The sequence below is a fragment of the Acinetobacter sp. 742879 genome (genome assembly GCF_000588535.1).
Taxonomy (GTDB): domain Bacteria; phylum Pseudomonadota; class Gammaproteobacteria; order Pseudomonadales; family Moraxellaceae; genus Acinetobacter; species Acinetobacter pittii.
The window spans coordinates 519045-576715 of record NZ_JFYC01000001.1; the positions used below are offsets into that span (position 1 = coordinate 519045).

A 57671-nucleotide genomic window follows, 5' to 3' on the forward strand; every position below is an offset into this window, starting at 1 on the left:
ATTCAACTAAATCATCTGGTGTACCAAGGCCCGACACATTAAAGAAATCTTCAAACTGACGAATACGGTTACGGCGTGCTTCAGCAGATTCACCTTTAACCCCAATACATTGACTAATGACTTCGGTTTTGTTCCATGCCACTGGACGAACAATACGAAGCTGTGAACTAATTTGGTCCATAAAGAATAGGCTAGGGTACAAGTTTAAGTTTCTTAAACGATGCATTGCCCACTCAGCATATTTGTCGCCATATTTTTCGACCATATACGGCATAACTGTACTGTAGCCCGGACGAACTGTTGGGTTTGGCATGTCACTAAATAAAACACTATGGCCATTCTTAAAACTGAACCAGCCATCGTCAGTTTCTGAGTCACCCGCACCCAACTTGCTATAGTCGAGCGTGTCGAGTTCCGCACCTTTTGATGCATTGACTTGTTGACGGTGTTGGACCGTAGAGACATAGTTATAGTGAACAGTGCTGACATGGTAGCCATCTAAGCCATTTTCATTTTGTAGCTTCCAGTTACCTGCAAAAGTATAAGATGACTTGCCTTGTAATACTTCGAGCTCACCGGTTGGCGACTGGTTAACCATTAAATCAAGGAACAGTTTTGCATCACCTAAAAAGTCTTCTAGCGTATCTGTTGCTTGAGTATCAAGGCTTACAAATACAAATCCACGATAGCTGGCAATACGGCCTTGTTTTAAGCCACGGCTTGATTTATCAAAATCTTCACAGTACTCGCTAGGCGCTTTGACTTTAACCAAACGACCATCTGACTTATAGCACCAAGCATGGAATGGACAGGTAAATGTAGATTGATTGCCTTTTGCAACACGTGTTAAGGTCGCACCGCGGTGTTCACAAGCATTGACCATGGCATGTAGTTCGCCTTTACCATCACGGCTCACAATAATCGGCTGACGGCCAATTTGAACGGTTAGGAAATCATGATTGTTTGGAATCTCACTTTCGTGGCATGCATAAATCCAAACCTTTTCAAAAATAAGTTCCATTTCCAAGTCAAATAGTTCAGGCTCAGTAAACATATTACGTGCAATACGAAACACGCCATCATTAGGACGGAAGTCGATACATCCATCTATAAAATCATTCCATTGTTTTAAATTAGATGAGGTCATTGCTCAATCCTCCAATCAATCAGCTTTTAAATGATTGAACCGCGATTAAGCCTTTGCCTCTATCCGTTTTTTCCAGATCTTTATCCACTTTGTGCAGTTTTGATTTTTTTAATAAGACTCTTTTTAAGAGCTAATTGAGATTTAAATTTGTATATGTCTTAGCTTGTTAAACTTCCCTATAATGTTAGCGAGCATAAAATAAACTTTTGTGAACTAAGTCTATGAAAGAACAAAACTTAAAATTACAAATTAGAATTCTTTTAGAGCAAAACATCGCATTTGGTCCGGGTAAGGCAGACTTACTTGAAGCAATTGAGAGAACGGGATCGATCTCACAAGCTGCAAAATCTATGAATATGAGCTACCGCCGTGCATGGCAGTTAGTCGACACCATGAATCAGTGCTTTGAAACAGCGTTAGTGGAAACACAAACAGGTGGAACACATGGTGGTGGGGCAGCCGTTACACCTTTGGGCCAGAAAATCTTACAGCATTACCGCCAAATGGAAATCAATGCTCGACAAGCCTTAGAACATGATTATCAAATCATGAGTAGCTATTTAAAAGGTTAAGATAAAAGATTGTTTAGGCATGAAATCTTTTAATTTGGTATAGCTTTTGCTTAATTCAAATTACGTGCTGAAAAAGCACTGCTGCATTCCAGACATCTATAGTTAATGAATTATGCTTTTCATAATCTTCATGTAGCGCTATATTCTTGGGTATATATCGCTGCAAAAACGACAAAAAGGTAAAAATAATGGTAAGTGATACGAAGATAAAAAAGTTAGCTTTAGCCTATTCAGTCTTCAGCATAGGATTGGTCTTTAATGTTCCAGCCAAGGCTGAATCGGTTACCGTTTATGCAGCAGCGAGCTTAACCAATGCGATTAACGATTTAGAAAAAATTTATGAAAAACAAAATAAAGTAGAAGTTAAAACTTCGTATGCAGGTTCATCGACCTTAGCTAAACAAATTGAAGCTGGAGCACCAACTGATATTTTTATTTCAGCAGATACCCAGTGGATGGAATATCTGCAAAACAAAAAACGAGTTGCAGCAAATGACCGTATAAATTTATTAGGTAACCGTTTGGTGCTAATTACCCCAAAAGGGCAATCATTAAACATAAAATTAGATAAAGCCACAGATCCTAATAAAGTGTTTACAGGCAAGATTTGTACAGGAGATACCAAAAGTGTGCCTGTAGGCAAATATGCTAAACAAGCTTTTACTAACTTAGGTTGGTGGAGTCGTATTGAGCCAAAGTTAGTTGAAACAGAAGATGTTCGAGCTGCATTAAACTTTGTTGCGCGAGGTGAATGTCAGGTCGGTATTGTCTATGCAACCGATGCTACGATTAGTAAAGACGTGAAGGTAGCTGGCATATTTCCGGAAAATACCCATTCACCAATTATTTATCCTGTAGGGATGATTAAAAAGAACTCAAACTCAGCAAAGTTCTATCAATTTTTACAAAGCAACCAAGCCAAAGCTGTCTTTAAAAAATATGGCTTTAGCGTGTTGGCTCCAGTCAAGCCATGATGTTTTCTTTAACCCCAGAAGAGCTCAGTGTGCTGCAACTTTCTTGTAAGGTGGCAGCAAGTTGTCTTGTGGTCAGTATTATTCCTGCAATTTGTGTGGGATGGTTTTTGGCACGTAAAGAGTTTTGGGGGAAGTCATTCATTGAAACATTGGTGTTTTTACCTTTAGTACTACCGCCAGTAGTTCCTGGTTATTTGCTTTTACAAGTTTTTGGGAGCCGCGGCATTATTGGGCAATATTTGGCCCCACTCGGAATTGATTTTGCATTTAACTGGAAAGGCGCCGTTCTTGCTTCGGCAGTGATGGGTTTTCCACTGTTGGTGCAATCTATTCGATTAGCGATTGAACTGGTCGATCAGCGTTTAGAAATGGCAGCAAAGACATTAGGAGCTTCATCTTTAGGGGCATTTTTTCATGTCACTTTGCCTCTTGCCAGCAGTGGCATTTTAATTGGTGCTATTTTATGTTTTTGCCGCAGTTTAGGGGAGTTTGGGGCCACCATTACCTTTGTGGGTAATATTTCAAATGAAACACGGACTTTGCCTCTAGCCATGTATAGCTTAATGCAACAGCCCGATACAGAAGCAGCTATTCAAAGGCTTATTGTTTTATCGTTAAGTGTAGCTTTTCTGGCATTATGGTTTGCGCAGTGGTTTCATCGTTATCAAAAGAAGCGTTTAGGGCGGTAAAATTATGTTGATTGATTGCCGTTTTGAGCTACACATGGGCCAATTTCATATTGAGCCTAGTTTCCAGTCAGATGCTTCTGTTATTGGCTTATTTGGTGCCTCTGGGTCAGGTAAAACGTCCATTTTACATGCCATTGCAGGGCTGAACACTCCGCGTAGTGGGCTCATTAAAATACAGGATCAAACGTGGTTTGATTCAAATCAAAAAATTAATGTCAGCACGCAAAAGCGGCATGTTGGATTGGTTTTTCAAGATGCTCAGCTTTTTCCGCATAAAACAGTCAAGCAAAATTTATTGTTTAGTTTTAAGCATCTTTCCCAACAAGAACGTCACTTTGAAGCAGATTACATTATTGAGTTATTAAAGTTAGGGCATTTATTACAACGTATGCCTATCAAACTCTCGGGTGGGGAAAAGCAGCGCGTGGCACTAGGTCGAGCATTATTATATTCGCCTAAGCTGTTACTGCTTGATGAGCCATTATCAGCATTAGATGCGAACCATAAAGCTGAAATTATTCCTTTTTTTCAAAAGGTAAAAGAGGAACTAAAAATCCCGATGATTTATGTAAGTCATGATATTCAAGAGATTAAACAACTGACCGAAACTATGTGGATTTTATAATTTTTCATTTTTTATACGCATTTCCAAACTTACGAGAGTCGGAGTTATAGAGAACTCATTCTGAGCCTGCGGGAGATTGAACCCTAAAAAGTTACTAGGTTTGATAAACCATAAATCTGATTTTAGCCGAATAAATCAAAAGCCACCTTATTGAAAATGATTATTAATAATAAAATATTTCCAACCTTCTAATTTAATAAAATACATATAAAACAATATTTTATTTTATAATTCTAAGCTGTAACTCATTTGTATAAGATCATAAATTAATCTTTTATCTTAATTTGCTATTGATAAGAATGATAATTATTTGCAATTATGTTTATAGATTTCTTTATAATATAAATTGGAGTATCCACATGCGCTCTACCATCGTGGTCACAGGTGCTGCAAGAGGAATAGGAGCGGCTATTGCCAAGCAACTACTAGATCAGGGCTATCACGTTATTGGTATTGACCGACAAGAAAATCCTAAACAATGGGATATCAGCAAAACAATAACGCCAGATCAAACTTCACAATGGCAAGGCATCTCACAAGACATTACCCATCAACAAGAAACACAAACTTTAATTTCAGAGCTTTTAGAAAGATACGAAATTACGGGTTTAGTAAATGCAGCAGGAGTATTAATTATGCGCTCCATGCTTGAAGCCAAAACGGAAGATTGGGAAACACTTTTTGCGGTCAATGTCATGGCACCTATCGCGATCAGCCAACAAGTTGCTAAACATTTTTGTGCAAAAAGGCGGGGTAGCATTGTCACTATTAGTTCAAATAGTGCACGCATGCCGCGTATGCAACTTGGTATGTACGCCACCACTAAGGCTGCACTGAGCCATTTTTGTCGCAATCTGGCACTTGAAATTGCACCTTATCAAGTCAGGCTAAATATTGTTTCACCTGGATCTACTCTCACTCAAATGCAGCAACAACTCTGGACTGATAATACACCTCCACCTGCAGTAATTGATGGTGATTTGAGTCAGTACCGAACAGGTATTCCCTTAAGAAAACTCGCCCAACCAGATGATATTGCCAATACCGTGAGCTTTTTACTTTCGGACCAAGCCACCCAAATTACGATGCAAGAAATAGTGGTAGATGGAGGGGCCACACTTGGGGTTTAAAGACTACTTCAGCACTACAACCATCTGAAATTAAAAATATTTTGAAAGATAGAAAAGGAAAATACTAATGAGTATTCCAAAGATTGCAAGTTACAGTATGCCCCAAGCCCATGAATTTACTCCCAACAAAACAAATTGGCCATTGCATACCAATCGAGCTGTTTTATTGGTTCATGATATGCAGCAATATTTTTTAGATTTCTATGACTTAACTCAGGAACCTATTCCAGAACTCATTAAAAACACCAAAGCATTAATTGATGCCGCTCATCAGTCTAATATTCCCGTTGTTTATACAGCACAACCGGGTAATCAATCACCTGAACATCGACAGTTATTAACTGATTTTTGGGGACCTGGTTTAAAGAACGAGCCGAGCTTTACGCAGATTTTGCCAAAAATTTCACCTCAAAAAAACGATACGGTTCTTACCAAGTGGAGATATAGTGTTTTTAAATTTTCTCCGCTCGAACAACTCATGCGGGACTCTGGTCGCGATCAACTCATTATCTGTGGTGTATATGCACATATTGGTTGTTTAATGAGTGCTGCGGAAGCATTTATGCTAAACATACAGCCATTTTTATGTGGTGATGCGTTGGCTGACTTTAGCAGAGAAGAGCACGATATGGCATTAAAATATGCCAGTACACGATGTGCTCAAGTCATGACAACACAACAAGTGATTCATGCATGGATGCAAGAACAAGATGCACTATCTTTAGCATAATAGTCATTTAACTTATTCTACTTAAAATATAAAAAGCAGATCATCGATCTGCTTTTTATATAGGTGGAAATGAATCCTTATAATAGAGAATTGATGCAACTCATCATCATTTAATCAGTAAGATATAATGGTTATCATTATGTATTTGATAATTACTTAATATTGAATATTAAAACTTATATGTATATGATACACCGCTAAACATAAATGATAATATTTATCATATGTTAATCATTATATAGAATAAGGTCGGAAAATGACTTAATGAAGAGGGGGCGCCATATGGTTCAGCTCAAGAATGCTTTTATTCACCAAGCGCGTACATGTAGATAGTGAGGTAGGAATAATATTAAATTATTCAGAAACTTATAATCAGATCAAAGCTTATTTATAGGGTAATAAGCTCTGATTTATACATCAAATCATTTCCATAATTTTCAAGTAAGTATAGACAAAATAATTTTAAAAAATTTCTATATTTTTTCAACATTAAGGTTAATTAATCATGACAGCAACTTCAAAATCATTATTAAATGGACTACCCATAAAAAAATCGAGAATACAGGTTTTTGAAATTTTAAATCAAAATCCACAAGGCTTAAGTGCCGTGAGTATTTATGCGCAAATTAAAAATGAACATAAAATAACGCTAGGAACGATTTATCGAATCTTGTCAGAATTTGAAAACCGTAAACTCATCAAAAGAGTATTTCTAGGAAAAAGCAAAAGTATTTATAAGCTTAGAAAAGACAAGATGAGTTGTAACCTCATTTCGCTCAAAACCTCTGAAGCCTTGAACTTTGAACATGACAAAGTTAAAGAATTACTTCATGAGGTTACTGATATTATTTTTGCAAATACCGGAGTCGATATCAGTAGTGTTGAGCTCAATCTATATACCGAATAAAAATCTTTTAAACTGCCATAAAAATAAAGGACAGCATCATAGTGTCCTTTATTGTCATTAAATCAGTTACTTGATAACTTTAATTCGAGTCGTAGCTGGAATAGTTAAAGGTGAATCTTTAGAATTTTCAGCAACATAGTTTTCAAGCGCATCAATATCTTGACCACCACCGACACGGTTTTGGCCTTCTTTTAATACCGTAAAGTTGTCACCACCATCTGCCAAGAAGCTATTTACCGTCACGCGATACACTTTAGTGTCAACCAACGGCGAACCTGCAATCATAATATTACTTGCTCGTGGTGAAACAGATGTATTTGCCGCATATTGGTAACTCAACTCCTTAGACGGTTGTAAAATTCTAGGCGAATTTGCATTTGCACCAGACCATTGCTGTTCAAGCACATCTCTAATCTGTTTACCGGTTAAGCTCAACGTCACAATAGAGTTACCGAATGGTTGAACCGCAAAAACATCGCCAAAGGTAATCTGGTTATTACTATTAATAAATAGATCAGCACGCACACCACCTGGGTTCATTAGCGTAAAGTCTGAGCCTTGATTACTTGCTTTTAAGGCAGCCGCTTGCTGAGCATCTGCAATCATAATACCTAGCGGACTTTCACCACTTTCGACTTGAGTACGGCTCACAACTGCAGTAGATGTACCAACCACACGACTTGAAATGGTGGTCACAGCTTGGCGGTATTTATCTAAAATTGCTTCAATGCTTGGGGTTTTACTAAATTTTTGATAGAGATCTGTAAGACTTACTGTGGTTGTACCAGACGTATATGCTTCACTTTGTACAGGAACCTGTTTCGCATCTTTTTTAATTACATCACCAGTTTTACCATCTAATTCAATCTTGATGTCAGTAATAAGCGTGCCATATTGTCCAGCTGAAGTAAGTAAGAATGGTTTAGCCGGATTTTTTGTTGCATAGTCACAAATATAAGATTGATGTGTGTGACCTGAAACAACAATATCAACTGCTGGATTAAGCTTATCCAAAATTCCTAAAATCGGACCACTTAAACCATCACATGTTTTTTGATTGAGCTTCGTACTTGGCGCTGCACCTTCATGGACAACGACTACAATAGCTTCAATTCCTTGTTTTTTTAATTCAGGAATCAGGGCATTTACTGTATCTGCTTCATCACGGAATTCAACATCTTTAATACCTGCCGCAGAAACAATACTTGGCGTCGCTTTAAGAGTTAAACCAATAAATGCGACTGGAATTCCGCCATAAGTTTTGACTTTATAGGCTGGGAAGATCGTTTTACTGGTGTCATTTTTCATTGCGACGTTAGCAGCAAGGAAATCAAATTTTGCACCGCTAAAATTTTTATTAATTTGACAAGGTGCAGTGCTGGTATATTGCTGACATCCACCATTTTTTAAACGGCGTAATTCGTCTGTACCCCGATCAAATTCATGGTTACCTACAGCATTAAAGTCAATCTGAATATCATTCATGACTTCAATGGTTGGTTCATCTAAAAATAAAGAAGAGGTGAGAGGAGAGGCGCTAATTAAATCACCTGCCGAAACCACAGCATTATTTGGATTTTCTGCTTTAAGTTTTTTAATCGCATCGGCGAAGTAACTCACTCCTCCCACAGGAATACGAACAGATTGAGCAGCATCATTTGGATTTGGTGCCTCGACATAACGCTTAGGTGGCTCAAGATTTCCATGAAAGTCATTAAAAGCTAAAATATTTACGGTTTGATTGGTTCTTTGGGCAGGTGATGCTGTGTCATTATCATCATCTTCATTACATCCCACCAATAATGCTACAGCCAGAGAAAGTGTTGTTACTTTAAAAAGTATTGTTAAATTTTTCATTTTTTTATCATTTGATCAATTAAGACGGATAAAAAATACGCTTTTAGTATGAATGTTTGATGAAACACCCAATAGGCAAATATGTTCGAAATATTAAAATTTGGACAAAAAACACAATTATCGAACAATATCTTAGCTAGGGGTGGTCTACAAACCCAATTTTTTTATTTAGAATAAATTTTTAATTGCCTTATAAATCTTAATCAAGTGATTCATTTCATAAGATTAATATGAACCGGAGATAATTTATGCAATGGACTAAACCAGCTTTTACTGATTTACGCATTGGTTTTGAAGTTACAATGTACTTTGAAGCACGTTAATCAGTTTCATCAAATATGTCATAAGCCCTAGTCTTGTTCTAGGGCTTATCTCTTTCTAATAAGATATTAATTTTATGTATATTTATGTTTTAGGTTCAGCTGCCGGAGGCGGGTTCCCGCAGTGGAATTGTAATTGCCCGAACTGTCATGGTGTACGCACAGGTTCAATCCAAGCCAAAGCTCGTACTCAATCATCTATTTCGGTTTCTGAAAATGGAACAGACTGGGTTTTATTAAACGCATCACCTGATATCCGCCAGCAACTCTTCGAATTTAAAGCAGCTCAACCAGCGCGTAAATTGCGTGATACAGGAATAACAAGCGTTATTTTAATGGATAGTCAGTTAGACCATACCACTGGGCTTTTAACCTTACGTGAAGGTTGTCCAATGAATGTATGGTGTACAGAAATGGTCCATCAAGATTTAACGAGCGGTTTTCCAGTATTTAATATGCTTAAACACTGGAATGGTGGTCTTCAATATCATGAGATTAACCCTAAACAAGCTTTTAAAATTGATGGTTTCGAAAATTTAGAATTTTTACCTTTAATTATTAAAAGTGCAGCTCCACCATATTCACCGCATCGAAATGACCCACATGACGGCGACAATATTGCTTTAATTATCAAAGATCATAAAACACAAAAGCAGTTATTCTATGCACCGGGTCTTGGAAAAATTGACGATCAAATCATGCAGATTATGCAGAGTTCAGACTGCGTCATGATTGATGGTACACTTTGGACAGACGATGAAATGCAACAAACAGGGGTTGGAACTAAAACTGGCCGTGAAATGGGGCATTTATATATTAGTGGCGAAGGTGGTTCACTGTCTTATTTAAACCGGCTGAGTACACCTAAAAAAGTGCTGATTCATATTAACAATACAAATCCGATTTTAAATGAAAACTCTAGCCAGTTTGCTGAGCTTAAGGCAAATGGTGTAGAAGTTGCCTATGATGGCATGCAGATTGAACTCTAAGGTGAAACATGACTCAAACACCTGAAGCTTTAACGACTGAACAATTCAAACAAGCCATTATCGATAAAGGCCAGTATTATCATATTTATCACCCATTTCACGTGATGATGTATGAAGGTAAAGCCACCCAGCAACAAATTCAGGCTTGGGTTGCAAACCGATATTACTATCAAATTAATATTCCGCTTAAAGATGCGGCGATTATGGCAAATTGCCCTGATCAACGAGTCCGTCAAGAATGGATTCAACGCATGATCGATCAAGATGGTGAATATCCAGATGGCGGTGGCCGAGAAGCATGGTTACGGTTAGCTGAAGCTGTGGGCTTGAGTCGTGAACAAGTTATTTCGGAAGAATTAGTTTTGCCGGGTGTACGTTTCGCAGTAGATGCATATGTGAACTTTGCACGTCGTGCTTCATGGCGTGAAGCAGCAAGCAGTTCTTTAACCGAAATTTTTGCGCCACAGATTCATCAGTCACGACTTGATTCATGGCCACAACACTACCCATGGATTGATGATAAAGGCTATGAATATTTCCGTTCTCGTTTGAGTCAGGCACGCCGTGATGTTGAACATGGTTTAACGATTACGCTTGATTCATTTACAACTTTTGAGCAACAAGAACGAATGCTTGAAATATTGCAGTTTAAGCTGGATATTTTATGGAGCATTTTAGATGCTTTAACTTTGGCATATGTTCACAATGAAGCACCATATCACAGCGTGACAAGCAAACGAGTTTGGCACAAAGGACTATTTAAATGAATAAAGAGCAGTTTGATTTAAACCTTGTACCAACATGGCGACAAGGTTACCGTTTTCAGTTCGAGCCAGCTCAAAATGGTTTTGTGATTTTATATCCTGAAGGCATGATCAAATTAAATGAAAGTGCAGGGGCAATTGGACAATATATTGATGGGCAGCAAAATGTTTCTGCAATTATTGCTCAGTTAAAGCAAAAATTTGGTGATATTGCTGAGATAGATCAAGATGTCGTGGATTACATGCTGGTTGCAAAGCAGCAACACTGGATTGATTTAGTATGACTGAAGGTGTTGGCCTGCCTTTATGGTTATTAGCGGAGTTAACTTATCGTTGTCCGCTACAATGCCCATATTGCTCAAACCCATTAGACTACGCTCAGCATAAAAATGAACTAACCACCCAAGAGTGGTTTGACGTTTTTGATCAGGCGCGTCAAATGGGTGCTGTTCAACTTGGTTTCTCTGGCGGTGAACCACTGGTACGTCAAGATTTAGAACAACTCGTTGCACATGCTCATCAGCAAGGGTTTTATACCAACTTAATTACCTCAGGCATGGGTCTTACCGAACAACGTATTGCTGATTTAAAACAAGCGGGTTTAGACCACATTCAAGTGAGCTTCCAAGCGAGTGATCCTGTTGTAAATGATGCCTTGGCAGGTTCAAAGCATGCTTTCGAACAAAAGTATGAAATGTGCCGACTGGTTAAGAAATACGATTATCCAATGGTACTTAATTTTGTTATTCATCGACATAACATTGACCAGATTGAACAAATTATTGAACTTTGCCTTGAGCTGAATGCAGATACAGTCGAGCTAGCAATTTGTCAGTTTTATGGTTGGGCTTTTTTAAACCGCCAAGGTTTATTACCTACACAAGAGCAACTGACACGTGCAGAACGGATTACCAATGAATATCGAGAAAAATTAAAAGCGCAAAATCATCCTTGCAAACTTATTTTTGTAGTGCCTGATTATTATGAAGAACGACCAAAAGCCTGTATGAATGGCTGGGGTAAAATCTTCTTTACAGTTGCTCCAGATGGTATGGCGCTACCTTGCCATGCAGCACGACAACTGCCCATTTCGTTTCCAAACGTCCTCGAACATAAATTGTCAGATATTTGGTACAAATCAACCGGATTCAATCATTTCCGTGGCGATGCATGGATGCCAGAAGGGTGCCGTAGCTGTCCCGATAAAGATCGTGACTTTGGCGGATGTCGTTGTCAGGCCTATATGTTGACTGGAGATGCGGCTAATGCTGATCCTGTATGTGGGAAATCGCCGTATCATCAAATGATTGAACAAGCGCGGGCAGAAAGTCAATTGGCTGTACCTTTGCAAAATTTAGTATTCCGTAATAGTAGAAACTCTAAATCTTTAAGCGCCACACAAAATATTCCAGTCCACATGATTACAGATATATAGCAATTAACAGGAATACTTATGAAGCCTTGCCATATTCCAGTTTTTGATGGACATAATGACGCATTAACACGTTTATGGCTAAGTGACCATCCAGATCCTGTACATGCTTTTATTCATGAGCGTTTAGTGGGCCATCTTGATTTAAAACGCTGTCAAGAAGCTGATTTTATTGGTGGAATGTTTGCGATTTTTTTACCACCATATAGCTATGTGCAACAGCATCATTCCAATAAATTATTTGATCAGAATGCTTCTGATTTTACGCAACAGCAAATTGAACAGATTTGCTTGGAACAACTCGATTTAGCTCATCAACTCGCTCAGCATTCTAAAAATATTAAAATTTGTACATCAGTTCAAAATATTCAGGATTGCTTAGCAGAGCAAAAGCTAGCAATTGTGTTGCATATGGAAGGTGCAGAAGCTCTACAACAAAATCCTGATTTACTCGATGTATTTTATGCAAGAGGTCTGCGTAGTATTGGTCCACTCTGGAATAGACCGAGCCGCTTTGGACATGGTTTAAATGCTAAGTTTCCCCATTCACCCGACACCGGAGCGGGTCTTACCAGCGATGGCAAAGACTTTATAAAACGCTGTGCCGATAAAAAGATGGTGATTGATGTTTCACACATGAATGAGAAAGCTTTTTGGAATACTGTAGATATATTGCAGCAGCCAATTGTAGCAACACACTCTAATTCACATGCTTTATGCCCTCAAGCTCGCAACTTAACTGACCCACAGCTTAAAGCAATACGGGAAAGTAAAGGGATGGTGGGGGTAAATTTCGATGTCGCTTTTTTACGGTCGGATGGACAACGAAATGCAGATACATCGATTGATGTAATTTTGGAACATTTAGAATATTTAATGGATCATTTGGGCGAAGAATATGTGGGCTTTGGTTCGGACTTCGATGGTGCACTTATAGGTACTGAACTTGAAGATGTGACAGGCCTACATCGCTTAATTGAACGTATGCAACAGCGTGGTTATTCTAAAACACTGATTGAAAATATATGTCTTAATAATTGGGTGAGGGTGCTTTATAGAATTTTTGGTCAATAATGAATGACTAAACAGAGTTAATCTACAGAATCATAACTATTTTTTTATTGGCCGAAATGACTAAAAAAAATACAAATAGTTTAATTGTCAACCATTCGGTATATTCACTACACTCAACCTTACTGAATGTAAGAACATTTGGTATTTCAGGTCTTTTGTGGTTTTCACATCACCCATTTCTTTATGAGAAGTAGAAATGGGTTTTTTCTTATCCTAATTATATAAACGTGACAGTCATCACAATAATCGCTAATTATTGGTAAAAACCCTCAATCCCATCTTGACTAAAAGTTCAGCATTAAATACATTTGTAATGTATTTTTAAAGATAATAAGATTGCCTAAAGCGATTCATAATACTGCTTAATCCTGAAATACAGTGAAAAGCCTATTCTTTTTTAGAATAGGCTTTTTGCTTTGTATCAAAATTTATTTTTCGGGATTATTTTTCTCTTCAATTAACATAAAAAATAAACACCTTACAAAAGCGGAGCAAATCAAAGCCGTTAAATAACAAATTTTATGCTATTAATTTAAGCTAATTTCTCAAAAGTTACTCCGTTAATCGAAGAGGTGCAAAATGTTAAAGTCAATTATAGTATTGGGAACAGGTATCGCGATTGGGATGTGTATGTACAAGAAAAAGCAAAAAAATAGCAAAAGCTTTACCACAGATAGTGATACAGACTCATTGATTAGTAAAGACACTGCTAAAAATAAAGATGATGGTTCGCTGGATAACGCAGTACAAGTTTAGAATTAAATAAAAAGGGTTCAGTTAATGAACCCTTTAATTTTGATTAAAAGTAAATTTTTTAATAAGTAATATCTACATTGAATAGATTAACTTAAAAATAATATTTAAATTAAATAATCACTCAACTATTCATTTAATTATTACAAAAATATGATTAGAACAAAGAAAACACTTTCATTATTAAAATTTACATATTGTATCAGTGCAATCTTTATTATTGTCGATGCGGATAATAAAAAAATGGAGACTAGTATGTCAAAACGCCATATCTTAAAAGAAGTGAATGCTAAAAGCATGTGTGGTATGGAAATCGTTGTCGAACAAATTTATGAAAATATCAATGAAAAAAACTTTGTAGACGTTGAACTGGAACAGAGCTGGTTACCACTTTCTAAAATTGTGATTTCGGATAAAGTCATCAATTTAGATCCAGATAATAGCTTTGCTCATCCTAGAACAGGTAAAGTCTTTAAAGTCCTTAATTCTTAATCGTTTTTCTGTAAGTACATTTTTCATATTTCTAAGTCATTGAGGCGAAACATAGATACGTTTCGCCTCAATGTATTTAACTAAGAATTAATTTTCTTTTTGGAAAATAGTTTCTCTGCGGCTCCCAACACAAAAATAAAGAACACGGGAACAAAAAAGATGGCCAAGATGGTGGCAGATATCATGCCTCCAAATACTCCTGTACCTAATGCATGCTGAGTTTCCGAACTTGCTCCAGTTGCAATGACCAATGGGATAACACCACAAGTAAAGGCAAGGGAAGTCATCAAAATTGGGCGTAGGCGTAACTTTGCTGCTGCAACGGCTGCTTCAATTAAAGTCATGCCTTCTTCTTTGAGCATCTTTGCGAACTCAACAATTAAAATCGCATTTTTGGCAGATAAACCAATAATAGTGATAAGACCAATTTTGAAGAAAATATCGTTTGGCATTCCTCTTAACATAATGGCCATTACCGCACCAAAGATGCCTAAAGGAACAACAAGCATGACAGATAACGGAATTGACCAACTTTCATAAAGTGCAGCTAAAACTAAAAACACGACTAACATTGATAAAGCAATAAGGAATACCATTTGAGATTCAGATTGCTTTTCTTGCAGTGAAATACCTGTCCACTCATAACCAATACCTTGAGGAAGTTTGGCAATCAGCTTTTCCATTTCTCGCATCGCATCACCTGAAGATACCCCTATGTTAGGCACGCCAGCGATACTTAATGATGGTCGGCCATTGTAGCGATTATATTGCTGCGGCAACTTATTCCACTGAGGAATCACGACCTCAGATAAAGACACCAGTTGTCCGTTTGCGCCTGCAACCTTCAAACTCAAGATATCTTTTAAATGCATTCGTGATTTTGCATTGGCTTGAACAATAACTTGCTGCATTCTGCCTTGATTTGGAAAATCATTGATATACATCGATCCCATTGAGGTCGAAATAATATCTGAAACAGAAGCAAAGCTTACTCCTAGAGTGTTTAGTTTTTCGCGGTCGATCTTCAAGCTAATATTGTCACCTTGAGGTAGACCTTCTGGGTAAACCATGTAAAATTTTTTGTTTTGGGCCGCCATTTCCATAAGCTTTTCTTGCGCCGAAATTAAAGCAGGCATTCCTAAGTTTGCTTTGTCTTGTAAACGTAAACTAAAGCCTGAAGATGTACCCAATTCATCAATGGCCGGAGGAAGTACAGACATAGTTGTACCTTCTTTACTGTTTGCCATTTCTGCATTTATGAAGTTGGTATAGTCAGTAGTAGATTTATCACGCTCACCAAAATCTTTTAAGGTTGTAAAAGCGAGTGCAACGTTTTGGCCAGCGCCACTAAATCCCCAACCCATAATTGAAATATTGCTTTTAACATCCGACTGCTCATTTAAATGGCCTTCAAAATCTTTCACAATTTTTGTTGTACGTTCAGCAGTCGCATCTGAAGGTAATTGGAAAGACGTTAAAAACCAGCCTTGATCTTCCTCTGGCATAAAAGCAGTTGGCCAATATTTCATACCTGCAAAAGTTAAACCTGTAATCACCACAAAAATAATTAAAGTCGGAATAGTATGTTTAACGACTTTAAGTAAAATCGCTTCATATTTTTTTGTGACTTTATCAAAGCTACGATCAAACCATGCATAAAAACCTTTCTTTTGATGATTTGCATCAACAGGTTTTAATAAGGTTGCACAAAGTGCAGGGGTGAGTGTTAAAGCTAAAAATGCCGAGAATAAAATTGAGACTGACATCGTAATGGTAAATTGGCGGTAAATAATACCGACCGAACCACTTGCTAAAGCCATTGGTAAAAATACGGCTGCCAACACCAAGGTAATACCAATAATCGGACTGGTAATCTCTGTCATGGCTTTAGAAGTCGCTTCTTTAGGAGATAGACCTTCGGTTGCCATAATTCGTTCTACATTCTCAACGACTACAATCGCGTCATCGACAATAATCCCGATCGCAAGCACCATACCGAACATAGTTAACACATTAATTGAGTAACCGGTTAAAAGCATGATGGTAAAGGTGCCAAGCAGGGCAATTGGAGCGACAATCGCAGGAATTAAGGTATAGCGAACATTATGAAGAAATAGATACATCACAATGAAGACCAAAACCATGGCTTCAATTAATGTATGAACTACCTTTTCTATCGAAATTTTAACAAAAGGAGCAGTATCGTAAGGAACGCTAAATTGCATGCCTTCAGGTAAATTTACTTTTAATTCTTCGAGTTTCTGTTTTACCGCATCTGCTGTTTTTACTGCATTTGCACCAGGGCTCAACTGAATAGCTGCAGCTGTTGCAGGTTTACCATTTTCTAAAATCGCAAAATTATATGACTGAGCTCCCATTTCTACATCGGCGACATCCGACAACTTAATATTGGCGCCGCTAATATTGCTCTTTAGACTAATATTTTTGAACTGCTCTACATTTTCAAGCTGTCCTTGAGCGGATAAAGGTATGGTAATTAATTGACCATTAACTAGAGGACGGTCACCAAGTCTACCTGGTGCAATATCGATATTATTGTTACGAATCGCATTATTTACATCACTAATCGATAGACCATAAGAAACTAATTTATTTGGATCTACCCAAATTCGCATCGCTTTTTCAGCACCAAATGACTGAATTTTTCCGACACCTTCAACACGTTTAAGCTCTTCGACCACATTACGAACCAGATAATCACTCAAATCGACTTCTGAATAACGATGGTTAGGTGAGTTTAAACCAACAAGCATTAAAAAGCCTGAGGAAGATGCCTCTACAGCTAAGCCTTGTTGGCGGACGACTTGGGGTAAGCGTGCTTCAACCGCTTTAATTTTGTTTTGTACGTCGACTTGTGCCATATCCACATCGGTACCGGGTTTAAATGTCGCGGTAATTTCAGCGGTTCCTGAAGAATCCGTTGTAGCACTATAGTAGAGTAAGTTTTTTACTCCTGACATTTCCCGTTCAATGAGGGTAATCACACTATCATTAATCGTTTTGGGAGTAGCGCCAGGATAACTTGCTGTAATGTTTACTTCGGGTGGAGCGACACTCGGAAAGCGTGCAATGGGTAGCTTTGGAATACTCAGCACACCAAATAGAATAATAAAAATTGCAATTACCCATGCAAAAACAGGACGGCGAATAAAGAATTGAGACATCATTTAGCATCTCCTTGCTTCACCGTATTTTCTGTTGAGGCCGCTTTCCATGCTGAAATTGCTAGTTTTTGGTTGGGCTGGATACGCTCTATACCTTCAACGACAACTTTTTCGCCTGCTTTCAGCCCTCTATTGATGAGATAAAACTGCTCATATTGTTGCCCTAACTCTACTGAGCGAACATCTGCGCCACCTTTGGCATTCACTACATAAACTTGAGGATCGCCATTCATATTGCGCTGAATAGCTTGTTCTGGCACGAGTAAGGCCTGAGGAACCGAAGCACGCTCAATATTAACGCGGACATACATACCCGGCAGTAATTTTCTTTCAGTATTGGTCACTTCAATACGGATGGTGACATCCCCAGTTTCAGGGTCCACATTAATATCTTCAAACAGCATTTTTGCTGTAACGTTATAGGGCTGTCCCAAACTATTCAAAATCTGTACAGCTTTTTGATTGTTGGCAGATAACTCACCACTTTGAAGGGCCGCCTGTAGGCGCTCATATTCTCCAATAGACTGCTTTACATCGACATAAACGCGGTCAATTTGTTGTATGGTCGCCATAGTATTGCTATCAGCCTGACTAACCAAAGCGCCTTCGGTTATGAATGATTTACCAATACGCCCGGAAATCGGTGCTCGCACTGTCGCATACTGTAAATTAAGATTTTGACGAGCCAATAACGCTTTCATTTGAGCAACATCTGCAATCGCTTGTCGATATTGCGCTTCGACATTACTTACTTCTTGCTTACTAATCGCATTACTTGGTAAAAGTTGCTGGTAGCGCTCAAGTTGTATTTTTAAGCGGTTTACTTCTGCTTCAGCTTTATTTAAACCCGCTCGATTACTATTTACATCAGCCTCAAATGTTTCTGAGTTTATTTTGTATAGAGGTTGTCCAGCTTTAACTTCACTACCCTGAGCGAATAAAACTTTTTCGATAATACCGCCAACTTGAGGACGAATTTCGGCAGTTCTGAAAGCTTGAACGCGCGCCGGTAGATTTTCACTAAAGTTAATAGACTGCGGTTGAATTGAAATAACGGTAACCTTAGCCGTAGATACTTGTGTTTGATCACTTACTTGTTCATTGCCACAGCCATGTAATACAAGACCGAAAGATAAAACGAATGGAACTAAAAAATGCTTTTGCACTTTTATAACACCTAATGGACTTCTAGATGCTGGCATTATTTTTGATGTGTGTGTAACCAAAATCACGAATATGTGGAAAAAGTGTGGAGATCTATCAAAAAATACGAGTATGATAAATCAAATTTTTCCCGCGTTTTATTGCTATGTTCGAGTCAACCTTTACGTTTAATTGTCAGGATAAGCTTATTCTTGTTGTAGAAGATGAATATGATATTGGCGATATTATTGAACATTATCTTAAGCGTGAGGGTATGCGTGTTGTACGGGCCATGAATGGTAAGCAGGCAATTGAAATACACGCAGCGCAGCCTATTGATCTGGTGATTCTCGATATAAAAATGCCGGAACTGAGCGGGTGGGAAGTACTGAATAAAATTCGGCAAAAAGCAGCAACACCAGTCATTATGCTTACGGCTTTAGATCAAGAAATTGATAAAGTCATGGCTTTAAGAATTGGAGCAGACGACTTTGTCGTAAAACCCTTTAACCCAAATGAAGTGGTCGCACGTGTACAAGCAGTACTAAGACGTACTCAACAAAACCAGCAAACTCCTAACCGAAATCTGATTTATAAAAATATTGAGGTGAATGCCGAAATTCATACTGCTTATATCCATTCGGGGGATCAAAAACAAGCACTCAATTTAACTCTAACTGAGTACAAAATTTTATTACTGATGTTGCCTCATCCTCATAAAGTCTTTACCCGTTCAGAACTCATGAATCAGTGTCTACCAGATCGAGATGCATTAGAACGTACGGTCGATAGTCATGTCAGTAAGCTACGAAAGAAAATAGAAGATCTGGGTTTACGAAATATGCTCATTAATGTTCGTGGTGTAGGCTACAGGTTGGATCATCCACATGAAAAATAAAACGGGAATTAGTAAGCAACTGATTATTGCACTGAGCTTTACCAGCCTAAGTGTTACGCTGAGTTCGCTAATTTTAGGTTATGGCACCTACTATGTTGCAATTGAAGTAGGGCTTATATCTCTCGAAAAGCTGAAAGAAAGTGATGAGTTTTTCCACTATCTAGATGGTATATGGTTATTCGCCGTGCTTTTGTTTGGCACAGCATTATCAATTATTTTAGGCATCAAGCTTGCTCAACGTTTTATTGTGCCTATTAATCTATTAGCAGATGCAGCAAAGAAAATTAGTCATGGGGATTTAAGCGCTCGAGTTGAAAAACCAATGCATCATTCTTCTGAAATTGGTGAGCTTATGGATAATTTTAATGATATGGCTCAAAAACTAGAGACCTCAGTTGAAAATGCTCATGTCTGGAATGCCGCAATTGCACATGAGTTGAGAACGCCAGTCACCATTTTGCAAGGTAGGTTGCAGGGAATTATTGATGGTGTTTTTGAAGCTGACCCTATTTTATTTAAAAACTTACTGAATCAAGTAGAAGGTCTTTCAAACCTAGTCGAAGATTTACGTACATTGAGTCTTTTTGAAAACCAACAGCTTAGACTTAACCTCGAAACGATTTGTTTTAATGAAACTGCTCATAAAGTCGTGCACATGTTTGAAGAAAAATTAGAAAAAGCTCAGCTTAAAGTCATTTTCGATATTGAAGCGCCAAAAGTTGAGTGTGATCAACGGCGAATTGAACAGATTTTAATTGCTTTACTGGATAACGCTACACGTTATGCAAATCCGGGAAAGTTAATTGTTTCAACGAGACAAGAACAAACTAGCTGGATTCTTGAAATAGAAGATGAAGGACCAGGCATTTCAGCTGAGCATCTTAAAGATTTATTTAACCCTTTTTTCAGGTTAGAACAATCAAGAAATAAAGAGTTAGGAGGCACTGGATTAGGTCTTTCGGTTGTACAAGCCCTTGTGATTGCCCATAAAGGTCAAGTCGATTATTTAAATCAACATTCACATAGCATTTTTAAAATAGGCATTCCTCAATAATGATCACCTTTGTACAACCTTTAACGCTTTAATCAAGAGAAATTGCATTTCATGACTCGTGATTAACTAAAAAATAGGTTAATTTGTTGATAAAATTTTTAAGTAAATACTGATTTTTTATGATAATTGAGATAGAAACCCATCCACTTGAGCCATTTTTACCTGAAAATGCCCGTTTATTAATGTTAGGCAGTTTTCCACCGCCACGTAATAAATGGAAGATGGATTTTTACTATCCGAATTTCCAAAATGATATGTGGCGTATTTTCGGTTTAATCTTTTTCCAAGACAAAACTTACTTTTTAAGTGAAAGCCAAAAAAATTTTAATGAAGAACGTATTCGAAACTTCTTGATTGAAACAGGCATTGCAATCTTTGACACGGCTTACCAAATTAAACGGCTAAAGGGGAATGCTGCCGATAAATTTCTGGAAATCGTAACGCCAACAGATCTTGCAGTTTTGCTTCAACAGATTCCTCTATGTCAAACTATTATGACCACAGGCGATAAAGCGACTGATACTTTAATTTCAGTTTTACCAGAGCACACCGATAAACCGCTTATAGGAATGTCTACCTCGACTTACTTTGCTGGACGAAATATTAATTTATACCGTCTACCATCTTCTTCTAGAGCATATCCATTAGCGCTAGAGAAGAAAGCAGAGGCTTATCAAAAATTCTTTAAAGAGATAGGCATTTTATAAGTAAACTTGAAATGCTGTTACATCATCCATTCAACTGGTAAATATGAAACAGCTTTAATCATGGTACGTTGGAAAAGGCTCGTATCTGGATCTTTTTCATATTCAATAATCTTTCCATCCGACTGATAATCTAACCAAACAATTTTGCCTTCACTATTTAACTTAAGCTGGTAAGCAACTTGAGGTAAGTGCTGATCGAGCATGACTGAAATTTGCGCTTGTAATTGACTCGATTCAATAACCAGACCGACCTCAGTATTTAAGTAAGTCGAACGCGGATCAAAGTTAAACGAACCAATAAATACTTTACCGTCTACATCAAAAAACTTGGCATGTAAGCTCGATTTATTTTTACCTTTTGCAGGGATCACACTTCCAGTCACCACTTCATACCAAGTTCTGCGTCTGCGTTCTAAAAAGGGCTTAAACTCAAATAGTTCTACACCACTTTTGAGCATCTCAACTCGATATTGACTATAAAAGGCATGCACAATTGCTACGTCATTTGCAGCAAATGAGTTGGTTAAAACCCTGACTTTAACACCTTGTACCTTGAGTTGTTTTAAATAATAAGTGCCTTGTTGGGTAGGAACAAAATAAGCAGAAGCTAATTCAATATGCTGCTTTGGTTCACCCATAATCTTTAGGACTTGCCCATAAAGCATTTCTTCTTTAGCGGCCAGTCCTAAGATTTTTTTAGGTGAATCAGCAACAAAATATGCTTTTGACCACTGGATTGGATAGTGCTCTAAAAGTTCTTTTAAATAGCTTTGAGCATCGTAAAGCTTATCTTCGGTTTGAGTATGATTTTCACTTTCATGAATTAAATCATGGTAGTGCTGCCTTAGCGTTTGCAAATGGTGAACAGCACATGTTCCCACCAGCTCAGTAGCATTTTGACTTAAATCACTTTGCCAAAAATCATTAAAGACAGACTGTGCATGTTGTACGGTATGTCCATAAAATAAAATATCTAGATCTGTAAACTGAAATTTACTACTTGCATCAAAATACTCACTACTAATATTTCGACCGCCTGTTACCGCAATCACGCCATCTGCAATAATTAACTTATTATGCATGCGATGGTTTACTTTTTTGAACCGAAAAATATAGTCTAAAATTCTTAAATATCTAAACTTATATGGATTAAACAATCGAATTTCAAAATTGGGGTGGTGGAGAAGGCTTCTAAGAACTCCATCCAGCTTTATTCCATTTTGATCATCAATAAGTAAGCGGATTTTTACACCACGATCTGCCGCCGTTAGTAACTCGTGCAGCATTAAGTTTCCAACAAAATCATTTGTCCAAATATAATATTGTAAATCGATTTTTTCTTTTGCATTTCTAATCAGATACATACGAGAAGCGATACTGATAAAGGCATCATCTAATGCCACAAAAGCAGTCAGTCCTTGTTCTGTTTTTTTTGTAGCTTGCTCATCATTCAACCAATTAAAGCTATTCGTCACTATATCATTCTCATCAGGGTCGTATGTACCGTTATACGAAGGTGTATGTGTAAAGCCCCAAGCATTTAATGCCATACTACTATACTGCTGATAAATTTGATTAATCATGTAAGCTTTTAAAGTCGCATCCAAGATAAGCACATCACAGCATTTTTATATTCAATTTATATGTCAAAATTCATATTAAACGTTATAAATACATTCTGCCAAGCCTCAACGCTAGCAATTCTTTATTTTTATAGAGATATATCTATTTAAAAATATAAAGTTAAATTTAACCCTTTTATACCTAATGCTATATTCAACATTATTTTTTAAGGATGCTTGAGATGAGTCACGTGGGTTCTTGTCTATGCAATGAAGTCAAATTTTCAGTTACTAAGAAAATAAACACGGTCTATCATTGCCACTGTAGTCTCTGCCGTAAACAAACCGGAACCGGGGCAAATGCAGCAACATTAGTAAATAAGGATAAATTTGAGTGGTTATCAGGTTTAGAACTTGTCCGTACCTATAAAAAAGAAACAGGCTTCACATCTTCATTTTGCAGTCAATGTGGATCACCAGTACCTAACTTAGTAGGCTCTACTAATTTTATGTGGATTCCATTAGGCCTGTTAGACCAAGATATTGTTGTGCTAAAAAAGCTTAATTTTTGTATCGTTTCAAAGTCACATTGGGTAAACACAGTAGATGCAGATGAATCTTACGATGAACTTCCAACTTTAAATGAACTAGACATATTGTTTGAGTAAAGAATTTTAAAAAATGAGACTTAGTTTGCATTAAATTTAGTTTTTTTCGGATGGTTATGCTTGCAGGTTTCACAAAAACACACTAATTACAATTAGCAGTACAACAATTACATTAGAAAACATGATATCTATCATACTTCCTTAAAGAGCTGAGTGAGTAGCTTAATAATAAAAGGGAGAAAATAGAGATGCCACAATATTTAATCATCGCTGAGAATGCATATAAAAAGATTGAGGACAAAAATCTATTTTCAGAAAGCTCGGCAGAAAACTTAAATCAATTAGTTGGTGTAATTCGTAATGAAATTAAAGGCACCAAATTTAAACTTAAATACAATTTTATAGATTTTGAGGAATGCCTAACTAAGCCCTTAGAGCAGTGTGCCATTAAGTTAGACATGAGCCTTATGCCTAACTATAAAAATAAAGATGAATATATACTCTGGCTTGCAGGTTTTATTGAAAGAATTACAACAGGAGGTGAGGCAAAGCTTCCACCAATCTCAAAATTTATTCCTCCAGACTATAAGTTTAATTATGAGGAACCACCCAAAGTATCATCCTCTACACAAGATGGTGGAGAGATGATCATTAATTATTTCAAATCAGATGCCTTTAATAAAATTATAAGCCAAGAAAAATAAGTACATAAAAAATATAGAAGTGATCGTCCACTACACTTCTATATCTCGCTGTAAATTCAGCAACCGCCTACTGGGGCGGTTTTTTAATTTTATCCACCTTATTCATAAAAAATATATTGTTATAACTTTTCACAAAAGTTTGCATAACGCACAGAATCATTCTCATTGGCCTAAAAACAGATACAACCTTCAATGTTAATTTTAAATTTACTTAATTATCGTTTGGAGATAAGTATGTTCAAGGCTATGTTTTTCTTTGGTGCTGGGGCTGTTTTCGGTTACTGCTGTAAACACAAAGAGGATAAAGCTAAAGAGGAGAACTCATCAAAATAAGTAAAGTGCATTCATAAAGAACTACTACTGAGTTGGTTTTTTATAAGGAGGTGTCTATGCTCCACAACCTTAGACAAGTTTTTTGTATTCATGTCTGGGAATATGACTTTGATATTACTCATGACGAAATTAAAGAATGCAGAAAATGTGGGAAAATTCATAAAATCAAAAGTTTCCCCAAATTAACTTAAGATATAAATTTTTACTTTTAGTCTTAAGTGAATATTAAAAATTAAATAGGCTCAAAATTTTAAATATTGAGCCTATTTAATATAAAATTTAATTAATTACCCTTAAATGAGATTAAAGAATACCTACCAATTTAATCAGAATAAAATCCCAAATAAATCACATTTTAAAACAATAAAATAGTTATATTACACATAACTTATCAATAAAAATTAAAAATACAGAAACAATTTAATAAAAATTAAAAACTTATTTTTATAGCTTTTAACTTATACTTATATTTTACAAATAATTAATAAGGAGATAGAAATGCCAAAATACTTACTATTAGCAGAAAAAATTAATAAAAATATTAAAAGTTCTTATTCAAACAATCATTTTAGAAATTTAAATAATCTTATTGTAGAAATAAAAAAAGCTATTGCAGGCACTGAACTAAAGTTTTTATATAACTTTGTGAACTTCGAAGGTGTTGTTATTAGTGTAAAAAATGAAATCCCTATTAAGCTAGATATGAGTTTGATTCCAAAGCATAAAAGCGAAGATGACTTCATTTTATGGTTGGCAGATTTTATTGATCGAATCACTATCGATACAAGCAAAAATCTTGCTTAAAAAGAAACAATTGCAAACGCTCATCTTTAGAAAAATTTTTACACCAAACTACAATGGCTAAAGTATTTAAGGTTCTTGTCTAAGAGCTGAATTCATATCATGTCGAACTCTGCTGATGTTTTCATAAATGACTTTACGCATTCGGTTTACTGCACCTAATGGTTTATGCTCAGGTAGGGCATGCCACGGTGTAAAAGACAGATTCTCACAAAACTTATTTTGCTCGGGTGTGTCAAAGTTCTGCTTGGGAATATGAATAGTTGCTACTTGATAGAAAGGAGCTGCTTTTTCATCCCATTCTGTCATTGAGTCCTCTACCAACATTTGATTTGAAGTTCGTGGTTGAATAAGAAATTCCATACAAGCATCTGTACTTTGCAAAGTTTTCTTTAAAGCTTCTCTTAAAAAATCATGACTAGGATTCTTGGGTAGATTGTTTGGCTGCATTGAACAAGCACGTACTGAATATTTAACTGCTTGTCGATCATTGCCAAGTCCTAACTGATAGGGAACCATAGACCAATAACGTGCGTATAATGGATTTGCAATTTGTGAATTACGTGCTCCAAGAGCATTCATTGTTCCCTTAAAACCTAACGCAAATGGAATGTGAAGTTTTCTGACCATATTATGGCTATTCACGTCATTCATAAAAGAAAGATATCGTTTAGCATCATTCGCAAAAAAGACTGGATGATTAATCATAATAAAATCTTGAGTGGTTGCTTGCTTTTCACTTTCTAAAATTTTCTGTCCAGACACACCTAAAATTTTTATTGCTATGCCACGTGCATCTTTTTTAAGGTCGGCATTAGAGGCGTCATTTGAAGCATTAGAAAAACGAATCCAGGCTTGATAACTTCGATCTGGAATAAACATTCCTTTAGCAAACTGGGCAGGTATATTTTTTGAGACATGAAAATCGGCACGAACACAACCATGCGCCTTAGGATGTGCATCACGTAAAGCATTTCCAGCCGTATACTGTTCCCGAATTGACTTTTCAATGACTTGAGCTATGTTTTGAGCGAGCAACTCTTCGTTAGGCTGTAACTTTTCTCCTAATACTGCGTCGATCTCTGGATAAACGTTACTTTCCGAAGAGATCTTTGTGGTCGACGTTGTGTTGGAATATAAAGTTTCTGTACAACCTGATAATGCAAATACAAGAGGAGTAAATAAAAACAAACCCTTAAAACTTATAGGCTGTATAAAAGTTTCCATTTATTAACTCCTCAGTGTAAAAATATTTTAGAATAATATTAAGATTTCATGTTTAATTTTATTTTGAACTTTATGAAAAATATAAACTGTAAATAATTTAAACGTCATTGTGACTTATCTGAACAATAAAATAAGAATTATTATTTAATATAAAACCTCTTAATACATTAAGAGAATGTAGACATGATAAATAACTCACAGAATGTACAAAATAATACTAATACATCACCTCGCCCAATCACTCAAAATACACTTATTGATCGGTTTAGCCCTATTTATTGGAGAATAGACGGCCCGCAAACGATGTCTTTCGCCATTACGAACTATGGAAATGGTTTTGAAGCAACTTTTAGATCACGTATGACTAATGATTTGGTAGGAATTACTTGGGATTCTTATGACACTAAAGATCATAAATTTTTAGCGTATCAAACCAAATATAGCTATGCAGGGGTGGTTTGGGACTTCGATATTGAACTATCTGCCACGATGCCAGTGCTGAACAATCCAAGTTTAACGCCCACTTTAACGGTGTACTACAATGAAAATGGCGTAAATAAAATTGCATATATTGTTCTATTTAATTACGCAAATAATCCTTCCTCGCGAACGGCGCATATTCGTATTAATTGGGATACAGTAAAAGCAGGCTTCTCTGCTACAGATAGCTTTCCGGTAACCAATATTCAGCGAATCTCATTTTCTGGCTTTACCAGTGACTATAATGGCCAAACTGCTACACCTTTAAGTCAACCAAAAGATGGCTACATTCGCCTCACTAACTCCGTTGTAACTGGAACAAATGCAAAGTTAAATTTGAGCCGCGTAGTTGTGCCACAGCACAATTATGGCATCTGCACCAGCTATGATGACCACTATGACTTAAACCCGCAGCGCCTAGTCAACAATATGGTCGCTTTGGGATACCAAGGTTTCGTTAACCACTATTGTGGAATGTCGCATTATCCAGAAATGACATGGAAAAGCGATATTAATAAATGGCAAATACCTGATACGTTGGTGACAGGCGAGGCGGTCGTTAACTCATGTACGCGTAAATGGCATGAGAAATATGCCCAGGCTTTACATAACGCCAGTTTGCAACCCATTTTTGGGGTCAGCTTTGAAATGTATTCCTTGGGCGCCAATGAATATTGGGCACAGCGTGACTGGAACAGTAATTTAGGTAAAACAGGCTACCAACCACCGAGCTATTTTTTTAGTTTAAGTCATCAGAATGCTTTGGCATATCTACATAAAGTCTTTATTGAGTTCGCAGATACAATGGTAGTGGGTGGATGCGATGTAAATATGCAGATTGGTGAACCTTGGTGGTGGTATAACACTGACACCAATCTACCTTGTGTGTATGACTACCCAACAAAATTGGCTTTTAATGCAGATACAGGATTATATGCACCAGATTTGGGTACAATTTATGAGGCAATGAATAAAACAGGAACGCCTTATGATGAGTTTAAAACATGGCTTAGAAATAAATTAGGACAAACCTGTCAAAATATTCGTACCGTGATCAAAGCAAAATATTCCAGTGCCAAAGTTAGTCCGCTCATTTTCTTTCCTTCCATTCAGTCCCCAATTCAGACTTTAGCCACTTATATTAACTATCCAAGCCAACATTATTCATATCCTAATTTTGATTACATGATGACAGAAGCTTATGATTGGCTATTAGAAGCTCGCTTAGACTTGGCACATCAGGCAGTTTCCCAAATCCCTATACAAGGGTTAGGCTATCCTGCCAATAAAGTCATTTATTTATCTGGTTTTGTTCCCGATGCATCTATTGCCTATATTTATGGATTTGATAAAACCAAACCTTATCGAACACCTATTTGGCAACGAATTTTTGGTGACATGAAAAACAATGTTTCTTTAGGTTTAATGAAGCAATTTATCTGGGCATATCCACAAGTTATGTTTGATTCAATTACGATTGATACCACTCAAGCCCCAAATGGCTTCTTTGTTGAAAATACGCTTTATTCTCCAATTAGTGATAACACACCATATCCACCAGATATTTACCTCTAAGTAAAAATAAGCTGCTTATAAGCTAATGATTTGATAAGAAACCTCTTCAAGCAAGAGGTTTTCTTCTTTTTTAAATGTAGGCTTGCTTAGATGTATCTGACTGGCTATGCTGTGATGGATTGTCATGAAAGCCAATTTTAATTTAAGCAAAATTAAGCTCTTGTATTATCAATATATAATCTATTTTGCTCGACTATAAATACCGAATGATTTAAAGGAAACCCAAAGATGAAATCTCGTGCAGCTGTCGCCTTTGCCCCAGGAAAACCTTTAGAAATTGTTGAAGTTGATGTTGCACCACCTCAAGCGGGTGAAGTTTTAATAAAAATTACCCATACAGGGGTATGTCATACCGATGCTTTTACATTATCTGGCGATGACCCAGAAGGTGTTTTTCCTGCTATCTTAGGTCATGAAGGCGCAGGTGTTGTGGTTGAAGTAGGTGAGGGCGTAACAAGCGTTCAACCAGGTGATCACGTGATTCCACTTTACACGGCTGAATGTAAAGAATGCTTATTCTGTAAATCTGGAAAAACCAACTTGTGTGTTGCGGTACGTGCTACTCAAGGTAAAGGTGTAATGCCAGATGGCACCACACGTTTTTCATATAACGGCGAACCAATTTACCACTACATGGGCTGTTCAACCTTTAGTGAATATACCGTAGTTGCAGAAGTCTCTTTGGCTAAAATCAATCCTGAAGCGAATCACGAACAAGTTTGTTTACTTGGATGTGGTGTGACAACTGGTATTGGCGCCGTGCATAACACAGCAAAAGTACAAGAAGGTGATTCTGTTGCTGTATTTGGTCTAGGCGGTATTGGTTTAGCTGTTGTACAAGGCGCACGTCAAGCAAAAGCAGGACGCATTATTGTCGTAGATACCAACCCAGATAAATTTGAACTTGCTAAACAGTTTGGCGCTACAGATTTCTTAAATCCAAAAGATTATGACCAACCTATTCAGCAAGTGATTGTAGAAATGACAGGTTGGGGTGTAGATCATTCATTTGAATGTATTGGTAACGTTAATGTTATGCGCTCGGCTCTAGAGTGTGCACATCGTGGTTGGGGGCAATCTGTTATTATTGGTGTTGCTGGTGCAGGCCAAGAAATTTCGACACGCCCATTCCAGCTAGTGACGGGCCGTAAATGGTTAGGTACTGCGTTTGGTGGAGTAAAAGGTCGTACACAACTTCCTAAAATGGTCGAAGATGCTATGAAAGGTGAGATTCAACTTGAGCCTTTTGTAACACATACCATGCCTTTACAAGATATTAATACTGCTTTTGATTTAATGCATGAAGGTAAATCAATTCGTACTGTCATTCATTTCTAAATGGAATAAAGAAGGGCTGTAATTCAGCCCTTCTTTATGACTTATAGTTTTATATCTTAAATGGCATTACCACACATATCTGTTGTGCCTTGAGGGTAGCTAAACTGTAGCGCATTACGGTCAGTAATCAGTTCATTAGATAATTCTTGTCCAAATAATTGATTAGAGTATATTCCTATACTGCTTGAGACAGAAAAACGTATATTCTCTAGTGGAGCAGGTAAAGTAGATTGATACCCCTGATCAACACCATTTACTATCAAGCCAACCTGCTTAGTATTCTGATTAATATACATCCCTAATCTTTGGTATTCATTTGAATTATTTGTCATGTTTTGACCTTTATAATATGGATTGTTAGGCCCACTATTATCACTAAGTCGATAAGCTACATAATAGTTTAATCTAGCAGGATTCTCACCAAAATCTGGATCATACCCCCCATATCAAACCAATAGTTGGATCTAATTGTATAACCATTATTTGTTACCCCACTAAATCCAATGCTAGAGGAGTAATAAGTAGAATTTCCAAGTGATGAACTCCCAAGAGTGGATGTTGGAATTTTAAGTTCCATTTCAAATGCAATAATACTTGTGTGAGGTATCGTTAAATCACCAATTTCATTAACCGAATTCAGACTATCTACTTTACTTGTAGCTACATAATCTACGTAGCCATACTGACTTTCTGGCGTAGGTTCTACTTTAAAACCAAATTTTTGCTCATTTATCGAAGGGAATATTTTTTTAGGAAAATCAGGATGTTCATTATTCCATAGATCGAGATCTTCCTGAGTCACATCAAAATTGTATTGGCACACTGGGGCAGAATTAAGGGAATTTGTTTTTGCCAAAAGGGTTTGAGACGTTAATTTTTCATCCTTTGCAGTTGATGAAAATTTTTTAGATGCTACTTTTTGGCTTGACTCGCTATGCGTTACTGTATTGGTATTATCAGAAGATACTTCATACATGGCCCAGCATAATGTAATTGCACTAACAGCAAATATACCTATTTTTTTCATAAACATTCCTATCTAGTTAAGTATGAAATTCTTAGAAAGTAGTGTTAAAGTAAAATTTATTATTAATATTTAAATATTTGAAATTATTAGGTTTAAAAACTATTGAATATGATTAATCATATTCAATAGTTACAGTAGCCATGGCGCGAACTTTACCAGGTGTAACATTTGCTGCAGTTTGATAGTAACGCGCTGTTAAAGGAACATCATATTGAATGGTTTGATTTGATTTCACAGTTCCCAATTCTAGTTTATTACCTAAGTCAATAACTTGATTTTTATTTTGATAATTCCATATAAGTTGAACCCCAACACCATTTGCTTTAGTTGCATTTGGTTCAAGATTTTTTAAAACTTGGGTATTAGTACCGTCTTGTTGATAATCAAAACTCAAGCTAATGAGGTTTTTCTCTTCATAACCCGTTGGGTTGATACCACCATTACACAGAATATTGAGTTCAAAGGATTGATCTCCTTGAGTTGAACCAACACCTTTAAACCCAGCTTTTGTAACTGTTGGTAGCTGTACCTGCTTATTAATAGCACCACGCCATTCACAAGATGAAGAGGCAATAGTAATCGCATTAGCATTAACCGTACTGGTTAAAAAAGGTCGATCACTTCGGTTTCCGGCATAATAACTACTATAAACACCTGGGACTAAAGTTCCAGATCCAGTATTTTCAGCTGTTTTTACAATTTCTACAACAAAATAGCCTTCCGCAAGACGAAAGTTGGTTGATGGAACACGACGAGTATAAGGGTAATAACCAGAGAAATTTCCAGCATTAAACGCTTCTCGGTAGAGTCGGATACCTATCCCTGGAATATTAGTTGAATAGATGCTATCACCAAGTACGCTAAGTGGATAACTTTGTAATAACTTTGCCGTCAACATATCAGAAAGACTACAGGTATATGTAGTATAAGGATCTGGTCTGATCTCAAAAAGTGATTTAACCAAAACTTTACCTACAGGGTCACTCGGTCGAACTACAACTCGTCCAACTTGCATCGCAACATCAATTGTTCTGAAACCGGGACTAGTCGTACAGGCCGCTTGAGCACCTGTATTAATACAAAAACCTAATACAACTAAAGCACCACTATTTAAGAGTAATTTTTTCATTTGCAGACAGCCTCAGTCATTACCATGCTTTGTTGCTTATTTTGCAACTGATTACTGATGTTGTACTCAACCGAACAACGCTCATTGCTTTCGTCGCCCCATTTCACATATAGACGATCTTGAGCAAGTGGGGTACGTAAGTAAATCATACTACCTTGTGCAACAATACCTACAGCTTCATCTTTTTGATTAAAGACTTGAGCGCCAAACGGTAAACTGTTGCCATCAGCAGTTTTACTATTAATGTAGACTGCATAACCTGTCTTAGTCGCAAAATCCACTTTCGCAATTGCGCCAGCAAAAGGTGCGATACGTTGACTTGTTTCTTCAAGCTCTACTTGGCTCGACATTTCTTGTGGGTCAAGCGTAATATCGTTTAGGCGATAAGGTGTAACATACGGGATAACCGCATAACCAGCTTTATTTACGCTTAAACCAACGGTATTATTAACTTTTGCTCCAGCTGCATCAGGTGCATGTACAAGTACCATTGTTTGGCCTTGCTCAGGTCCAAATAAAATACCATCTGAATGTGCAACCACACTACCACTTAAGCTAACCATTGCTTGTTGGTAAGAGTCAGCAATACTATAAGAACCACCAACAGTTGCATAGTTCGTACGATAACGACCATTAGCGTTAAATGTTGGATTTGCATAGTCTTGATGTGAAACAGAGGCACCATAACTAAAGCGATCGCCAACCATTCCGCTTGCGCCAACAGTACGGCTATCTTCAGAAGCAGTAACGTTGACGTTGACTGAATTCTTTTTAAAGTTAATTGGGAATGAAAGCGTCATTAGATATTCAGTATCATGCGTCGCATCATTTGAACCGTACTCAACCTTACGGTTAATTGCAGATAAACCATAAGTTAAACCATGGTAGTTATTGCTATAACCAATTTGGTACTGTTTAGTACTTTCGCTACGGTTCCAATAGTCAACCCACGAACCTACTACATAGAAGTTACCCCAACCTTCAGGAAGTCCTTGGTTTAAAGTAATTTGGAATTCACTACGCTGGTGGCCCGCAGCCGCATAAGTGTTTACACCTTTTTCTTCTAAATCACGAATAAGTAGAGCATCACGTAATTTATAGAAGTTTTCTGTCGAGTAACGATATGCAGCAAGAGTTAAGTTTGTGTTAGTCGGAGAAATTAACTTACTATAGCTTAAACGGAAACTTTGCCCAGATTGTGATGACTGTTTTTCAAAGTCGGCTTCAGAGTGGGTCACATCTAACGCAACAGCACCAATTGGTGTAGCAAAAGCAGCACCTAACAATACAGCAGCATAATTTTCTGTAGCTTGTATGCCTGTATAACCTGTTAGGTAGTTGTTAATACCTTGTTGGTATTTACCCTGAACTACCCAAGGATTAAGGTCAATATCTTGATCTCGGAACTGACCTACAGTCAAAGAGTAACGGTTTACACCTGGACGCAACATTTGTACAACTGAAGCATATGGAACCGAAAATTTTTGTACTTGACCATTTGCTTCAATAATAGAAACTTCAATTTCCCCACCAAAACCAGTAGGGTAAAGGTCATTAATCTCAAAATTACCTGGTGCAACAGTTGTTTGATAGATAAGTTGGCCTTGTTGACGAACTTCAACTTTTGCATTGGTTTTTGCGTTACCACGAATACGCGGGGCGTAACCTAACATACTATTTGGTAGCATTCGGTCATCACTTGAGAAATCGATACCACGATAACCGATAGAGTCAAATACTTCGCCGTTTGTAAAACTATCACCTAGCGTTAAAACACCACGGTATTTAGGGAAGGCTCTTTGCAAGTATGTACTTGTTTCTTGATAATCTGATTTAGATTGGTTTTCAGCAGGTGTATCTTGCCACTGCCACTGGCCATTATGACGTAATTGCCAGCCAGCAATATTTAACCCAGCCGTAACGCCCATAAATGCGTTTGTTGTTTCACTTTGATCATTCGACTGATTAAATGTTTTATAGGCACTACCACTATAAGACAGAAAACCAGCATTAATACCGCGATCCCATACGCTTGGGTCGACATAGCCTTGCGCATTTTTTTGCAAAGCAACTTGCGGAATAGAAATATCTACACGTAAACGAGAGGTATCAAATTCATAGAATGCATTTTCAACCCACTCTTCAATTTTATAACAACTATTATTTTCTTTTTGAAGGGTAGTGTGTTTAGACAAAATGTCTTGTTTAACGCCGTACTCAAGCAGGTTCATCCCTGTAAAACAGGTTACTGCATTTTTATTAGGGTCTAAGGCTTTAAAGACCATACGACGTTTACCAAACCATTGACCGTTTACATATACGTCAACGTTATATTCGCCTGGTAAAACAGGGTTTCCATATTTAAAACGAGAAATATCAACTTTCTGAGCATCCCCAATTAAAAAAGCAGAATCAAATTCAGCCTCTACTGGAGCACTCGTAGTTGTTTCTTCAGCATGCACGAATACAGGCATTGTCATTGTGACAACACCAGAAGCCAAGTAGTAACAAATATGGCGTTTTAATAATTTATAAGATTCTTGCCTTTTTTTTGGCATAGCTAAGTCCGCCTACACATATAGGTGCTTAAATTTATTAAAAAGATAAATCTGATTACTGAAGTTTTATCGGGTGCTCAACGCGACCACCGTAGTCATTGACGTTAATAAAACTCATATCTTGAAGGTTGCCATTCTTAAGCTGAACTGACGCTTCAGAGAAAGGCTTAATCATTAGCCCCTGAGGTAATAAATCAACCTTTTTATCACCTGCCTTTTGGTAAACAGAAGTCATTGTGATATGAAAAGGGGTAGGATTCTTTACCGTTAAGCTTTGACCAGATTTAATCCATTGAAGCTTATCTGATGCTAAATTCGCATCTTCTTTAATCGATGAAGGACGATAGAAGAATTTAATACGTGAACGAATTGCAAGTTGTAAGAAATTATCAGGCGTCGTATCTTCACTTTTTGAAGTAGGTCTTGGTGGAATATCTAAAATATTCAACCACAGAACTGTTTCTTGCTTCTGATTTAACTGAGAAGCATTTGGTAAAGCTGTAATACGAAGAGTCTGACTTTTCGTTGCTTCAACACGAGAAATAGGAGGAGCAATCATAAAAGGAACTTTTGATTGGTCCGGTGTACTTTTTGGGTCACCTTCGTCAATCCAAGCTTGGACAAGTGCGGGCTTTGAACCGTTATTGCTAACTTGTAGCGTAACTTCTCTAGCATCTGACGGGTAAATTACACGAGTGCCATGAATTACAATTTCTGCTTGAGTAGCAGGTGCAATAACTGCTGAAGCAAATGCTAAACCTAACAAAAAATTATAACTGTTCAATTTCATTTTCGAGTTCTCAACCAAGAAAGATTCAGGAAAGCGTTACACAAAACAGGGGTTCCATGCGGACATAGAAACCCCGCTACCAATTAATTATTGATAGATAATTGTGTATTGAACAGAAGTAGTTACTTTACCAGCAGTAGAAGCGCCAGTTGCATAGTATTCAGCGTAGTAGTTAAGGTCAGCACCTGCGCCATCAGCTACGTCAACCCATTGAGAGTTAGCTTGAGCACCGTTTGCACCCGCAGCAAGTACTGGGATGAAGTTGTTGTTGCTACCTAAAAGTTGAACGTTAACGTTTTTAGCACCAGTAGCGTCTTGGTTAAGTAAACGACCAGTATTAAAGTCAACAGTTGCACCTGGTTCGAAGTAAGTAGCTACTTTACCTTGTGAACAGTTAGCTAGGTTGATTTGGAAAGGAGTACGACCAGCAACATCCCCAGCAACAGCTAAAGTTTGTTTAGAAACAGTTGGAAGAGTAACTGTGAAGTCTTTACCAGCAGGGGTAACGATGTCACAAGTTTTGTCTGTAACTAAACCATTAATTGTAATTGTACCATCAGCAGCTTGAGCATTAGCAATCCCTACAACCGAAAGAGCAGCGATCAAAGCAAGTTTTTTCATAGTGTTTTCTCAAAAGTCTGGATAAAAGTTTATTTCCTTACTTTTCCAGTGTTTGACATCTTGAAAAGTAATGCGGCGATCTTAACACTTATTAAACAAAATGCAAACTAGATCACATTATTTTTTCATAATTTTAATTCAACCACATTTATTATTTGAGATGTATAGCCGCTATCAATAGCCTATACCATTGTTTATGAACATTTTTTTGTTTTATAAAAAAGAAAAGCTATGAAAAGAAGCAAGTTACATAAGAACACGATGTAAATAAAAAAAGAATTAAACAAATTATGTGAAAAATAAGTTTAAATTCTTAGAATACAATTATATAGAATAAATTATGCATATGTATACAGAAAAAATATACAAATAGTCATTTTTTATGAAAAAAGAGTGACTCATCAATCAATTTATCAAAATATGCGATGAATTCGACAAATCACTCTTTCATCAAACTTACTGCAAAAATAAGTTTGGATATTAATGGTAATTAATAAGCACGACTTTGTGGTTAGAACTTATGCTCTCAATGCTTGTGTCCATTTTCTCAGTATGTTGAGCTAATTTAAAAAGACTATCTTTATTTAAATATTCACTATCAAGTTTAATATTTAAATTATTTACCTCAACACATTCTATCTCGCTATGTTCTCTTGAACATGTATCTTCAACAATATTTCCTCTTATCATTATTGTGTTACTTGCATAACAAAATAGTGGGGAAGAGGAAAGCACCATCAAAATAAGAAGTTTAAATATATTATTTTTCATTTTATATACCTATTTATAAAATAGTTTATATATATTTGATACCTTATTTTTAATTTAAAAACAATCATTAAGCTTTAAATAATAAAAAATTATTAATTTGTACGTGATATAAATCACATTAAACACTTTAAATAATGTAATAGTTAAAATTTCTAAAACCTTATTAATAACAAAACCCAAAAAATCAAATTAAGTTATTGTTATTTATAGAAATTAAAAAAATTATTAATAAAAAACAAACTAAAAATTAAAACAACATGATATACATTAAAATATTTAATAAAAATGCAATTTATTTATTTTAAATTTATGCTCCAAAATTACTACTGAGAAATAAAATATAGATTTTAATAAAAATGTGACTAAATATACATTATTTTAATAATATGTAATTAAATTTATTTTATATTGAGAATTTGATCACATCAGATTTAGTGAATTAAAGTTTACAGCACACTTTAAACGTTTTATTAAAATGGATTAGCGAAATGTAGTTCTAATTTCAAGGAGCTCTAGGTAGAGAAAAAGCTCAATAAAAATCAAACAAGCGATTATTAGCCAAACCTAATCATAATTTCTATTTAATTAGATTTTATGAATCCTATTTATTATCCATCAATAGCAACGTCAGAAGATGCTAGTGCTGAGCTAAAAGTACCGCAATAGCTAGAAAGAAATAAGCACTACAAACAAATGAACAAATGAACAAATGAACAAATGAACAAATGAACAAATGAAGGATAGCTGCCAAGCTATGGGTCAATAATAAATTATACAACTATTCGCATAATGTATATTATGTTAAATAAAAGATTTGGAAACCTACGATATATCAGACTTCGCTTCTCTATGTTGTTGTTGCTTCACTACTAATTCTTTACTGTGATGAATACTTAGCTTGGTTAACTGTATGTGTTGTTCTAGCAAATTACTAAACGCCTAAGCTGGTTCTATTGGATGTTTATGTATTAAACCCTATTTCTAATCTTAACCAGAATAATTTTCTAGACAACTTCCTGTAAGTTGTCATTACACTTTTATATTTACCCTAGTGAGCTGAGCTACTTACAAGATGTATTTGCGACTACTGGCTGCTATACAGATTTCTTTTTCTAAATCTCCTTTTAAGCCTCAAAACTTTTAGCCTGTTAAAATTAAAAAACCGAAACTCAAATTATTGCGTATATTATTGAAATTTAAATAAAATATATTAAAACCTCTTTGCATGCTTGAAAAAAAAGGTATAGTACGTGTATACAGCTGTTCTTTAAATTTAGCTCACTGGTAGATCTCAATTCATATACAACATAGCCATACAATTAAAAAAATAAGGTGCTAATTAAGGCTACCTTTTGACCTTTTCTCTTTAAATTCTTATTTAAATGTCATATCTAATCTAACCTAGATTTATAAAATAATTTTTATAATTTAAATAATGGATAATTAAATATGGATCGTTTTAAAACTATTTTACTTGTTGCAAGCACATGTTTAACAACAACTATTTATGCCAAACAACAAGTCGTTTGTGTGTATGACCCAATTGGTAAATCGGGAGATGCTTTCGCTTTAGCCAAAGATTATGCGCTTGAAGCTAAAAATTGGGGTGCTGATCTATCTTTAAAAGCATATGTAGATGAACGCATTGCGGCTGAAGATTTAAAAGTCGGTAAGTGTGATGGCGCTATTATTAGTGGTTTACGTGGCCGTCAGTTTAATAAATATACAGGATCTTTAGATGCAGTTGGGGCATTAACAAATATGAAAACGGCAATTAATGCCTATAAGCTATTGTCTTCACCAATGGCCGCAAAAAACATGGTGGTAGGCCCTTACGAAATTGCAGGTTTAGGGACTATTGGCCCTGCATATTTATTTGTAAATGATAGAAGTATCAATACACTCGCTAAAGCTGCCGGAAAAAAAATTGGGGTATTTAAATACGATGAGGCGCAACCAAAGCTTGTCCAACATGTTGGAGGTCAGGCTGTATCTGTAGACGTTACCAATGCCGGTGCGAAGTTTAATAACCATGAAATTGATATTGTGCCCGCTCCTATTGTGGCATTTAAACCTTTTGAACTACACAAAGGTTTAGGTGAGAAAGGCGCTATCGTTCGTTTTCCTTTGACTCAAATTTCTGCCAATTTCATTATTCGTAAAGACCAATTTCCAGCAGGTTTTGGGCAAAAGTCGCGGACTTGGGTAGCCAGCCAACTAAACAGAACGTTTAGCATTATTGCTAAATATGAAAGTGATATTCCTTCAAAATATTGGATGGATATTCCTAAAAATGAACAATTAAACTATATGAAAATGATGCGCGAGGCACGTATACAACTCACCAAGGCTGGTATTTATGATCCCAAAATGATGAACTTTTTGAAAAAAGTAAGATGTAAAGAAAACCCAAGTAATTTTGAATGTGCATTAAATGATGAATAAACACTCAAAACATATGCACATCTTATTTTAAGAAGTTCTACCCTCAGTTATTCATTTCCTCACGGGCTTGTTGTGGCGTTTTACCTGACCACTCTTTATAAGCCCGTGTAAATGGGCTGTGCTCGGCATAACCTAACAGTAAGGCTATTTCTACAATTTGTAGTCTTGGATCTTTTAAATACGACTTTGCTAATTCGTAACGGACAATATTTAATTCTTTCCGAAAATTCGTACCTGCATCGGTTAAACGGCGTTGCAAGGTTCTACGTGAATAATTTAATCGCTCTGCAAGTTGTTCAATAGTTGGTTCGCCTTGATGAAGTAAGTAAGCAATCTGTTTACGAACTTGATCTGTAATTTCATCAATATGTGGCAGACTTGCCAGTAACTTGTCGGCATGCTTTTCTAGTATGGCAACTAAAGCCGCGTCGGAGTTTTTAAGCGGTAGACTTAAGATTTCCTTATCGAAACGCATCAGTGCCACGGGTTGCTCAAAAAGCACAGGACAACCAAAATACTCCTCATAAGGCTGAACATTTTCAGGCCGTTCATGAATAAAATGTATTTCTTTAAGTCTTTCTTTTCCTCTAATGAGACTACGGCAAAACTGAACTATAACGGTACGGCCAGTTTCATCAGATAAGCCCCCGACTGTTTGATCGTCCGTGGTATCCCATGAAAGCTCTACATACTCTGGGTAAATATGTACAGATGCGGGTACCACGTCATATACGAGCCTTTGGTAGCGTTCAAATCTTTCTAAAACCGCTCCCAAATTTTCACACGCAAGAAATACAGAACCTAAAACGCCTAGATGTTGAGCTGTAATTGTTTGGCCCACATGTAAGCCAATGAAAGGGTCATTTAAATAATCTTTAGCGATAACAAGAAGACTTTCCCAATGATCAATATCTACGCCTTCCAAATGATTTGAATCTGCTTTAGGCCATGGTTCACCAAGAACCTTTTCTGGCTCATGTCCTAGCTTTTCGAGATATTCAAACAATAACTGAACATAGGTTTCAGGAATCCTTCTTCTATACAACGACTTATTCAATCCATTCATTTCGTATAGTTCTAATTTGGCGTCAAATATCAAGTAGTGTACTTAAAGCTTTTAAGCAAAAGCAAATAACTAAAACACCTGCTCAATCCAAATTTTGGCGCAAAGTGTCAAGTAATATGGCGGCTTTCATCAAGCCCTATCTCATTATTTTTCAGATGATAGAGTCATAGCAAATATTGAGAGAAACACGATGAATAAAAATCTAAAGAATGGGCCACAAACACCACTAGATGTTCAGTTTGATTCAAACGGCGTGAAATGCAGTGCCTATTTATATCGTCCAGCGGCCGAGGCTGCTACTCCAATGATTGTGATGGCGCACGGTCTGGGTGGTACTCGAAGAATGCGTTTAACAGCTTTTGCAGACCGTTTTGTGGCAGAGGGTTATGCTTGTTTAGTGTTTGATTATCGCTATTTTGGGAATAGCGAAGGTCAACCTCGACAATTACTAGACATAAAAAGTCAGCTTGAAGACTGGAAAGCAGCTATTGCCTATGCGCGTAGTCTACCAAATATTGATAAAAACAAGATTATTTTATGGGGAAGTTCTTTTTCTGGCGGTCATGTGTTGGCTACTGCCGCTCAGGATGCCAACATTTGCGCAGTAGTTTCACAATGTCCATTTACCGATGGCCTTTCTTCTAGTTTAGCCATGAGTCCTTTAACTTCAGCAAAACTTACGGCTTTGGCTGTGCGTGACCGTATTGGAGTGACATTAGGCAAACAACCACTTATGGTTAAACTTGCAGGACTAGAGCATGAAACGGCGTTAATGACTGCTCCAGATGCCTATTCAGGAATTATGTCCATAATTAAAGACGAACCTAACTACAAAAACTATGTGGCAGCACGTTTTACATTAGACATTATCCGTTATTACCCGGGACGTAAGACTCCAAAAATTAAAGCCCCAGTTCTATTTTGTATTTGTGAAACGGATACTGTTGCTCCTGCAAAAGCCACACTGCGTCATGCCAAGCGCACACCTCACAAAGAAATAAAAACCTATTCATACGGTCATTTTAACATTTACACAGGTCAAGCCTTTGAACATGTGGTGAAAGATCAAATTGATTTTCTTAAACGTACTGTTCCAGTAGCTCAAGCTTAAGTTAAAGGACTTTAAAAATGGCGAAGTATGAATTAAAAGATAAAGTTGTGGTAATTACAGGCTCAACAGGTGGTCTTGGTCTTGAGATTGCTCAGGCATTACAGGCCAAAGGTGCAAAACTCGCATTATTAGACTTAGACCTGAGCAAAGTTGAAAGTCTGGCAAAACAGCTAGGTGGAAAAAGCATTGCCGCAGGTTGGGTTGCCGATGTCCGTTCTTTGGAAAGCCTAGAAACTGCTATGGCAAATGCAGCTAAACACTTCGGTAAAATTGAGGTGGTAATTGCAAATGCAGGCATAGGCTCAACGGAAGCACTAGAACATATGACTCCTGAAACCTTTGAACGAACTATCGATATTAACCTGACTGGAGTATTTCGTACTTTCCGCGCAGCTATACCGTATGTAAAACAAACTCAGGGATATTTACTGGCAGTGTCTTCAATGGCGGCTTTCGTCCACTCCCCATTAAACACTCACTATACTTCGAGTAAAGCTGGCGTTTGGGCTTTATGCGATAGCCTTCGTCTGGAATTAAAATATTCAAATATAGGTGTTGGCAGCCTTCATCCAACTTTCTTTAAAACACCATTAATGGACACTATTCAAAATGACCCAGCGGGTAAAGCTGTATGGAAAGGTAACTCTGGTATTTGGAAGTATGTATCTATTGAAGAAGTTGTTTCGGGTGTAGTTGAGAGCATAGAACGGCGTAAAGATATGACGGTTGTACCTAAAGTAAATACTCCAATTGCCAAAGCACCAGCACTGTTTAGAAATGTGATTGAGTTTCTAGGGTTTAACCGTAAACAGCTTAAACAGACCATGCAATTGGCAGAGAAAAAGCATCATTAATTTTAGGTCTTTTAAGACACGGATGTTGTCGAGATATCCGTGTTTATTTAATTAAGAAATTTATATATTGATTTTAAATTTCAACAGATAGAAAATCACTCGCAATCATACATAACTATAAGAGTTCTTATGCTTCCTAAGCAGAAAAAGAATATAGCCCTTTCCTACATTCTTCCTTTAATTTTAGTTATTGGCTTTTATGCCTTTTTTCGTGTATCTATTCTTCCTTATATTTATACCCAGCAAGCACAGCATCAACTTTTAACAGCAAATAATCAAACAACTGAAATTTATTGGAAAGAGCCAGACCTCTTAGCCGATAAAAAGTATCCAGCAATTATCTTCTTACATGGTATTCAGAAAGACAAACAAGGTGCTAAAGCCTTTGTACGCTCAGGCTTGTTAAATGAATATGCTAAAAAGAACTTTTTTAGTTTTGCTGTATCTATGAGTGGATATGGTGAGTCATCTGGAAAATCAGATTTTTGTGGTAAAGCTTCACAAAACAATCTTGTACAAGCCATTAATTTTGCTCGATCGCAATCCAAACAAGGTTGCCGTAGTTGGGATTAGTTGTGGTGCGTCTATAGCGAATGTTGTAGCTAACTCTGCAAAGATAAATGCTTTAATTTTGGTATCTGGGTTTTATGACTTTAAAGGTATGTATGCCCAGTGGAGTTCTAACGCTAGAACACTACCATCAAATGTAATGAATGAAATAAACCAAACTATTGCTACAGATAAAAATATAGAAAAGGCGTCCGCTGCTAGATCATCATTACCAATTTCGTTTCAATATCCACCTACTCTTATATTAGTTGGCACTAAAGACCCTATTGTTGACCCAAAGCAAAGTATTCAGCTACATCAAGTACTTGATAGTAAAAGCATTCCAAACACTTTAGAACTTATTCAAGATGCTAAACATCCAGTGCCTGCTAATGTATGGAAAACTAAAAGTGATTCATTTTTAGAAAATACTTTGAATATAAAAATTAAGTGAGAAATGGGTTGTTCTGTAGATATCTTATATAAACCCTCAAACAAGCCTTTTATGTATTTAAAAAAGTAAAAGAAAAGTTATGCACCCAGACGGGGTACGTCAATTTGTGACGCAATACAGACCTTTCTATATGGATAATTTTTAATTTTTTTGTTTAGATAAAGGTCCATTAATAAATTGGAGATTACATATGGAGTGGGTTAAACTAATTGTTGAAGTCTTATTAAGTCTTGGCTTTTTAGGCACAGTTATTAAATGGTTTTTTTTACCAAGATTTCGTATTGAATTAAAAAAGAAAAATTTCAAAGAAGATAAGGTAGAGTTGGATAATTACTTGGATGCATGTGAAAAATTTAACCAAGGTGAAAATTCATTGCAACCTATCCAATTCCAATATATCACTAATCAATTTTTAGGAACCAATAGATATCACTATAGTTTGTTCAATAAAAGAATTAATAATCTATGGAATTTCAATAAGCTTTTTTCAGACTTAAATTTTAGTTATTTCTTTATCAAACAAAATATAGTAAATGATCAGGCATATTTAGAATATACTTTTAAAGAAAAAACAATTGAGAAAATCAAATCAACCGCAATAACAATACTTATTTTTGCGGTATTAGTTTATTTAGGTTTAATAATATTTGAAGTTTTTTTCCTTCAAGATTTAATTTTAAGTAAACGCATAGATAATAATGCATATTCATTTTATAAAATTCTTTCATGTGTAGTATATGTCGGTCTGATCTTAGGAGCATCATACTTTGGTGGTAAAGCAAGTACCGCTCTATATTTGAAAGATATTTTTGATATAAAGGATAAAAATATTAAACTTGAAAATCGCAGCTCAACAATACGTTTAGATAGTTAAATTATTCCAGCACTTCATTAGATAGCATTAATAGTGTTTAGTAATTGCATTAACTATTGATCAAAATTAAATTTGATCAATAGTTAATATTATAAAATCACAAAACCGAATTTCCCCCTCACCCCATCCCCCTCAAAAACACCTCAACCATTCTTTCATCAACCTCATCCGAGCTTAAACGCTGAATAATGGCACCTTCAATCATATATAGAAAGAGTTTGGCATCGGTAAAGGAAACATCGGAGTTAAGTGCTCTAAGTTGGCTATATATTTCGTTGGTGAGCCATGTTCTATATCTCACGGCGGTTGTGTACGCATTTGGGTAGTTATTTTTCGTTTCAAAAATGGCTTTAAATAACAGGTAATACAGCCCGTCTATGTCTGCGTGTAAATCATAGAGCTTTTTGAGTTTATCGGCTGCGCTGGGGTATTCGTCGTATTCGACCATAGACACTACTTTTTCTTGGAGACGTTCTTTTTGTACGACTAAGCAAATATCAATAAAGCGTTCTTTAGAGTGAAAGTAGCGATAAAACGTCATTTTAGTTATTTCGGACTCACTTGTAAGTCTGTCGATACCGACCAAATGAAACCCGTGGTAATGAAACAGCTCAATTGATTTATTTACGACGTTAAAAGCACGTGTTGGGAGAGTTAAATTTTGCATATTTTTACCGTTATAAAAAATTATTGTTGTATATAAATGAGATATAAAAGCCTTCCACTTTTCTAAAGGTGAAAAAAGGCGTAGCAAAGCCATAAAGACTGTGCCGAGCACATCTCAAGTTTTAGTTGTTGATGAAAGTTTTAAGTAATAACGAGCTAAAGCCTGAAAAAGCCTTACGGCGATCAAGCTGCGTTAAATGTTTTAAGCTGTGTTGTTATAGCTTTTGGCAAAGGTTGCCAAGAAATACTGGATGTGCAAAGCCAACTCCTTATATATGGAGTTCTGCCAGAGCATAAGATTTATGGTGGCAGAACGAAAGAGGGTTAGCAGACTGGTTAGACTCCAGCACACCCGAGGGTGTCCCTCTCCCGTCCTACCGCTACGGGAGGGAACTGGGAGTTTTCGCACAAAACTATTCCTCAGAAGAAATAATCCTGATGCGGTCTAATACGGTCTGCTAAAACCGGCTAGCGATGTAGGCCAGCCCGCAAATGGTAATCTTCAATATTTGAGGTGTCAATGTGAAATTGGCTAGAAATTATTTAAATAGTTATTATTTTTCATTTAATTAGATAATTAAGGAAACTCTTAAGTAATATTTACAATCATCTTTTATATCATTAAGTTAAAGTTTAAAATTTCAAAAACTTAAGGGCTGGTTTGGCTCACATCAGCAAAGAATAAATTAATAAAAGTGAGTGACTACTCTTATTAAGAAGTGTTTTTAACAGTCACTATTCAGTATAAAATTATGACCTAAGCGACCATCTTAAAATTAGGCCGCCTCATATACTTAAAGTGATAAGAGCAAAAAATGACTCAAAATCAAGTTGAACTCGCAGAGACATTGTCTAAAGAATCTCATCAAGGTCAAAAGTATGGCCCTCATGATTACTTTGAGTACCATATTAAAGGTGTGGTCAATTCATTAATCGAGCATCAATTTTCAGAAATCTACATTATTACCGCCCTTCTACACGATAGTGTTGAAGACACGCCTCTTACGCTAGACAAAATCGAAAGCTTATTTGGAAAAGAAATCCGCGATGCTGTAGATGCATTAACTAAACGAGAAGATGAAACACGCGAAGAATATTTATTCCGTTGTGGTTTAAATCCAATTGCTCGAGTGGTGAAACTTCATGATGCAGCCTTTAATGCGCATAACTCACATAAGGACAATAATCACTCACGTGTCGATTATTACCTTCAAACCATGTTAGCTGTCTCAACGGCGCAAGATAGGTTGGGCTAAAGGGTCAAATTCGCTAGGTTTATTAAATCCCAAACGAGTTATCTTGATTTTGTAACGCAATCAAAATCACCCTGAGAAAAGTCTCTTGCTCTAACGAACATTCACCATTTTGCGCATATGTTTGCTCAACCCTATTTAACATTCATAAGAATTGAGCAAATTTTTGCGCATTAATGACCTACAGCGAAGCTATATAAGGGTTAAATACGCCCGACTTCTAAGTACGGAATTAGGTTTTTATCAAAATGTGGTCTTGGGTCGCCCTCATAACTAATAAAACCATGCATTCCTGTTAAACGTTCGCCTTTATAAAACTGGTTTAACTGATAACGCGGGTCTTTATGGGAAAGCGTAAAACTCACCACACCAACGCCCTGTTGTTTTGACTTGTTATAGGCATCTTCAAGCATTTTATGATGCAAAGCTAAATCTTCGGGATGGCACATAAGCGTATGTAGCACATGGTACTTTATTGAATCACCAAGTTTAGGCAAACGCATACCTTTAGTAATTGGAGTCAATAAGTTGTAAATAGGTCTAAACACGCCAATGGTTGAACTGTAATGCAAAATTTTGGTTTGCTTAATACTGTGCTGATCCCATAAACCAAACATGCCCACCAGTTTTTCACCCTTAAAATAGAGTGAAAAGTCCGATAGTTTCATTCCTGAAAAATACTGATGACCATGAGCCAGTTCTTCAAAGTTATAGGCTGGAATAAAGTTATAAAACTCTGCCATGTCGGCAATAAACTGGTTCATAGCTTCCACGTGCTGAGCTTCTGCAACACAGCTACGAATCTCTTGAAGATCACTCTGTTTATCAACTTGCTTTAAAAAAGCCGTGATTTTTCTTTTTGCGCCTAAGTCAGTCAGGCTTAATGTCTCGATAAGCCCTTCATCATAATAATCGGGCATTCCTGTTTTACCTGTTTGAATGGCTGCCCGCGCAGCATGGTTATCATCAAAAATAATCATTTGGCTATAGTTCGGTTCATGCATGGTTTGTTTTACATGCTTTGCTAGAACCTTCACCAGTGATTTACCACGATAGTTGTGATCTACCCGTAAATCACCCGCGTACCGTAAGTTTTGAACGTTTCGATCGACATAACATGGGCGGTAACCATTGCTATAACAAGCGACATTCTTTTGACTCTCGGTGTCTTCAATCACAACATGTAGTTTATTTCGATAGACAATGTCAGACGCTCTAAAATAACTCGGTTCGCGCTGAAAGCTAATTTGTATGCCTTTAGTGGTCATTGGCACCGCAATTAAGTCTCGTAAAGCTTCGTCATCTGCCAAAGTTGCTTCACGGGTAATGAGAGTGCTGTCAGCAAGTGGTGTATTTGTTTTATTCATTATTCACCTGTTGTGCGGTCTGTGTAGGAACCAAACTATTTAAACGTCCCATTTGGTCGAGTAGCTGATAGACAAATACCACTTCGTCTTGGTCATTCACGGTTTTTTGGGTTTGTGCATCGAGTAGCTTTTGCTCGGTATTGAGCAAATCAAATGTCGTTTTGGTGCCGACATTAAACTCTTTACGTGTGTAGACAAAGGCAATAGATGCAGCCTCTATGGCATTTGCCAGAGCTTCTTTATTTTGTCGAATGGTTTGAAGCTGTGCATAGGTCGTGCGTGTACGCTTATTCAAATCCAGTTCAAGACTTCGTATTTTCTGATGAGCCAAATCGATATCGGCCTGTGCTTTTTTAACGTTGGCGCGATTTAAACCATCGTCATAGAGCGGTACATTGAGCTGCACCCCAACCATGTAGTTATTACTTTCAGAACCAATATAGCTTGCTTCATCTTGTTTTCCGGCACGGCTAGTGAGCATGACCGTTGGCCACAGTTCACGCTTAGTTAAAGCATATTGTTTCTCGGCAGCCTGCTTTTCGTATTTACTACGCATTAACGCTGGATGGTTTTTGGTTTGCGCCAAAATTTCATCTAAGCTCGCGGGAATAGCGGGTAGCTGTTTAATCGCAACAAGGTTATCAGGTGTTGTACCCGTTACTTGGTAAAACTGTGCTTCACTTACAGTTAAGTTAGATTGAGCTTGTGTGATATCGGCTTGGCCTTGAGCAACTTGCGCCAAAACCTGAGCCAAGTCCGCACGGGTAATCATTCCCACGTCAAAACGGCGCTTTGACTCATATAAAGACCGTTGCAGATTTGCCATGGTCTTTTGTCTGAGTTCTAAAATGGCTTTCTTTTTTAGTACATCGGTATAGACCATTACGGTATTTAAAATGGTTTCAGATCGTTGATCTGACAAACCTTGATTTTGTGCAGAAAGCTGACTTTCGGCAACATCTATTCCTAAACGGTGTCGACCAGAGGTATAAATCGGATAATCTGCCTGTAATTGCAAACTTCGACCTTTACGGTTTCCTTCGGTTGGAAACAGGACGTGTGAAGGCGTATCTATTCTTTCATAGTCAAGTTGCCCGACTAAATTGACTTTGAGTCCGTCACGCTGTTTGGCTTGCTCAAGCATAGCAGTGGATTGGTTTACGCTTAAACGGCTGACCTCAAGCTGACTTTCATGTCTTAAGCTGGCAGATAAAGCCTCCTCTAAAGTCATGGCATGTGTGTTCGACACAACCAACACGCCTAGATACAAGGCGTGTCGAAGTGTTAAAAACCGAGTATTAAATGGCTTCATCCCTTTCATAGTTGTTCCAAACTATTCAGAGTGACTTTTTTGAGTGGCTCAGGCTTGATATTGCCTTCGATAATGCCATCAAACATGACCAGTTTTTTATAGGCATTCCAACCATTATTGGCTTGGCGGATTTGAGGTTGGTCGAGCTGCCCCAAGTTTCGAGCAAGTTCGTAGTGGAAGTTTTGACGCAAGATACTGTCGATATATTCATTACTAATGCTGTGATGAATATCACCTTCAAAAAGTACGCAATAAAATGGTTTAACCTGTTGTTGGGTATCAATCGCAAGTAAAGAAATCGCTTTCGATTCGGTTTCATTTAACTGAGACAACAACTGTTGGGCAGTTTCAGGTGCGAGTTTTTCACCGACCAGATCGACTCCAAAACGTCGGCCTTGGAACTCAAAACATGGAATTTGCTCTATAAAACCTGTTACCCGTAAGCAATCATCCAAACTGTAGCGAAGTAAGCCATTGCCAGAGGTAATCAGCGGGCTGACCACATCACCTTGTTTAAGTTGCCACGACGGAATGATTTGCCCTTGTTTCTCACCCTCTAAATATTCAAATTCATAGAAATGACTTTGGTAGGCCAGCGGGTATTGGTCGTTATAGGGAATGGTGACTACACCTTCCGTCGCCCATAGTCCTTTACCTTCAAACTGAACACTGGGTAACTTCTCTTTTAATTTTTCGGCCCAAGCTTTTGAACCTGCGGTGTCCCAACTCGACACCAGACTTAACTTTGGCCAGAGCTTTTTAAAGTCGATCTGTGTGCCGTTTGAACTTGCAATTAAGGCTTGAGCACTTTCAGAGCTACGCGGTGCAGTCACTTCTTTTAATGAAGCCTGACGGTTACCCCATGAACCACTTTGTAAAACCTCAATCACGTCTTGTTGTAGCAACTCTAAACGTTCGAGCAATTGCAACGCAAAAGTTGGACTCCACACCGAAATCATGGCTAAGTTACGGTTTGCGACCAAATAGCAAATGGTGGCAAACAGTGCATCATCGGCATTGGCGGCAAAGGCAACATTACTTGGAACCGCTTGAGTAAACTTAGACAAAATTCGCTTACCTACACCAAGTAGCGCACTGTCATCATTTAGGTTTTTGTCTTTTAAAACTTCACGCTGGCTTTCAGGCAACCATGACACCGACCAATAATGTGTGCCCGAACTCAACTGTGGGCATTTGCGGTATAAACTCGCCATCCACGGCGCAATCGCATGGTCAAGTTCATCTAAAAACAGCTTGGTGTATGGAATAAACTTAATTTGTTCGCTCGAACCACTGGTTGGCTGGAAACGAACTAGCTTACTGCTAGAGAGTGAAAGTTTTTGTTCACGGTAAAGCTGAATGTCTTCTCGCCATGCGCCGTAACGTGTCGCAGGAAATGATTTTATAAACTGTTCATAGTTTTGAACCTTTTTATCTTTGGCAAAGGTCGAGGTCTGTAATATCGAATGCAAAATTTGACGTTGCGTGGTCTCTAAAGCATTAAACTGTTTTTGAAAATTACGGTCAGATGCATCACACCATTTTTTTAAAATTAGATGTGAGCCAAGCGTCAGCCATTCATTAGATTTCATTGGATGGCCTCTCTACGTTTTGTTTTATGTGTTACGCAAGCTTCAAACTTTCCTTTACTGGTCGGTTTAGTCATCAGCTTCACAGGGAAACGGGCTATGTCTTTCCAACCAAGACGACCAATACACGGCAGTTCTGTACCAGCTTTCCATGTCGGATTTTTTTGTTCAAAGAAATGAATATTTGGGTTCTTTTCTCTCATTTCGGGAGTAATTGGTGCGACTTCACCTTTTAATGGCTGATAGTCATCGCCAAAATTTAAAAGGCCAGCTTCACGGTCGTAGTACTCCCCAAAGAATTTTTCACAATAGTGCTCAACCACTTCCGAAAGATGCTGGTTTTCGTCTTTAATATTTGGGTAATAGACATAGTAGTTATTGGCAAGTAAAAGATAGGTCTTATAGCCCTTAGAAATGAGGAGCCAATAGAGTTCGTTAAATGGATATTTGATTCTAAGCTTAATCATAAGTTTGAGCATGGTACTTTGTAGACTACGCGTGCCCCAAAACTTCTTCAAAATAACCGTATCACCGCTAAATAACACTGTGTAGTCTTTACCGTTTAAGTAGAAATGCTGCACCACCACAGTCGAGAAACCGACAATCTCATCTGTTTCAGAGTCAAAAATTAAGATCGCACCGCTTTTATTTTGGAAATCATCTACGAAAATAGAAAATCTCGTATTTTCATAATACTGTTCGTAAATGGAATACATCACTTTTAATCGCTCAGTATCGATTTGCTCTTTTTCAAAATATTGACCATAAGTCGTGTTTTTCAGGTTCAATTTTGAAATTAGTTTATACGTTGTATTAATCATAATCCTTTAACCTTCCACCTCTAATTTGTGAGTTCCCCGATCTCATCAACCGATTTTTAGAAAACTCAGATCAATGTTCTTTTTCTATGAAGGGATACGTTTTGATATGCCCTATTGTTTTTCATTCTTTGAAAGCTGCCTTTATTTTTAAAAATCTACATATTCATTTTCTTCCCCCGATCCATAAAGATGGTTAAAAATGCGGTCACAAACATGATGATTGCGAGCATGCGTAATAAATCATTAAAACTCGATGTTAGTGCCTGAAAATGAATGTCGCGGTAAATCACACTGAGCGCGATTTGCTGGGCATTTGAGCCGACTTCTTGATATTGCGCCGTGAGTTGATCGAGTCTTTCTGTAAAAATCCAGTTTTGTGGTGTCATCCCCTGATTAATCTGGGTAACATGAAGCGCAGTCAGCCAATCTAAAGATGAGTTAATGAGAGCTAGTCCAACCGCGCCGCCAATATTACGCATCAGGTTATAAATACCGCTAGCATCGGCTACTTTGCTGAGTGGCAAAGTGCTCATGGCTAAATGCGACACCACAATCAGGCAAATCATGAGACCAATACCACGGTAAATTTGCGGCCAAAACATAAAGTCATAATCGCTATGAATGCTCAAATGTGAATTGAGCCAAACACCAAAGCCCGCCAAAATCATTCCGACAAATACGGTTTTTCGGGTATCAAAATTGGGAATGAGCCACGCAAGAAACGGTGCAAAGCAGAACATGACAATGCCTGTCACCATCATGACGTGACCAATTTGGCTACTATTCATTTCACGGACTTGCCCAAGAAACACGGGAATCATGTAGCCCAAGCCATAGAGCGCCATGCCAATCACAAAAGTTGTGATGGCACTTAAGGTAAAATTTTTGTTTTTAAATACGGATAAATCGAGCAAAGGCTTAGGCTGGGTAAAACTTCTAGAAAAGAAAATCATGCCCCCCACAACGCAGATTATAAACGCAATCCGAACGCCTGTGTCTGCAAGCCAGTCATGCCGTGCGCCTTCATCAAGGAAATACTCAAGCCCACCCAAAAACATCGCCATACCGACCAAACTAAACCAGTCCATGCTTTTAATGAGTGAATAGTTGGCACGGTCGATATTGGGGCCTGAGTAAATAACCGTAGCAATGATGATGCCCGGAATAATATTGATCAGGAACATCCAGTGCCATGAGAAATTATTAGTGAGCCAACCGCCAATGGTTGGGCCAATAGCCGGACCCAAGGTACTGATCATGCCAAACATGACCAAAGGCAATGAACGTTTTGGTTCTGGAAAAAGTAAGTACAACGCCGTCATGGAGGTCGGAATCATTCCACCGCCCATAAAACCTTGAATGCCACGAAAAACCAATAAACTTTCTAAGTTCCATGCCAAGGCACAAAGTAAAGAACTGACCGTAAAACCAATTGCACAGATGGTGTAATACACCCGTGTTGAAAGTACCCGCGAGACAATACTCGACATGGGAATTGCAATAATCTCGGCAATTAAATAAACCGTTTGCACCCAAGTGACTTCATAACGACTTGCACTCATACCAGCTTGAACTTCGTTTAGAGAACTCGCCACAATCTGAATATCAAGAATCGCCATGAAGTTGCCAAAAATCATGGCGGCAAAAATTGCCCATGCAGTTTTTGCTGGGAATCTCCACTCGGCCTCAAGGTGCTTATTCATTGGTTATTACCTAAAATTTTATTATTAAGTTCTTAGGTCAACGGTGGCACTCACCGACATTCCAGGTTTTATCAAATCAATATGTGGGCTTGAATCTATGGCAATACGCACAGGAATACGCTGAACAACCTTGTTAAAGTTGCCTGTGGCATTGTCTGGTGGCATAAGTGAGAAAGTCGCGCCTGAAGCTGGTGAAAAGCTCTCAATTTTTCCGGTATAGGTCAGGCTTGGGTAGGCATCAAGTTTTAATTTAACTTTCTGACCAATATGCATTTTTTCAATTTGGGTTTCTTTGAAGTTCGCTTGTACATACAAACTATTTTCAGGAATGATCGCCATTAAGCGGGTTTGCGGAGAAACACGTGAGCCTTTCTGGATTGCAAGGCTACCGATTTTACCGTTTACAGGACTGACCACTTTTGATGAAGCCAAATCGACCTGATACAGGTTTAAGTTTGCATTGGCACTTTGAATATCTGCTAGAAGCTGTGCTCGACTCGCTTGTAAACTCCCCAACTGAGCTTCTGCCGCATTTACGGCGGCTTGCGCTTTGCTGAGTTGAGCTTGGGCCGTTAAATATTGAGACTGAACGCCTTCAAAGTTTTGTCGGGTAATCACCCCATCTTTTAATAAATCTTGATAACGCTCAAACTCTTTTCTTAAACGAGTTAAATCAGCTTGTGCTGCCACTACGCCACTATGAGCTTCAGTAATTGAAGAGCGTGCAGACTTTTCATTTTGTTGTTGTACACCCAGTGCAGCTTCTTTCAAGCTGACTACTGAGCGGGCTTGGTCATAACGAGCTTGATAATCGCGGTGATCTAATAGCGCTAAAGTTTCCCCTTTTTTTACCACCTGATTATCGTTAATTAATAACTCCATTACTTCGCCCGAAATCTTTGGCATCACCCAAGTGACATCGGCTTGCACATAAGCATTATCAGTAGATTGATAGAAACGATATACAAAAAAATAATATAATATGCCAGCAAATAAAAATAACAGTAGGACACTAAAAACACCCCAAGTTATTTTCTTTCGGCTTTGGAAATTAGTATCAGTTTCTAGCTGAGCTACGTTATCCATATTCATTCCGCTTATTTGTAATATTCGATTTTTTATTTAAACCAATAAAATTATTGGTTTCTTTTTTACGTAACTTTTCACTTGGTTTTATACAATGAATCGTGACAGCGTAAAATTTGGTGCAAATTATGGTTCTTAAGTGAATTAAATATCATTGACCTATTTGCCAGATATTTTTTCTATTTATGTCAATAAAACATATTATATAAACTATATTAAAAAATTATGTAATTCTAATTTGTGGAGATTCTTTGTTAAAAAAATCCAAAAAAAACAAAGATAAGTATTTGTTAATAAATAATTTATAAGAATAGTAACAAATAGAGATATATGTTTGAATAGAGTGATTTATTTCACTAACATTAAGAATAAGTTTTATTGTGTAATCATTAAGTATTATTAATTAAAACAATATTTAATTTAAAAATGAGTTAACAATCAAAGTTGTTATACTTATAAATATAAAATATATATAAGTTATAAATATTATATTTTTCAAAAATAACAATATCCATAAAACAAATAAACGATATTTTTGATAAATAAGCCATCCTGATGACTAAAATAACTTATATTTTCCAGATAAAAATAATTTCAAACTCTTTATTTAAAAGCCGAACAAACCTTTAAAAATAGTGGTTTAAGTGATCTTTTACTTATATAAACCCTTAAAAATTTCTTCTAAAGTTATTCCAAATGAAAACCCACTCATTGAGTGGGCTTTTTATTACTAACCGTTTTGCCTGAGGTGATCTTGGAACTCTTGGTCGTGTATTTTGTTGTAATTAACAGGGTCGTAAACGCATCCAGTTAAAACAACAATTACAGTAAGTACAGCAACCAATTTTTTCATTGAGACAGCCTTTCCTTTAACGCAAAAGATTTGCTTTAAGTATACTCCTCGATAGGCGTTTTGATTGGACATAATTAAGGCAAACAATTGTTATTTTTAAATTATCACCGTGCTTTAGCATATCATTTGATTTTTTTAGCAAGATCAAATCAACGGTTAATACAAAACTTAAGCCTCAGTCGCTAAATACCAGTTTTTCCAAGAACTGGTTCCTCTCGTTTCAAGAGGCACCGTTGGAATCAGTTTCTCTTTTAATATTTCGGTTTGTTTAACCGCTTTGGCAAGTCTTGCTTTTACTGAGTGAATACATTCACGGTCACCAAATTCACAGCGGTCTAAAGTCGTACCGCCACAAGGCCCGTTGGCTAAACCTTTTGGACACGTTTCAGGGCAAATATATAAGGTATCACTTAAACGACACTGACCACAGCTTTCACAGCCCACTAGGCTATGTTTACTCAGCACTTCTGTTTTAATTAATACCTTAGCGACTAAAGCATTTTCCCAAAAGGATGCTTTAAAAATAAACCGCCCAACGCCTTTAGCAATTTTTGATCCAAACATTGCTTCATGCATAACATGTAGCTGACGATATTTAATTAATTGTTTAGACGTTGGCTGACGCGAAAACCGAGCAATTTCAGGCGAAAACTCTTTGCCTGACGTGATTTGCCAAAGTGAATTCCAAAGCTCTTCTAAGGCTTTAAGACTAAGATGTCTGTATTGCTCAATGTAGCTTTCAAGCAGCATTTGCTCTTCTGGTTTATGACAAGCAGATAAGTGAATTCCTGCAAAACCCAAATGTTTACATATCAAAATCTGTAAAGCACAGCGCAAATAAACTCGCTCTGTATGTCCTGCCTGTTTTTCATCTGCCAAGACTTTTAACATGTGTGGCGTAATTACAATACCAGCGACTTTATGCTTCACCATAAAATTGGCTCGGCCCAAAGTCAGTGGCATTACACAAGCCAGTATTTGCTGCGAATAATTGTTCTTTGTTAAAAATGATTTGACTTGTTTTAAGGCTTCAATGTCATAGCCCAATTGGGTAATGATAAAGTCAGCGCCTGCTTTAATCTTCTTATGCAGTTTTAAGTACTGTGCATCACGCTCAGCTTCGACATATTTAAATGGGTTAAAAGCAACCCCAATGCGAAATCCGCCGTGTTGCTTAGCTGCCATTACGGCGTTTACCGACTCTAGGTATCGGCTACGCGGCTGTCCATCTCGACCATTATGGTGTTCTTTGAGTTTATCGCCTGTAAGCAATAACAAGTTTTGAATATTGGCTGTTTGAGCTTGTTGTAAAAAGCGCTCAAAGTCTTGTATGTCTCGCGCCTTACCTGAAAAGTGTAAGACTTTCTCTATTGAGTCAGAGTAACTTTTGCTGGCTTCAAGCGGCGCAATATCATGATCTGAATGTACACGATCTGCCAATGTCATTGCAGCCGGATACCCTGCAAACTCATGTCTTACAGGATAAATTTCATGTAGTGAAGTGAGGTACTCCACCAACACAAAAAACTGGTTTTGCTGGAAGCAGGGAGAAAGGTGTGACATAGGCAAAGTGCTGATCAAAACATGACATCAATCATAAGCGCGGCATTATAAATCAAAAGCGCATAAATATGCGCTAGTCAGAAAGCTCATTGTTTTGCTTATCTTCACCCTCTTTATTTCTGGGTAATTCGAGTGAGCGAGGAAATATAAAATCGAAAGAATCGAGTGCATAGCGATAAAGCTGAGCTGGTCGTTTGCCCACAATTTTACTTTGATTGGTTTCTTCAACTGCACCTGCCTCTATCATACGGCGCCTAAACGCTTTTTTATCTAACGATTGCCCAAGAATAATTTCATAAATAGTTTGTAGCTCAGTCAGCGTAAACAACTCAGGCATGAGACTAGCTGGCAAAGCGGTATAGCGAGTTTTATTGGTGAGACGCTCTAATGCCAAGTTAAGCAATTCATTATGATCAAACGCCAATGCCAAATCTTTTGCTTTTGCTACAGGCACCCATTCGCTGTATTCAGCTAATGCTTGATGTTGATATGCATTAAAATCAATTAATGCAAAATACAAAATGGTTACGGCCCAACCACGCGGGTCACGTTTAGCATTGCCGACAGAGGCAACTTGTTCCAAGTAAGGTGAACTAATTCCTGTTTTTTCGACCAGCTTACTATAAGCCGTGGCCATCAAATCTTGATCGTGCTTTAAATCGGCAAAACCACCCGGTAAGGCCCATTGGTCTTTGGCTGGAAAGTTGGGCCGCTTAATGAGTAATACCTGTAACTGACCATTAAATACCGAGAAAATAGCCATATCGACAGTGAGTAAAGGTGCGTCATAATCTCGGCGATCATAACTGGCAAGGAATTCTTGTTCAGTTTGAATAGTCACGTTCAGTCTCTCAATGAAAATGATGAGCCGATATTCATGCAACGGCTCATCTAAACTCAGTTATGCGATGGATAAACGCTCACGTATTTGATCCAAAGTACACTCATATTGAAGTTTACCATTTTCAAAGACTGTTTTAAGTGCTCCACCTTGTTCTTGTTCGGCTGTTTGCTCATCAAACAAGGTAAAACCATTTTCACTTTCTTCGATGCGTAAAAGACCTTTCGCAGATTTTTTTACACCTGAGTCAGTAATTGGGTCTTTAAACAACTCACGGCCTACCCCATTCACTTGTCCC

At 37.2% G+C, this 57671-nt stretch carries 51 protein-coding genes and 2 pseudogenes (2 of these 53 cut by a window edge); 29 read left to right on the forward strand and 24 right to left on the reverse strand.

Annotation, left to right across the window (positions count from 1 at the left end):
• On the reverse strand, positions 1–1147 hold the 5' portion of the coding sequence (gene antA, locus J690_RS07250) for an anthranilate 1,2-dioxygenase large subunit (RefSeq protein WP_032035053.1). It extends 269 nt beyond the left edge of the window; 1147 of the gene's 1416 nt are visible here — the first part of the coding sequence; it begins with the start codon at positions 1145–1147; its stop codon lies off the left edge, out of view.
• A gap of 221 nt (positions 1148–1368) precedes the next feature.
• Between antA and J690_RS07255 the strand changes: the two genes are divergently transcribed.
• The 7 genes from J690_RS07255 to J690_RS07285 all read left to right on the forward strand — a co-directional run bounded on the left by J690_RS07255 (position 1369) and on the right by J690_RS07285 (position 6774).
• The gene (locus tag J690_RS07255) at positions 1369–1719 is read left to right on the forward strand and encodes a winged helix-turn-helix domain-containing protein (protein ID WP_032035055.1); all 351 of its coding nucleotides are present in this window, start codon (positions 1369–1371) and stop codon (positions 1717–1719) included.
• Between the two features lie 188 nt (positions 1720–1907).
• A complete protein-coding gene (modA, locus tag J690_RS07260) occupies positions 1908–2693 on the forward strand; it encodes a molybdate ABC transporter substrate-binding protein (protein ID WP_032006181.1) in 786 nt (261 codons plus the stop codon).
• Positions 2690–3382, forward strand: a complete 693-nt coding sequence (gene modB / locus J690_RS07265) for a molybdate ABC transporter permease subunit (protein WP_000971585.1) — start codon at positions 2690–2692, stop codon at positions 3380–3382. Before modA ends, modB begins: the two co-directional genes overlap by 4 nt.
• 4 nt (positions 3383–3386) lie before the next feature.
• On the forward strand, positions 3387–4007 hold the full coding sequence (locus J690_RS07270) for an ATP-binding cassette domain-containing protein (protein WP_032006182.1): 621 nt from the start codon (positions 3387–3389) through the stop codon (positions 4005–4007).
• A 359-nt stretch (positions 4008–4366) separates the two neighbouring features.
• On the forward strand, positions 4367–5137 hold the full coding sequence (locus J690_RS07275) for an SDR family oxidoreductase (protein ID WP_032035059.1): 771 nt from the start codon (positions 4367–4369) through the stop codon (positions 5135–5137).
• Positions 5138–5204: 67 nt separating this feature from the next.
• Positions 5205–5867 carry an isochorismatase family protein gene (locus tag J690_RS07280; protein WP_032035061.1) on the forward strand — a complete coding sequence of 221 codons (663 nt, stop codon included), beginning with the start codon at positions 5205–5207 and terminating at the stop codon, positions 5865–5867.
• A gap of 505 nt (positions 5868–6372) precedes the next feature.
• Positions 6373–6774, forward strand: coding sequence for a transcriptional repressor (locus tag J690_RS07285; RefSeq protein ID WP_032035063.1), 402 nt, complete (start codon positions 6373–6375; stop codon positions 6772–6774).
• A 66-nt stretch (positions 6775–6840) separates the two neighbouring features.
• On the opposite strand, the gene J690_RS07290 is transcribed toward J690_RS07285, so the two are convergent.
• Positions 6841–8631, reverse strand: a complete 1791-nt coding sequence (locus J690_RS07290) for a bifunctional metallophosphatase/5'-nucleotidase (RefSeq protein ID WP_032035065.1) — start codon at positions 8629–8631, stop codon at positions 6841–6843.
• 248 nt (positions 8632–8879) lie between these two features.
• Between J690_RS07290 and pqqA the strand changes: the two genes are divergently transcribed.
• The 8 genes from pqqA to J690_RS07325 all read left to right on the forward strand — a co-directional run bounded on the left by pqqA (position 8880) and on the right by J690_RS07325 (position 14455).
• On the forward strand, positions 8880–8954 hold the full coding sequence (pqqA, locus tag J690_RS23670; protein WP_001982218.1) for a pyrroloquinoline quinone precursor peptide PqqA: 75 nt from the start codon (positions 8880–8882) through the stop codon (positions 8952–8954).
• A gap of 74 nt (positions 8955–9028) precedes the next feature.
• On the forward strand, positions 9029–9940 hold the full coding sequence (gene pqqB, locus J690_RS07295) for a pyrroloquinoline quinone biosynthesis protein PqqB (RefSeq protein WP_032035067.1): 912 nt from the start codon (positions 9029–9031) through the stop codon (positions 9938–9940).
• A gap of 8 nt (positions 9941–9948) precedes the next feature.
• Entirely contained in the window at positions 9949–10707 is a 759-nt protein-coding gene (gene pqqC / locus J690_RS07300; RefSeq protein WP_032035072.1) for a pyrroloquinoline-quinone synthase PqqC, read from the forward strand.
• Positions 10704–10988, forward strand: coding sequence for a pyrroloquinoline quinone biosynthesis peptide chaperone PqqD (pqqD, locus tag J690_RS07305; protein ID WP_004792407.1), 285 nt, complete (start codon positions 10704–10706; stop codon positions 10986–10988). Before pqqC ends, pqqD begins: the two co-directional genes overlap by 4 nt.
• A complete protein-coding gene (gene pqqE, locus J690_RS07310) occupies positions 10985–12139 on the forward strand; it encodes a pyrroloquinoline quinone biosynthesis protein PqqE (protein ID WP_032035075.1) in 1155 nt (384 codons plus the stop codon). Before pqqD ends, pqqE begins: the two co-directional genes overlap by 4 nt.
• Before the next feature lie 18 nt (positions 12140–12157).
• Positions 12158–13210: a dipeptidase gene (locus J690_RS07315; protein WP_032035081.1), complete on the forward strand. Its 1053-nt coding sequence runs from the start codon at positions 12158–12160 to the stop codon at positions 13208–13210.
• Positions 13211–13789: 579 nt separating this feature from the next.
• A complete protein-coding gene (locus tag J690_RS23675; RefSeq protein WP_002113575.1) occupies positions 13790–13966 on the forward strand; it encodes a hypothetical protein in 177 nt (58 codons plus the stop codon).
• 252 nt (positions 13967–14218) lie between these two features.
• The gene (locus J690_RS07325) at positions 14219–14455 is read left to right on the forward strand and encodes a hypothetical protein (RefSeq protein ID WP_017481147.1); all 237 of its coding nucleotides are present in this window, start codon (positions 14219–14221) and stop codon (positions 14453–14455) included.
• Positions 14456–14535: 80 nt separating this feature from the next.
• Here J690_RS07325 and J690_RS07330 read toward each other — a convergent pair whose 3' ends face one another.
• Entirely contained in the window at positions 14536–17643 is a 3108-nt protein-coding gene (locus J690_RS07330; RefSeq protein WP_032035082.1) for an efflux RND transporter permease subunit, read from the reverse strand.
• Complete coding sequence (locus J690_RS07335) at positions 17640–18806, reverse strand: efflux RND transporter periplasmic adaptor subunit (protein WP_032035083.1); 1167 nt, start codon at positions 18804–18806, stop codon at positions 17640–17642. Before J690_RS07335 ends, J690_RS07330 begins: the two co-directional genes overlap by 4 nt.
• 143 nt (positions 18807–18949) lie before the next feature.
• Here J690_RS07335 and adeR point away from each other — a divergent pair, with 143 nt between their 5' ends.
• From adeR to J690_RS07350, 3 genes are all read left to right on the forward strand, one after another.
• A complete protein-coding gene (gene adeR, locus J690_RS07340) occupies positions 18950–19681 on the forward strand; it encodes an efflux system response regulator transcription factor AdeR (protein ID WP_032035085.1) in 732 nt (243 codons plus the stop codon).
• Positions 19671–20735: a two-component sensor histidine kinase AdeS gene (gene adeS / locus J690_RS07345; RefSeq protein WP_032035086.1), complete on the forward strand. Its 1065-nt coding sequence runs from the start codon at positions 19671–19673 to the stop codon at positions 20733–20735. Before adeR ends, adeS begins: the two co-directional genes overlap by 11 nt.
• A gap of 119 nt (positions 20736–20854) precedes the next feature.
• A complete protein-coding gene (locus tag J690_RS07350) occupies positions 20855–21442 on the forward strand; it encodes a uracil-DNA glycosylase family protein (RefSeq protein ID WP_032035088.1) in 588 nt (195 codons plus the stop codon).
• 17 nt (positions 21443–21459) lie between these two features.
• Here J690_RS07350 and J690_RS07355 read toward each other — a convergent pair whose 3' ends face one another.
• Complete coding sequence (locus J690_RS07355) at positions 21460–23049, reverse strand: phospholipase D family protein (RefSeq protein ID WP_081405086.1); 1590 nt, start codon at positions 23047–23049, stop codon at positions 21460–21462.
• Positions 23050–23237: 188 nt separating this feature from the next.
• Between J690_RS07355 and J690_RS0104040 the strand changes: the two genes are divergently transcribed.
• The 3 genes from J690_RS0104040 (at position 23238) to J690_RS07365 (ending at position 25453) form a co-directional block, all read left to right on the forward strand.
• The gene (locus J690_RS0104040; RefSeq protein WP_081405087.1) at positions 23238–23672 is read left to right on the forward strand and encodes a GFA family protein; all 435 of its coding nucleotides are present in this window, start codon (positions 23238–23240) and stop codon (positions 23670–23672) included.
• Between the two features lie 188 nt (positions 23673–23860).
• Positions 23861–24316, forward strand: coding sequence for a hypothetical protein (locus J690_RS07360; protein WP_032035091.1), 456 nt, complete (start codon positions 23861–23863; stop codon positions 24314–24316).
• Positions 24317–25147: 831 nt separating this feature from the next.
• A complete protein-coding gene (locus tag J690_RS07365) occupies positions 25148–25453 on the forward strand; it encodes a hypothetical protein (RefSeq protein WP_032003640.1) in 306 nt (101 codons plus the stop codon).
• Between the two features lie 66 nt (positions 25454–25519).
• On the opposite strand, the gene J690_RS07370 is transcribed toward J690_RS07365, so the two are convergent.
• A complete protein-coding gene (locus J690_RS07370) occupies positions 25520–26677 on the reverse strand; it encodes a catalase family protein (RefSeq protein ID WP_032035093.1) in 1158 nt (385 codons plus the stop codon).
• A gap of 183 nt (positions 26678–26860) precedes the next feature.
• Here J690_RS07370 and J690_RS07375 point away from each other — a divergent pair, with 183 nt between their 5' ends.
• Both J690_RS07375 and J690_RS07380 read left to right on the forward strand, forming a co-directional pair.
• On the forward strand, positions 26861–28732 hold the full coding sequence (locus tag J690_RS07375; protein ID WP_032035094.1) for a non-contractile tail sheath protein: 1872 nt from the start codon (positions 26861–26863) through the stop codon (positions 28730–28732).
• A 228-nt stretch (positions 28733–28960) separates the two neighbouring features.
• Complete coding sequence (locus tag J690_RS07380; protein ID WP_014206736.1) at positions 28961–30070, forward strand: S-(hydroxymethyl)glutathione dehydrogenase/class III alcohol dehydrogenase; 1110 nt, start codon at positions 28961–28963, stop codon at positions 30068–30070.
• A 56-nt stretch (positions 30071–30126) separates the two neighbouring features.
• Here the strand turns inward: J690_RS07380 and J690_RS0104055 are convergent.
• From J690_RS0104055 to J690_RS0104060, 6 genes and pseudogenes are all read right to left on the reverse strand, one after another.
• A pseudogene (locus J690_RS0104055) lies at positions 30127–31097 on the reverse strand (DUF4882 family protein).
• A 112-nt stretch (positions 31098–31209) separates the two neighbouring features.
• Positions 31210–32226, reverse strand: coding sequence for a fimbrial protein (locus tag J690_RS07385; protein ID WP_032035096.1), 1017 nt, complete (start codon positions 32224–32226; stop codon positions 31210–31212).
• The gene (locus tag J690_RS07390; protein ID WP_032035098.1) at positions 32223–34784 is read right to left on the reverse strand and encodes a fimbria/pilus outer membrane usher protein; all 2562 of its coding nucleotides are present in this window, start codon (positions 34782–34784) and stop codon (positions 32223–32225) included. The genes J690_RS07385 and J690_RS07390 overlap by 4 nt, the downstream gene beginning before the upstream one ends.
• A gap of 55 nt (positions 34785–34839) precedes the next feature.
• Positions 34840–35574: a fimbrial biogenesis chaperone gene (locus J690_RS07395; protein ID WP_002113601.1), complete on the reverse strand. Its 735-nt coding sequence runs from the start codon at positions 35572–35574 to the stop codon at positions 34840–34842.
• A gap of 87 nt (positions 35575–35661) precedes the next feature.
• Complete coding sequence (locus J690_RS07400; RefSeq protein ID WP_002113678.1) at positions 35662–36195, reverse strand: fimbrial protein; 534 nt, start codon at positions 36193–36195, stop codon at positions 35662–35664.
• Between the two features lie 480 nt (positions 36196–36675).
• On the reverse strand, positions 36676–36966 hold the full coding sequence (locus J690_RS0104060) for a hypothetical protein (RefSeq protein WP_032035099.1): 291 nt from the start codon (positions 36964–36966) through the stop codon (positions 36676–36678).
• Positions 36967–38415: 1449 nt separating this feature from the next.
• Here J690_RS0104060 and adeT1 point away from each other — a divergent pair.
• Positions 38416–39411: a putative multidrug efflux protein AdeT1 gene (gene adeT1 / locus J690_RS07405; protein WP_032035100.1), complete on the forward strand. Its 996-nt coding sequence runs from the start codon at positions 38416–38418 to the stop codon at positions 39409–39411.
• 43 nt (positions 39412–39454) lie between these two features.
• On the opposite strand, the gene J690_RS07410 is transcribed toward adeT1, so the two are convergent.
• A complete protein-coding gene (locus tag J690_RS07410) occupies positions 39455–40477 on the reverse strand; it encodes an AraC family transcriptional regulator (protein WP_032035101.1) in 1023 nt (340 codons plus the stop codon).
• 190 nt (positions 40478–40667) lie between these two features.
• On the opposite strand from J690_RS07410, the gene J690_RS07415 reads away from it, so the two are divergent.
• From J690_RS07415 to J690_RS07425, 4 genes and pseudogenes are all read left to right on the forward strand, one after another.
• Positions 40668–41588: an alpha/beta hydrolase gene (locus J690_RS07415; protein WP_032035103.1), complete on the forward strand. Its 921-nt coding sequence runs from the start codon at positions 40668–40670 to the stop codon at positions 41586–41588.
• Positions 41589–41605: 17 nt separating this feature from the next.
• Positions 41606–42442 carry an SDR family NAD(P)-dependent oxidoreductase gene (locus tag J690_RS07420; protein ID WP_032035105.1) on the forward strand — a complete coding sequence of 279 codons (837 nt, stop codon included), beginning with the start codon at positions 41606–41608 and terminating at the stop codon, positions 42440–42442.
• A 129-nt stretch (positions 42443–42571) separates the two neighbouring features.
• Positions 42572–43445, forward strand: a pseudogene (locus J690_RS0104065) (alpha/beta hydrolase family protein).
• A gap of 190 nt (positions 43446–43635) precedes the next feature.
• Positions 43636–44319, forward strand: a complete 684-nt coding sequence (locus tag J690_RS07425) for a hypothetical protein (protein ID WP_032035106.1) — start codon at positions 43636–43638, stop codon at positions 44317–44319.
• A gap of 118 nt (positions 44320–44437) precedes the next feature.
• On the opposite strand, the gene J690_RS07430 is transcribed toward J690_RS07425, so the two are convergent.
• Complete coding sequence (locus J690_RS07430) at positions 44438–44986, reverse strand: TetR/AcrR family transcriptional regulator (protein ID WP_032035108.1); 549 nt, start codon at positions 44984–44986, stop codon at positions 44438–44440.
• Positions 44987–45800: 814 nt separating this feature from the next.
• Here J690_RS07430 and J690_RS07435 point away from each other — a divergent pair.
• Positions 45801–46241, forward strand: coding sequence for an HD domain-containing protein (locus J690_RS07435; RefSeq protein WP_032035110.1), 441 nt, complete (start codon positions 45801–45803; stop codon positions 46239–46241).
• Positions 46242–46441: 200 nt separating this feature from the next.
• On the opposite strand, the gene J690_RS07440 is transcribed toward J690_RS07435, so the two are convergent.
• From J690_RS07440 to J690_RS07480, 10 genes are all read right to left on the reverse strand, one after another.
• On the reverse strand, positions 46442–47605 hold the full coding sequence (locus J690_RS07440; RefSeq protein WP_032035112.1) for a hypothetical protein: 1164 nt from the start codon (positions 47603–47605) through the stop codon (positions 46442–46444).
• A complete protein-coding gene (locus J690_RS07445) occupies positions 47598–48926 on the reverse strand; it encodes a TolC family protein (RefSeq protein WP_032035114.1) in 1329 nt (442 codons plus the stop codon). Before J690_RS07445 ends, J690_RS07440 begins: the two co-directional genes overlap by 8 nt.
• Positions 48923–50509: a GH3 family acyl-acid amido synthetase gene (locus tag J690_RS07450; protein ID WP_032035115.1), complete on the reverse strand. Its 1587-nt coding sequence runs from the start codon at positions 50507–50509 to the stop codon at positions 48923–48925. Before J690_RS07450 ends, J690_RS07445 begins: the two co-directional genes overlap by 4 nt.
• Entirely contained in the window at positions 50506–51294 is a 789-nt protein-coding gene (locus J690_RS07455) for a hypothetical protein (RefSeq protein WP_171073723.1), read from the reverse strand. The genes J690_RS07450 and J690_RS07455 overlap by 4 nt, the downstream gene beginning before the upstream one ends.
• 188 nt (positions 51295–51482) lie before the next feature.
• Entirely contained in the window at positions 51483–53030 is a 1548-nt protein-coding gene (locus tag J690_RS07460) for a DHA2 family efflux MFS transporter permease subunit (RefSeq protein WP_032035117.1), read from the reverse strand.
• 24 nt (positions 53031–53054) lie between these two features.
• Positions 53055–54116, reverse strand: coding sequence for an HlyD family secretion protein (locus tag J690_RS07465; protein WP_032035119.1), 1062 nt, complete (start codon positions 54114–54116; stop codon positions 53055–53057).
• Between the two features lie 730 nt (positions 54117–54846).
• Positions 54847–54969: a hypothetical protein gene (locus J690_RS24665; RefSeq protein WP_000737387.1), complete on the reverse strand. Its 123-nt coding sequence runs from the start codon at positions 54967–54969 to the stop codon at positions 54847–54849.
• A gap of 168 nt (positions 54970–55137) precedes the next feature.
• Entirely contained in the window at positions 55138–56532 is a 1395-nt protein-coding gene (locus J690_RS07470) for a methylenetetrahydrofolate reductase C-terminal domain-containing protein (RefSeq protein ID WP_032035121.1), read from the reverse strand.
• 73 nt (positions 56533–56605) lie between these two features.
• The gene (gene ntrR / locus J690_RS07475) at positions 56606–57373 is read right to left on the reverse strand and encodes an ADPR responsive transcriptional repressor NtrR (protein ID WP_032035122.1); all 768 of its coding nucleotides are present in this window, start codon (positions 57371–57373) and stop codon (positions 56606–56608) included.
• Between the two features lie 60 nt (positions 57374–57433).
• Positions 57434–57671, reverse strand: partial view of a nicotinate phosphoribosyltransferase gene (locus J690_RS07480; protein WP_032035124.1) — the 3' portion only. 1256 nt of this gene lie beyond the right edge of the window; the window shows 238 of its 1494 coding nt (coding positions 1257–1494); the start codon falls outside the window, past its right edge — the gene reads right to left on this strand; it ends in the stop codon at positions 57434–57436.

Coding starts and splice junctions, on each gene's coding strand:
- J690_RS07435 (WP_032035110.1), top strand. CDS start 45,801: ATGACTCAAAATCAAGTTGAACTCGCAGAGACATTGTCTAAAGAATCT.
- J690_RS07325 (WP_017481147.1), top strand. CDS start 14,219: ATGTCAAAACGCCATATCTTAAAAGAAGTGAATGCTAAAAGCATGTGT.
- pqqC (WP_032035072.1), top strand. CDS start 9,949: ATGACTCAAACACCTGAAGCTTTAACGACTGAACAATTCAAACAAGCC.
- J690_RS0104060 (WP_032035099.1), bottom strand. CDS start 36,966: ATGAAAAATAATATATTTAAACTTCTTATTTTGATGGTGCTTTCCTCT.
- J690_RS07425 (WP_032035106.1), top strand. CDS start 43,636: ATGGAGTGGGTTAAACTAATTGTTGAAGTCTTATTAAGTCTTGGCTTT.
- J690_RS07350 (WP_032035088.1), top strand. CDS start 20,855: ATGATAATTGAGATAGAAACCCATCCACTTGAGCCATTTTTACCTGAA.
- J690_RS07255 (WP_032035055.1), top strand. CDS start 1,369: ATGAAAGAACAAAACTTAAAATTACAAATTAGAATTCTTTTAGAGCAA.
- J690_RS07445 (WP_032035114.1), bottom strand. CDS start 48,926: ATGAAAGGGATGAAGCCATTTAATACTCGGTTTTTAACACTTCGACAC.
- J690_RS07275 (WP_032035059.1), top strand. CDS start 4,367: ATGCGCTCTACCATCGTGGTCACAGGTGCTGCAAGAGGAATAGGAGCG.
- J690_RS07415 (WP_032035103.1), top strand. CDS start 40,668: ATGAATAAAAATCTAAAGAATGGGCCACAAACACCACTAGATGTTCAG.
- J690_RS07410 (WP_032035101.1), bottom strand. CDS start 40,477: ATGAATGGATTGAATAAGTCGTTGTATAGAAGAAGGATTCCTGAAACC.
- J690_RS07315 (WP_032035081.1), top strand. CDS start 12,158: ATGAAGCCTTGCCATATTCCAGTTTTTGATGGACATAATGACGCATTA.
- modA (WP_032006181.1), top strand. CDS start 1,908: ATGGTAAGTGATACGAAGATAAAAAAGTTAGCTTTAGCCTATTCAGTC.
- pqqB (WP_032035067.1), top strand. CDS start 9,029: ATGTATATTTATGTTTTAGGTTCAGCTGCCGGAGGCGGGTTCCCGCAG.
- J690_RS07280 (WP_032035061.1), top strand. CDS start 5,205: ATGAGTATTCCAAAGATTGCAAGTTACAGTATGCCCCAAGCCCATGAA.
- J690_RS07360 (WP_032035091.1), top strand. CDS start 23,861: ATGCCACAATATTTAATCATCGCTGAGAATGCATATAAAAAGATTGAG.
- J690_RS23675 (WP_002113575.1), top strand. CDS start 13,790: ATGTTAAAGTCAATTATAGTATTGGGAACAGGTATCGCGATTGGGATG.
- J690_RS07450 (WP_032035115.1), bottom strand. CDS start 50,509: ATGAAATCTAATGAATGGCTGACGCTTGGCTCACATCTAATTTTAAAA.
- J690_RS07365 (WP_032003640.1), top strand. CDS start 25,148: ATGCCAAAATACTTACTATTAGCAGAAAAAATTAATAAAAATATTAAA.
- J690_RS07285 (WP_032035063.1), top strand. CDS start 6,373: ATGACAGCAACTTCAAAATCATTATTAAATGGACTACCCATAAAAAAA.
- J690_RS07380 (WP_014206736.1), top strand. CDS start 28,961: ATGAAATCTCGTGCAGCTGTCGCCTTTGCCCCAGGAAAACCTTTAGAA.
- modB (WP_000971585.1), top strand. CDS start 2,690: ATGATGTTTTCTTTAACCCCAGAAGAGCTCAGTGTGCTGCAACTTTCT.
- J690_RS07440 (WP_032035112.1), bottom strand. CDS start 47,605: ATGAATAAAACAAATACACCACTTGCTGACAGCACTCTCATTACCCGT.
- adeS (WP_032035086.1), top strand. CDS start 19,671: ATGAAAAATAAAACGGGAATTAGTAAGCAACTGATTATTGCACTGAGC.
- J690_RS24665 (WP_000737387.1), bottom strand. CDS start 54,969: ATGAAAAAATTGGTTGCTGTACTTACTGTAATTGTTGTTTTAACTGGA.
- pqqE (WP_032035075.1), top strand. CDS start 10,985: ATGACTGAAGGTGTTGGCCTGCCTTTATGGTTATTAGCGGAGTTAACT.
- adeT1 (WP_032035100.1), top strand. CDS start 38,416: ATGGATCGTTTTAAAACTATTTTACTTGTTGCAAGCACATGTTTAACA.
- J690_RS07290 (WP_032035065.1), bottom strand. CDS start 8,631: ATGAAAAATTTAACAATACTTTTTAAAGTAACAACACTTTCTCTGGCT.
- J690_RS07390 (WP_032035098.1), bottom strand. CDS start 34,784: ATGCCAAAAAAAAGGCAAGAATCTTATAAATTATTAAAACGCCATATT.
- J690_RS07460 (WP_032035117.1), bottom strand. CDS start 53,030: ATGAATAAGCACCTTGAGGCCGAGTGGAGATTCCCAGCAAAAACTGCA.
- adeR (WP_032035085.1), top strand. CDS start 18,950: ATGTTCGAGTCAACCTTTACGTTTAATTGTCAGGATAAGCTTATTCTT.
- J690_RS07385 (WP_032035096.1), bottom strand. CDS start 32,226: ATGAAAAAATTACTCTTAAATAGTGGTGCTTTAGTTGTATTAGGTTTT.
- J690_RS07400 (WP_002113678.1), bottom strand. CDS start 36,195: ATGAAAAAACTTGCTTTGATCGCTGCTCTTTCGGTTGTAGGGATTGCT.
- J690_RS07375 (WP_032035094.1), top strand. CDS start 26,861: ATGATAAATAACTCACAGAATGTACAAAATAATACTAATACATCACCT.
- J690_RS0104040 (WP_081405087.1), top strand. CDS start 23,238: ATGCTTGAGATGAGTCACGTGGGTTCTTGTCTATGCAATGAAGTCAAA.
- pqqD (WP_004792407.1), top strand. CDS start 10,704: ATGAATAAAGAGCAGTTTGATTTAAACCTTGTACCAACATGGCGACAA.
- J690_RS07420 (WP_032035105.1), top strand. CDS start 41,606: ATGGCGAAGTATGAATTAAAAGATAAAGTTGTGGTAATTACAGGCTCA.
- J690_RS07430 (WP_032035108.1), bottom strand. CDS start 44,986: ATGCAAAATTTAACTCTCCCAACACGTGCTTTTAACGTCGTAAATAAA.
- J690_RS07270 (WP_032006182.1), top strand. CDS start 3,387: ATGTTGATTGATTGCCGTTTTGAGCTACACATGGGCCAATTTCATATT.
- J690_RS07395 (WP_002113601.1), bottom strand. CDS start 35,574: ATGAAATTGAACAGTTATAATTTTTTGTTAGGTTTAGCATTTGCTTCA.
- J690_RS07470 (WP_032035121.1), bottom strand. CDS start 56,532: ATGTCACACCTTTCTCCCTGCTTCCAGCAAAACCAGTTTTTTGTGTTG.
- J690_RS07330 (WP_032035082.1), bottom strand. CDS start 17,643: ATGATGTCTCAATTCTTTATTCGCCGTCCTGTTTTTGCATGGGTAATT.
- J690_RS07370 (WP_032035093.1), bottom strand. CDS start 26,677: ATGGAAACTTTTATACAGCCTATAAGTTTTAAGGGTTTGTTTTTATTT.
- J690_RS07465 (WP_032035119.1), bottom strand. CDS start 54,116: ATGGATAACGTAGCTCAGCTAGAAACTGATACTAATTTCCAAAGCCGA.